We start from the raw sequence: 51,722 nt of genomic DNA on the forward strand, positions 1-51,722 counted from the left end.
AATCTTGGTTTTCATTTTTGGTTCTCCTTACTGTTGGAAAGACTGGTCTGACAAACGATCCGCTACCGGATACGCCTGCCCGTCCGACGCGCAGTTTTCTGCGTCTTTTTCGGAACAATGCCAGTGGACGGGAATGCACTGAGGTTTGTTTCCGCACAGCTCTTTTTCCCGGCGGCATCAGGTATTTAGTAGGGTGATTCAACTCCTCCCATTTCCACGTAGACGGATTTGATCTGGCTGTAGTGATCCAGCGCGGCTCTGGAGTTTTCCTTGCCGACGCCGGACTGCTTGAAGCCGCCAAACGGCATTTCGACCGGCATCGCGTTATAAGTATTGATCCAGCACGTTCCTGCCTGAAGCCGGTCGATTACCCGGTGCGCGCGCGTCAGGTCGCGGGTGAATACTCCGGCGGCCAATCCGAATTCCGTGTCGTTGGCGCGCCGGATCACCTCTTCTTCATCCGTGAATTCGAGAATCGACAATACCGGTCCGAAAATCTCTTCGCGCGCAATCCGCATATCGTCGGTAACATCTGAGAAAATCGTCGCTTCCACATAGCAACCGCGTTCGCCCCCGGGCACGGTCGCCTGTTTTCCTCCGCACATAAGCCGGGCGCCATCCGTGTGTCCGGTTTCAATATGACCCAGCACCTTCTGCATATGATCAGCCGAGATCAGCGACCCCATCTGAGTATCAGGGTCCAACGGATCTCCCATTCGGATTTTCCGGGTCCGCTCGAGGAGTTTACGTTCAAAGTCACCCCGGATCGACTGCTGCACAAAGACGCGCGTACCGTTGGAACAAATCTGTCCTGCCGAGTAGAAGTTTCCGAGGATTGCGCCACTGACCGCGGCGTCCAGATCCGCGTCCTCGAATATGATCAAAGGGGACTTGCCCCCAAGCTCCATGGTCACATGCTTTATCCCAGCCCCGGCGGCGGACATGACCTTGGACCCGGTCGCGACCGAACCGGTCAGCGAGACTTTTTCGATTTCCGGGTGCGAAACCAGGGCCGCCCCAACGTCGCCATACCCCTGGACTACATTGTAAAGCCCTTTTGGCAGACCTGCCTCGGCCAGAATTTCCGCGATTTTCAACGCGCAGAGCGGCGTGACCTCGGAGGGTTTGAAGATAACCGAATTACCGCAGGCCAAGGCCGCAGCGCCCTTGTAGCAAGCGATCTGGGTCGGATAATTCCAGGCACCGATGCCAAGGCAAACACCCAGCGCGACGCGCTTTGTGTAAATGAACGACTCGCCCTGCGGAATGCACTCTCCCGAGAGGGTGCTGGCCAATCCGCCGTAGAACTCGAACGCTTCGGCCCCAGACAGGGCGTCCGCAACAATCGTTTCCTGATAGGGTTTGCCGGTATCAAGCGTCTCAAGAACGGACAGGTCATGATTCCGTTCGCGCATGATCTCCGCGGCCCTTCGAAGGATGCGCCCCCGTTCAGCAGGCAAAGTGCGTTCCCATTCCACCTGCGCCCGCTTCGCGCTTGCCACCGCGCGCGAAATGATGTCCGGAGTCGCGGAATGCAGCAAAGCGATCCGTTCACCGGTCGCCGGATAGATGCATTCGATTTGTGCTCCTGCCTTATCCTCGACATATGTTCCGTCAACAAAATGCGAAGCCTGCGGTTGCGCGCGCAGCTCCGACCCAAGCGGCCGCGGATTCTCAGTTGCCCCGCAATCGGCACATGTACCCAGATCCCCGGATGGTTTCGACTTGGCTTCTAAGTCCATGTCCATTCCTTTCGGCGTGAGGACATTCGACAGCGTGGCGCGTCCGATTCGAGTGGTCTATCTGAGCATGATAAGATCGTAATTCTGTTTTACGCAACTGTTTTGCCATTGCAGTAAATTTTCTGAGATTTTTTTGCGACCGTTTTACGAATTTCGCATCTTAATGCTCAATCAGCCAACGTCCTTCGCATTTCCCTTGGCTGCCCGTTACCCCCAGTTGCTTTTCAGCAGGAACTGATTTTTGAAATTCATCAGGCCGGTCATGACCTCGGCCGCGCCAATATCTTCCCTTCCATAAACATGCTCGGACAACATGCTGAGAAAGGTCGGGCGGTCATCCGTAACTATTTCGATAAGCAGGTCGTAATTGCCGCTGACCCACACAACGTAAACAATTTCCTCAATCGCAGAGAGGCGCGCGGCCACGTCCTCCGGCCGGTGCCCCGCCGCGATGCGGATGCCGACCATCGCCTCGGTCCGGTATTCGGAGACCCCGGAATCTGTCACAGCGATGATCCGAAGACTTCCGCTGGATTTCATGGCGTTCACACGATTTCGGATCGTCCCTTCTGAAACGTTAAGTTGCTGGGCGATTTCAGCGAACGGCGTTCGGCCATCCTTTTGAAGACTCCGAACAATTTCCTGATTAAGTCTGTCGTTCAGTGATGCCGCGTCCCTTTGGCGGGCACCCGCACCGGTGGCCTGGTCCGAGGATGTTTTTTTGCGAATTTCGTCTGTCATGAGATCTTCCTGATTGAGTGCGCATTTCGTATTTTACTACGAATTTCGCAACTATGGCAGAAAAAATTATCATTGACGCAAAGCTTTTCGCAATCAAAGCTCGGAAATAATCAACTCGCAGAACTGCAGTTCGATGAAATCAAGCGCCCGACTTACCAGAAGGAAGCCAATCATGTCATCCGCAGCAGAAAAACCGCAAATCAAGGTATTTGCCGGAAATTTCCAGGGCTATAACCAATCGCAACCAGCAGAGATCGACGAAGAGATAGCGCGCGTCGGCGCCGGTACGCCCGCCGGAGAATATTTGCGCCGGTTCTGGCACCCGGTTCATATCACCGAAGACCTTGGCGATCTGCCCAAGGCCATCACCATCCTTGGTGAAGAACTGGTTCTGTTCCGCTATGGCGAAGACAAGCAACAGATTGGACTGGTTCACAAATACTGCCCGCACCGGCGCGCCTCGCTTGAATATGGCAAATGTGAAGACCGGGGCATCCGCTGCTGTTACCACGGCTGGTTGTTCGCGCCGGACGGCGAAATTCTGGAGGCCCCGGCCGAAGACCAGACCGCCCGCGCCGTCGAGATGGTCAAAGAACGCACCCGCCTGGGCGCTTATCCTGTGATCGAATATCGCGGCCTTATCTTCGCCTATATGGGTCCACCCGAAAAACAGCCGGACTTTCCGATCTATGACGCGTTCGAGCATGAGGGAATGACCAGCGCACCGTACAAGGCGCCATACACCTGCAACTGGATTCAGGTGCAGGACGCGATCATGGATCCGACCCATACGACGTTCCTGCATAGCCAGAACAGTCACCCGCAGTTTTCAGAAGGCATGATGGCGTCGGGTGAGTTGAAATTCTACGAGCGGAACGAAAACCATTTCCTCGGCACCTCGACCCGGCGCATCGGAGAGAATGCCTGGGTCCGGCTGAATGAGCTGATCCTGCCGAACTTCACGCAGGCCGGGTCGGCCTATGCCGCCGACGGAACCGAACCGCGCTATTTCGGGCGTTCGTGCTTTACCCGCTGGGTGGTGCCCGTCGATGACGAGAACACAATTGTCTACGCCTGGGCCAACTTTGGCGACCGCTGGGACCCGCATGAGTACAACACCAAGGAAGGTCATGAGATGATCGAACAGGGCGAGGTGCTTGATCGGACGCCGGAAGAAAAACAGCGCTACCCTGCCGACTCGGAGGCGGTAGAAGGGATGGGGCCGATCTCGACCCATAAAGGTGAAAACCTGATGCCGACGGACCGGGGTATTTCGCTCTATCGTCGTCGCGTTCGCAAGGCGATCCGGGATCTGGAAAACGATGGTATCGAGCCGCCCCAACCGCTGCGGCACGGCGCGCAATCCGTGCGCACCTATGGTCAGGATACCGTACTGCATCTGCCGCCAATCGATGGTCAGGACGACAGCGCATACCTGCTGAAAATCGGTGAAACGGTGATGGAAATGCAGTTCGAGCATGAGGATTGGTGCGACGAGGACCGCGACCCGGAAATCATCAAACGCCTCAAGGAAATGGAAACCAACGGAATCTGATGAATTCCCCGACTTCCTCCGCGCCGGTTTCTCAAACCGGATCGCGGAGGGTTTTTTTGGTCAACTCTACGCAAGGAACCCACCATGGCTGTGAAAGTTCACGTCAAAAACAACCGTTGGGCCGAAGGATCGTTTCCAAACACGCCGGAGGGCGAAGAGGTGTTCACCATCACCGGCGAACGATTTGCCACCGCACAGGCGCGGCATCCTGATGTAGTCGGCAAGTTAAACCCGTTCATCGACTGGGATACGGATAACTGGCAAAGCTCGATGGCAGAGGCCGAGGTCCTGCTGACCTGGAACCTGCCAACCGAGGATTTGGCGAAAGTTGCGCCCAATCTGAAATGGATTCACTGCATCGGTGCCGGCGTCGAACACATGCTGCCGATGGATTGGCTGCCTGATAGTGTCACCCTAACTAATAACAAAGGTGTGCATGCCGCCAAAGCCGGAGAATTCGGGCTGATGGCAATCCTGATGTTGCATTCGCATATGCCCGCCATCGTCACCAACCAGCGCAATGCGCACTATGAATCGCTCTATTGCTCGCCCATCGCGGGCAAAACCGTCGTTGTGCTGGGCACCGGGTCACTGGGTGGTTCGGGCGCGAAAATGATCAAGCCTCTGGGCGTCAATGTCATCGGCGTCAACCGGTCAGGGCGGGATGTCGAAGGCTGCGATCGTTGTGTGCCGACCGCGCAGCTGGACGAGGTTCTGCCGCTGGCGGATTATCTGCTGATCGCCACCCCTGACACGCCGGAAACGCGCGGATTGCTGGATCGGCGACGGCTGGACCTGATGAAACCCTCGGCAGGCATCATCAATATCGGGCGCGAAGCGGTCATGGATTACGATGCCCTGTGCGACAAGCTGGACGAAGGCAGCCTGGGCGGAGCCATTCTGGATGTATTCGAACCCGAACCCATCGCTGCGGACTCGCGACTCTGGAACACGAAGAACCTTATTATCACGCCTCACGTCTCGGCCGACGACGGCGACGCTTATATCCCGTTGACGCTGGGGTTGTTCTTTCAGAACATGGAACTGTTCCTTGCCGGCAAACCCTTGCTGAACCCCATCGATCCCAAACTGGGCTATTGAGGAGAGTGCCATGAACATAGGCTTTATCGGACTGGGCGTTATGGGAGCCCCGATGGCCGGGCATCTGGCAGATGCAGGCCACGCCATTTTCACCTGCCTCAACCGCTCGGCCTTGCCCGACGCGCTGGACGGCAAACCCGTACAGGTGGTTGGCAGCCCTGCCGAGGTTGCTGCTCATTGTGACACCGTGATAATCATGGTCCCCGATACACCGGATGTGGAACGGGTAATAACAGGTGAATCCGGCGTTCTTGTGAATGTGCATGAGGGTTCGCTGGTCATCGACATGTCGTCGATCAGCCCGATTGCGACCGAAGCGCTGGCGCGGTCTGTCAATGAAAAAGGCGGTCTGTATGTGGATGCTCCGGTATCCGGCGGAGAGGTCGGGGCCAAGGCAGCCAGCCTGACCATCATGTGCGGCGGGCCGCAGGCAGCATTCGACCGCGCCAGGCCACTGTTCGACCTGATGGGCAAGAACATCACTTTGATCGGAGAACACAACGGCGCGGGCCAAACCTGCAAGATCGCCAATCAGATCATCGTTGCCCTAAACATCGAAGCTGTGGCCGAAGCGTTGGTCTTTGCATCCAAAGCCGGCTGCGATCCGGCGACCGTGCGTGAGGCGCTGATGGGCGGCTTTGCGTCTTCGAAAATTCTCGAAGTGCATGGGGAGCGGATGATCAAACGCACGATGGACCCGGGCTTCCGCATCGAACTGCATCAGAAGGACCTCAATCTGGCGTTGTCCTCGGCGCGGGCTATTGGTGTATCTCTTCCCAATACAGCAACCGCGCAGGAATTGTTTAACTCCTGTTCCGCCAACGGCGGGGCACAGGACGATCATTCCGGTATGGTCAAAGCGTTGGAGCGGCTGGCCAATCATGAGGTCGGGAGCTGATCAGTTACTTGCCAGATGGCGTTCCCCGACCAGCAAACCGGCTCTTAATCCAATCGACCGGGAGCACCTAACAGGGCGCGGCTGTCGCTCGGCCATTGTGGATCAATGAAGATCCGTCGCACCTGCGAACCTTCATAACAAAGGGCGCAATCAATGCGCCCTTTCTGCTGGTCTGTTCGACCAGACCAGCAATCTAACACCTCGGTTACTCCAGTCAGATCGAATTACACACACTCGCCATGTCTCCGGCAATACTGGGCGTGCAGCATTCTGAGACAGGCGCGCAGTGTCATTTCCCTGCCTCAACATTGCCATTCCAATTCGTCGTACCTTGGCCCTGAATAAGTCGTTTGAAAAGATGCATCCCAAGCACCTTTAATATCAAAACGAGCAGCCCAGTCTGCCTCGACACGTCCCAAGGCTCAGCAAGGAGACCCAGGTTTGAAAGTCGCATTCACCGATTTTGTTCAGCCCGATCTTGATCTGGAAACTTTGCTTCTGAACGAAGCCGGGTTCGACATGGCCGTCGCCGATCCGCATTGCACGACCGAGCAAGAAGTCATCGACTTCGTCAAGTCGACAGGTGCAGATGCCATCGTGTCGCTTTACGCTCCGATGGGCGAGGCCGTGTTCTCTGCCCTGCCCGACCTGAAAATCGTCAGCGTGCCGCTGGTGGGGGTCGACGCCATCGACACCGAGGCCGCCAAACGCCACGGCATCTGGATAGCCCACATCCCCGACGCCTGGGTGTCTGAGGTCGGTGTGCATGCTGCCGCTATGGCGCTGTCGCTGGTCCGGCACTTGCCGTTTTACGACAGGTCGGTACGTGAAAAGCGCTGGGACTACGAAGAACCCGGCGTATTGCACCGCACCCACGACATGACCTTTGGCCTGCTGGGCTGTGGTCGCATCGGTCAACAGGCCGCGCGCAGCGCGGCGCCCAGTTTCGGCAAGGTGATCGCCTATGACCCCTATATGCCCGCCGAGGCCTTCCCGGACTGGATCGAACGGGTCGAGACCAAAGAGGCGCTGTTTGAACAGGCCAATATTGTGTCGCTGCATTCGCCGCTGACCGCGGAAACCAGACATATCGTGAATGCAGATCTTCTGGGCCGAATGCCGCGCGGCAGCTTTATCGTCAACGCCTCGCGCGGGGCGCTGATCGACCCGGACGCCCTGTTGGCCGCGCTGGACAGCGGCCAGATCGGCGGGGCTGGTCTGGATGTGTTCGAGGTCGAACCCCCCGACCCGAATGACCCCCTGCTGCATCATCCGCGCACCGTCGTGTCGCCGCATGCCGCCTACTATTCTGTCGAGGCCGATGAAGAGGGCCGCTCGCGCGCGATCAGGAACGTGATCACTTATGCCAATTCCGGGCGCCCGGACCATTTTGTCGTCGAAGGGATGAAACAGCCATGAGAGATCTTGATACCTCAACCATGACCTGCGGCGAAGGCCTTCTGCATCTGCTCAAAGCCTACGGAGTTGACACCGCATTCGGCATTCCCGGCTATCACACGGTCGAGTTCTACCGCAATTTCGACAAGATGGGCATACGTCAGGTCACTCCCCGGCACGAGCAGGGCTCGGCCTACGGGGCCTATGGCCATGCCGCCGCGACCGGTAAACCCGGTGTTTGCTTTCTGGTCACTGGCGCGGGCGTGACAAATGGGACAACGGCCATCGGCGAGGCGTATTCCAACTCGATCCCGATGCTGATTTTCACCACCATGAACAATGTGCACGAGCTTGGCATGAATGGCGGGCGTATGCATGAGTTGCGATCCCAGTCCGATATTCTGGATCAGGTGACGGCGTTCACCCATACATTGCTGGACGCGCGCAACCTGCCCGAGATTCTGGCCCGCGCCTTTGCCGTTTTCTCGGGACAGCGCCCGCGCCCGGTCTGCATTCAGATCCCGCAGGACGTTCTGGCAGGACCGGTCAGTTTCGACATCGAAGCCTGGCCGCCCGCCCCCAAACCCGGGCCGGATCCCAACGAGGTCGAAAAGATCGCAGGGATGCTGTCGGAAAGTAATTCCACCATGATCGTAGTGGGAGGCGGCGCTATCCCGGCCTCAAAAGAGGTGCTGGAACTGGCCGAGCGGCTGGACGCGCCGGTCATCAACTCATGTGCTGGGAAGGGCGTGATCCCCGAAGATCACCCCTTGTGCCTTGGGTTTAGCCAGGCCTTCGATCCGGTGCGCGACCTGCTGCGGGAAGCAGGCGCGGTGCTGGCAATCGGCACCGAATTCGCCGAGCCTGACCGATACTTCACCGAAGACTACCCGATTGACGGTAAGCTGATCCGTATCGATATCGATCCCGGTCAGATCATGCATTACTCAAAACCCGCCGCCGCTTTGCTGAGTGACTCCAAACTGGCGGTTTCGGCGATTCTGAAGGCGCTTGAGAACCACAACAGTCCGCAGCACGACCAGCCCGCCGCCGATCTGGTGGCCGAGACGCGGGGCAAATTCAGTGGCGATTTGTGCAAGGAATCCCCCAAGCACAAAAAGGCACTGGAGATCATCCACGACGTCCTGCCAGAAAACACGATCATTAGCGCTGATGCTTCACAGGTATGCTACACGGGGCTCTATCACTATCCGATGAGTCACCCGAACCTGTTCCATTTTCCCAACGGCTATGCCGCGATGGGGTTTGGCGTTCCTGTCGCTATAGGCATGAAGGTCGGCGCGGGCGACAAACCGGTGGCCTGCATCACCGGGGACGGGTCATTCCAGATGACGTGCGAGGAACTGGCCGCCGCGGTTGAACAAAAGCTATCCATGCCCATCATCGTCTGGTCAAATGATGGCTATCAGGAAATCCGGGAATACATGGACAGCAAAGGTCTGCCCACTATCGGATGCACCATCTACAACCCTGAATTCAAGAAAATCGCCGAGGCATTCGGGGCCCATGGCCGCCGCCCGCAGAGCGCGGAAGAACTGCGCGAAGCGCTGGAGTTTGCGTTACAGGCGGACGGCCCCACCATCATCGAAATCGACGAAAAAGACGCATGGCTGCAATAGCGGCCGGGCCACGGGATTGGAGGGTGTTTCTATGATTACCAATGCAAAGACATCCAATATCCACCTGGACAAAAAGGCGCTGAAGGCACTGATGCGCCGTAGCGATCGGCCGGGGTTGATCTATCTGGGCAGCTGGCTTGGCTTGCTGGCTTTCTGCGCCACGCTGGTCATGCTGTCCGTGGGCACATGGTGGATGGTCCCGACCCTGCTGATCTATTCCGGCATTTTCGCGGTACCAGCCTATGCACTGTCTCATGAATGCGCCCATGGCACGGCCTTTCGCACACGCTGGCTGAATGAGGCCGTCTTTTGGCTCACCTCCCTGCTTTATTACGAGGAACCGTTGCATCGCCGCTATTCCCACGCCAGCCACCACACCCATACGTGGATCGAAGGCGAAGACAACCAGATGCCCTTTGCCCCGATCCCGTTGACCTTTTCGGGCTGGGTCGAGGAAATCCTCGGGCTCGGACTGTACTGCCACCAGACGAAAATGTTCGTGTCGCACTCATTGGGCGTTTTCTCGGACGACGTAAAGCGCGTCACACCTGAAAGCGAACTGCCTCGGATGCAGCGCAATACGCAAATCTGCGTGGCGATCTACTTGGGTTTTGCGGCGATCAGCATCTGGTTCGGCTGGCTGTGGCCCCTGTGGCTGATCGTAATCCCGCGTGTGCTCGGAGGGCCGATCATGAACGCTTTCATACTGATGCAGCACGTGGAAATGGCGGAAAACCAACCGAATATAGTCCAATCCACACGCTCGTTCCGCACCAACTGGTTTTTCCAGTTCCTGTATTTCAACATGAACAACCATATCGAGCATCACCTTTACCCAACGGTGCCCTTCCACGCGCTACCGAAACTGAGTGAAGCGTTGACCGATCAGTTGCCCAAACCTGATGCGGGTTTTTTGAACACCCATTGGGAAGTTCTGAAGATCACTGTCCGGCGCTCGCTTGGGCATGATGACCGGTCAGACAAAATTCGCCAGGCATTCCCGGACACTCCAGCGGGAGAGACCAATGACACAGCAATGGCTTGACGCTTGTGCGACGGATGACGTCGATGACGAGGACCTGATAACGCTCGATCTGGGGGGACGGTTCGTCGCGATCTACAACACGCCCCAAGGGTTCTTTGCAACGGACGGGATGTGCTCGCATGAGGACGAACCTTTGGGCGACGGGCTGGTGATGGACGGCGTGATCGAATGCCCGCTGCATCAGGGCCGGTTCTGTGTCCGCACGGGAAAGGCGCTGAGCGCCCCGGCGGTTACCGATCTTTGCAGCTATGAGACCCGCGTCGAAAATGGGCGCGTCTTTGTAAAGGTCTGAGACCAGTGCGGTATGCTGATATGACGCTGGCACAGGCCGCCCGTATCACGCCCGTTGTCGGCATGACCGACACGTTGGAAATGATCGACCTGACCAAAATGCGCGCCTATCGGTTGCAAAGGCTGCGCAACGAAATGAAACGTCAGGATATGGGCGGCTGCGTCCTGACTTCGGTTTATTCGATCCGCTACGCCACCGGAATGCGTGACGCAGGCATCATGCAGAGCCATATTCCGCTGAGCTACCTGTTTGTGCCCGCCGAAGGCCCAACGGTCTACTTCGATGGCGAAACCGGCAAGAAAATCGCCCGCGGATTGGAAACCATCGACGAACTGGGCGATGAGGCGATCCAGATCAGCTATATGTTCGCCGGTCACCGCATGGATGAGATGATATATCGCTGGGTCAATCAGATCTCCGCCCTGATGCAACACCATGGCGGTGGCAGCACACGTCTGGGTGTCGAAAGCCCTGTACCGCAGGTGGCTGCCCTGTTTGCCGACAAGGGGTTGGATGTGGTGCACGCACACAAGGTGGTCGAGCCGGCGCGCGCCATCAAGTCCATCGAGGAAATCCTGTGCATGAACTATGCCATTGCCGTTGCCGAAGACGGCATGTGGCGCATGCGCGAAGCTCTGCGCCCAGGCCTCTCCGAGATCGAGCTTTGGTCGCACCTGTGGAAAGCCAATGTCGAGGCAGGTGGCGACTGGATCGAAGGGCGCTTGCTGGCGGCGGGCGACCGCACCAATCCATGGCTGCAGGAGGCCTCGGGACGCATAATCCGACCGGGTGAGCTGGTGGCGTTCGACACCGACATGGTCGGCCCGTTCGGGTATTCCGCCGACGTCTCGCGCACTTTGTTCTGTGGGTCGGGGCTCCCCAGCGATTACCAGCGTGAACTCTACTCCCGCGCTTATGAGGAAATTCAGCACAACCTGGACCTGATGAAGCCGGGGATGTCTTTCCGTGAAGTGACCGAGAAAGGTTTCAGGCAGCCCGAACAGTTTCAGGATCAGCATTACGCCGTGATGGCCCACGGAATAGGGATGTCTGACGAATGGCCCTGCATCTACTATCCGCAGGATGAGGCGCTGATTTATGACGGGACGCTGGAACCCGGCATGACGATGTGCATGGAAAGCTATGTGGGCGAAGTCGGCGGTGCCGAGGGCGTCAAGCTGGAAGAACAGGTGCTGATAACCGAGGACGGTTATGAGCTTCTGTCGAAATTCCCATTCGAATCCAACCTGTTGGGTCGTGAGATCTGACCCCGGACCACCACTGCCGGTTTTCCGGAGAGGCAAAGACCATGCAGGTCGATCTCAGATATCTGACGGATCCTTCTATGTCGCCGTCTAAGCGCCCGCAAAATGGTGGATCACTCCATTGACATTCTATTGGCCGAATTAACGCCGGTGTTGCGGCAGATCGAATGTCAGAAACCAGCCGATCTGCCCCATCTTTTACTCAACCCGGATTAGATCTGTTTCTCAGGCAGATGCACCACAAGCCCTTCCAATGCATCGGAGACAGTGATCTGGCAGGTCAGACGGGAGCGCGCGGGGTCGGGCTCCCAAGCAAAATCCAGCATGTCCTCTTCCATGCTATCGATGGCGGGCAGTTTCTCTACCCAGTCAGTATCGACATAGACGTGACAGGTCGAACACGCACAGGCGCCGCCACAATCTGCTTCGATTCCTGGCAAGTTGTTGTCGCGCGCGCCCTCCATCAAGGTCAAGCCGTTGGTAACATCAACGACATGCGCAGCTCCTGTATGCTCAATATAGGTGATCTTGGCCAAGCTCAGCCCTCCTTTTTGACCTGATCGGGAATTGGGGTCGCGACCGGATCGGTCGTGAAATACGCAATACGTTCCGATATGACGCCGGCGTCTCCAAACCGGATGATGGCCGCGCCCTGAAAATTGGTTCCGGTCACACGCCACCAGCACCACGCAGTTGCGGGATTCGCAGCGCTGACGGTGATGTCCGAATACTGCAGAAAGGGTGAAGGCACTTGCCCTCCGGCCAATTCCGCACCGGCGGCTTTAAAATCCTCGACAAATTGAACAAACTTATCACGGCAGATTCGTCCGGTCGCCGGATCGTCATAGAAGAAATCCGGGACAGTGGCGCTCAGGCTTTTCTCTGCGTCCCCGGTCCGCCAGCCCTCCAGATAAGTGTCAAGCCATTGCTGTGCATTCACTTTTGTCACTCCAGAACATATCAAGCCTGTAACACCGGGATCAGATCATCAACCTTGGCAGTGGAACCCAAGTTGGTGAGCGTCAATCCTGCGGCATTACTGTTTCAGCCCATTTCTGCCATAACATCACCGCAAACATTCAAGTCAATGATATTTTTCTACGACTTTCTTGTTATACCGTCTATTTATCTACGAATTCCCTATATACTGCAATAAAGACGAATGGGCGTTCGTAGTACCGGCCATAAGCCTTTGCGACGATGAACCCGCAATAACCCGCTGTCGCGCTTGTCGATTTTCGGACTGCCGAAAAAAGCGGCCCGAGCATCGATCTCAATTGTCTCGTTTATTCTCCCGCCGAATGAATCTGCCCCGTTCAGTGCATGTTGGATTGAACCGGGTGTACTGACCCATCGGCCAAGCTGATTTGAACTAGCGCCTTCTTTCCCAGCCTCTCTTCGCGCCGGCAAGAATTGCGGGCCCAGCTTCGGCGGTTGGAACAATTTCCATGATATCATTGTGGAACAGGGGCCAGAACTGTGCGCATATCCCGATGACCTCGGCCTTGGATGCCGCCTCAAGCAGCACGTAGCCTTCGGTGTTGCTTATCCATCCGGTAAACTTGACTGGGCTTTCCCCTTCTACCAGCTCGCTTGCATCACCAACCATGTCGGTCCAGGCGGCAATCTCGCCGTCGCGATCCTTTGGCCAGGCGGCGGCTGAACATGTGAAATGATTTATGTAGTAAGGCATTAGCGTCTCCTGAATTTTTCCGGCCTGCCCAGCGACACGCGCCATACAGGCTAAGAAAGCCGACGGTGGATCGGCCTTTGGCTTTTCAGTTACTCGTCGGAAGACTCTCCTTTTCTGGCTGAACCTGATCAGGACGGACACGGAAGCATCCGTGAATTTAGTGCTTAGGCACTTTGCCCAGTTTACGAATGGCCGGTGTCTGAAACAGAATTAACATAAATCCGATCGCGATGAGACAGCATCCAATCGCCAGAAAAAACGGCATCCGGGTGTCAATGTGCATCGACGTGCCGCCAACGGCGGTAATTGATCCGCTTCCCAACGCGTAGACGGCTACAGTCAACCCCATCACCCATCCTTGTTCCGTCGGCCCGACGCTACCGGAAAACAACGCCAGCATCGTCGGATACATGATCGCAAAACAAATGGTGATCGGAATAATGATGACATAAGACAGGCTGGCAATCGGATTGAGAATGAAAGCCAGAATGCCCGCTCCCATCCCGGCGATGGTTACGTAGAGCAAACGTATCTTGTCAAAGCGCTCGTGCAGAGGCGCAGTAAGGACACCGCTGCCAAAGGCCATCGCTCCGCCAAAAACAGTCAATGCCAGACTGTTTTGCAACGTGTCGAATTTGAACTCGATCAGCATGTATGTATCGAGAAAGAAGAAAAAGGCATTCAGACCCATCAATGCAAAGAGTAGGACCAGAGCCAACCTCAGAACAGTCGGGTTTTCCCGAACACGCCATAGATTGGTAAAGACATCGGTGAGGTGGACGTCGATTTTTTTGCGTTTGAAATCGGGTTCAAAAAAGAAACCCATGATCAATGCCATATTGATGAGTATCAGCCCGACCGCCGCGTAAAACGGTAACTGCGGCGAAGCGAGGGAACCTAGCAGCGCCTTATCGCTCAATATACCTGAGATCAGCGGACCGCCCAGCAACCCCAACGCAGATGCGGCCACAATCAGCCCCAGATTCTTTGATTTTTCCTGATCGTCGTTACTGATGTCGATCAGCGCGGCCTGCGCTATGGGTTGATTGGCAGTGGTAAATCCCGAAATAGCCCGACCCAGAACCAGCAACAGAAAGCTTGATGCGTAAAGCGAAACCAATGTCAGGGCATATCCGATCAAAGCCCCGGTGAGGCAAATTAGGATGCCGCGCTTGCGTCCGATGTAATCTGACATCTTAGCGATGAATGCCGCCCCCAAAAAATAGAACAGAAAGAAAACTGCAATCACCAGCCCGTATTTGAACTGCCTCATTTCGGCGCTGGTATCGTGCGGAAGAAACGACTGATCCGGGTCAAGCAGTATCGTGTTGAAAATGGGCAGAATAAGCCCGTAGCCCATCACATCAATGACAACGACAAGTAACAGCGAAAGGCGAGAAATGTTCATAACAATAGCCAAAATCCGCTCAGATCAATGCAGATAAGCTAACGTTACATAGCTGTATTGGCAAATTTGAACCTTCTTGAATTGACCAAAAGGATCGTTGAAAAATTGGCACACTTTGCCATCTCTGTGCCTTTTTTGAGCATCCCGGCACCCGGCCCTAAGGCCTGTTCTGTTGGGCAACCTCCCGATAGCGAGCCGTGTGTTATAAAAAACAGGCGAAACTGTTCGGGTTTCAATCTGCTGGAAAGCGTCTTGTTAACCGCCCCGCTCTGCGCAAGCATCACTCTCATTTATCAGAGGGTTTAGGCACGTGAGAACAGGGAAACTTTCACCGCGTTCCGTCGTGGCTGCAACAAGCGGCAATACGCTCGAATGGTATGATTTTACTGTTTATGGATTTCTTGCTCCGATCATTGGTCAAGTGTTCTTTCCTTCGGACGATCCGGTCGCAGCGACACGTTCGGCCTTTGCGGTGCTGGCAATTGGCTACGCGGCCAGAGCGTTAGGCAGTATTGTGTTTGGCCATATCGACGACCGATTGGGACGGAAACCGGCCCTGATCCTGTCGGTGCTGATCATGGGCGGGGATCTCTGACGATTGCCTGCCTGCCAAACTTTGACCAGATCGGGATTTCAGCGGCAATTCTGCTTGTTGCAGTCCGCATTCTGCAGGGCATAGCCGTTGCCGGAGAATACACAGCCTCCGGCGTTCTGATCGTTGAACAAATACGGGCTCAGGACCCTGTTTCTTGCAGCCGCCCTTGCGTCAGTGTTTTTTGCCGCGCCGCTCTGGGGTTTGATGCACCAGAAATCGCTGTTGCAAGTCTATCTTGGTCAACTGGGGCTTGCACCCATCAACGGTGTAGCCTGGGCATTGTCGGTCACCGTTCTGACGTCGATAGCTCCGCCTCATCAGCGGGTCAGCACCGTCGCGCTCGGGTATAATTTGTGTATGGCGATCTTTGGTGGCACGACTGCAATGATTGCGACCTATCTGGTAGATCGTACCGGAGATGACTACGCTCCGGTCTATTACATGGTGGTCGCAGCCCTTGTGTCGATACCGGTGATCTGGAGAATTCCCAAACTGCTTGCCGCATCAGGACCATCGCAATCGAACTCATAAGCAGACACATTCCAGACTTTCATCGTGTCACCTCAAACCGCGTTGCAGGCTGTCGTTTCCGACACAGAGGCAATCACACCGGGAAATGTGGCAACGGCACTTGCCAGCGGCGCGAGGCTCCGGTGATTTTGGCGCAAAGCCCGTTGGAATATTGAAACAAAGCCATGATGCGAATAGTGAACATTGGCGACCTGAAAAAACCTCAGTCCGCGCAAGTATTTTTGTGAGCTTTGCACAGAGACCGTTTACTTCCGGTCAGGTCAGCAAAGCCAAGTCCTTTCCGGTCGTCTTTTTTCGGGTTGGCATTGTCTTTGCGCCTTTGCCATCAATCGTCAGTGCGAGATCCCTGTAAAAACCGTCATTGTCGAACCACCAACGGTGCGAGTAAATTCTGGACCGCTTAGGTTTGGGAACGTCGCGCTTGTATTGCTCGTTGCAATAAATGTCCCAATGACCTTTTGTCGTGAGATCTGGCATTCCGGCATGACCCGCGCGATCGCGACCGCCATTTATCAGCCCGCCAGACAGTGCCAAAACCTTGTCCCGCCCGCTGTAGTAATTCGTGAAACGTTTGCTACGTTTCTTGAGAACCAAACCACCCCATGCCCCTTTCTCAAGCCAGGCTGAGTCCACATCGGCCGAGGCGAACATGACCTGATCCGCACCCCAGTTGTTTCCTGGCCCAGCGGAATCCCCAAAATCGGAAAAGGCGCGCAATACAACCAATGCCCCCATGGAATGCGCGATGATGTGAATCTTTGGACGCGGGGACATAGCCAGCAGAGGCAACATGCCGTCACCTACCAGATGTGGAGCGACGGCTTTGGCGTCTGAACGATCGCGATCATAGGCATGCACGGATCCGTCGCTTGGCCAGTCAAAGGCCACTACGGCGCCCTTGAAACCATTGGACCTGACGCCAGCCTCGATCTTTCCCAGCCGGTCCAGCATGCCTTTTTGAGTTGTGTTAAACCCGTGAACGTAGATCAGCACTTCTTTGTCGCCGCCTTGCTGGCGCACCAGATCAAGCCACTTGGACTTTTTGACAATGCTTCCCTTTCGGACCTGCCCGCCCGAACTGGTTTGAGTGATATTGACATATCGCGTTTTTGCGGCGGGCTTTATGGTAAATTTCTTTTTTGAAGCATTATAGGTGCGACGGGAAAAGAACAGGGCCATCCGGGCAACTCCTTTTGAATTAATCCGCCAAGTCTGCCACGGATTTCCGTTTCTACAAAGAATTCGGCCATGGCACGGAAAGCCAATAGCCCAGATGCCTCTCGTGTGCTGTGCTTGAGAAAGGATGGCTAACAAACGTAAACCCAGTTCACGAGGCCTTTAAGACTAGCTTGATTTCAGGATGACCATAATTGGCAATTCGGTCCGCATCGTGAAATCAGGCGCAAACCATGGACCCTGATTGGGAATTGCTGACTTTGGCTTAAACCAGGTTTCTTGAAGTTTACTTCGGTGGATATTTTGACCAAACGCTATTTTACATCTGCCAGTTTCAAATTGTTGATCTTACCCAACCTCAGCGCCAAAGGGGCAGTATAGGTTAGTTTTATAAATGAGGGTTGCTTGGGGCCTGTACTGCTAGCTCTCACCTTACACCAATCGAGAATAAGTCGATTATAGGTGCTAGTAATAACCTGCGACGCTTAGAATATGTATGATACTCAGTGTGGGCGTTGACTGCACAGTTGCCAGAAAAGGTTATTGATATGACTTCAAAAGATACTTCTGTGAATGTTCACTACAAAGTCGGCAAATGGTTGCCTTCGGATCAAGACGTGCTGGACGCCTGGTCTGCAAAGATTGCAGCAAAAGCCGAAGAAGACACCGGCCCCCTCTTACCATCCGTACAAAGACTCAAGAACCTGATCGAAACAGATGCTAAAGCTTATATGTTCTTTTCGCAGATGTTTCAGGAGGTTCCGGAAAGCAAGAAGACCTCGCCATCCGGCAAGCCACAAATTCGCGATTATGAGCACATGCTCAGGCTCTTCAATACGATCATGACGCACGCACCGGAATTCAATGAAAGCGGCCTGGTCGGATTTCCGTTCAACGCAATCCTGGACTGGTCGATGGCAAATGTTGGCGGCTGGGCCGGATTTCTGGACGAGAAAGTCGACACGCATTTGCGTGATATGTTGAATGAATGGGCGGTATTCCTGCAATCGCCAGAAAGCACATTGGTTCTGAGTGACGATCCCAAATCAGGGTGGTTCGGCGCAGACGCGAAAAAAGCAATGCCCACATTCGCGGAAGATTTCATTTGCGATCCGTCGTTGCCTCATTACGGCTTCAAATCGTGGGATGATTTCTTCACACGCCGGTTCCGTGAAGGCGTTCGACCAATCGCCGCGCCCGAGGATGACGCTATTGTCGTGAACGCGTGTGAATCTGCCCCTTACCGTGTCGCTCGGGGTGTAAAGCTGCGCGATCAGTTCTGGATCAAGGCACAACGCTATGCGTTGCAGTTCATGCTGGACAACGACCCGTATGCGGACCGGTTTGACGGAGCTACGGTCTATCAGGCGTTCCTGAGCGCGCTCAGCTATCATCGCTGGCACGCACCTGTTTCAGGCCGGGTCGTTAAGACCCGGCGGATTGATGGAACCTACTATTCCGAAATCTTGCCAGAAGGATTGGACCCGGCGGGCCCAAATGAGTCGCAGGGGTATATTGCCGAGGTGGCGACTCGTGCTCTGATCTTCATCGAGGCTGACAACCCGGACATCGGCCTGATGTGTTTTGTTGCCATCGGGATGGCCGAAGTGTCGACCTGCGATGTAACGGTTTACGAAGGCCAGCATGTCCGGAAGGGCGATGAGATTGGGATGTTCCACTTTGGTGGCTCAACACACTGTTTGGTGTTCCAGCCGGGCGTCGATATTGACTTCGACCTGCATGGGCAGGATCCGGGACTGAACAGCACAAACATTCTGGTTAATCAGCGGATTGCGACCGTCGGACCTCGCAGGTAAAGCCGATATCTCAACCTGAAAATACCGAAGGCAAGCGTCCGTCAAACAACATCCAGACCGCGACGCCTGCCAGAAGAAGCAGACCTGACGCGACCAAGCCTTCGGTCTTCGAAAATGCGGCTTCTGAATCCGTTGCCGCCCGGCGAGCCCAATAAAACACGGGCAAACCGGCGGCATATATGACGGCCGCGGCCAACATGAACTGGATGCCGGCGGCATAGACCAGCCACAGACCGAAACCCGTCGCAAGAAGGCTTGTGACGAAAGCGGTGTTTTTTCCGAGTTTGGCAGTACTGGGATAGCTACCCGTCCAGATGACTTTCCAGAGAAAGACAGCAGACCCCAAATAGGCTGGCAAGATCACCACTCCGGTGATTGACAGCATCAGGCTCCACGCATTGTCAGCAAAATAGACAAGCACGATAGCAGCTTGCATGATCGCGGTCGAAATGATCAGCGAATTAGATGCAATACCTGCCTGGTTGGTTTTGGCAAAAAACTTTGGAAAGGTTCCGTCCTTCGCGCAAACCCAGGGCAGCTGCGCAACAAGCAACGTCCAGACCAGCCAGGAACTGAGCAGGGCGACGATAACGCCGACATTGACAAAGACCTCTCCCCAGTACCCGACTAGCGACATCATGATACCGGCGGTTGAAGGTGGTGCCATTGCCGCAAGCTGGCTCTGCGACATTACGCCAAACGGCACAACGGATATCAAAACAAAGATGACGGTTACAATGAAATAACCCAGTATAGTTGCCCTGCTGACGGTCTTGGCATCAGATCGGTCTGACATCACGACGGCGCATTCTATGCCAATATACATCCACAATGTCACCAGCATCGTGCTTTTGATCTGGTCCAGAAGGCTGCCCAAGGGCTTGTCCGGATGCTGCTGGTCAGCGGCGTTTCCCCAAAAATCCGATAAAATTAGCCCTTTACCCAACGAGAAATAAACGACGACTGCCAAGAACGCGGCAACAGGTACGAATTTGGCCACGGTTCCGATGCTGTTCAAAAGCGAAGCGCCTTTGACACCGCGCATCACAAGAAAACACAGGCCCCAAACTATCAGAGAAGATCCAAGCGTCGCCTGCCAGGTATTCCCATCCTCGAAATAAGGTGGGAAGAAATAATTCAGAGCGTCCATCAGCAAAACGGCATAACTGACATTGCCGAATGCGACCGATAGCCAGTATCCCCAGGCGATCAGGAATCCCGCCAACCTGCCAAATCCAGCGCGGGCATACATATAGATACCCGAAGTCATTTCGGGATGGATATCTGCCAGAACCTGAAAGCTGCGGGCTACGAAGAAAATGCCCAAACCGCTGATCAACCAAGCGATCAAAATGGCGCCAAGTGCTGCCTGCTCGGCCATGTTTTGCGGAATATTGAACACACCGCCGCCGAACATGGCGCTCACAACCAGCAGTGTCATGGCAAACAGGCCGAGTTTCTTAGGCGCCGACCTGTTTTGAGAATCGTCCTTTTGCACGCTAGAACTTGTGTTTGTTTGTACAGCCATAATTACTTTTTTTTCATACTGGGTCGAAATGGCCTTGTCTGGCTCAGGTCGCACAATGGAAGCAACGAATTTGGTTAAGTGTATGGCCTAGAGGCCAACAACGTAAACCATTGGATTTGAATCCATGCCCATCGCCTTTGTAAACTCTGGGCGAAAGCGGGGCTTGGTATTGCTCAGAGAACTTGCAGATCGGGCACGGAGTTACGGTTCCGTGCAACAGGTGTTAGAGGCCGGTCGCAATACATAGCCGACCTTGGTTTAATGCAATTTCAAAGGTGACCTCGCGGATAATGCCAGCCTTTTCTGTAGCCATTTGAAAATCAACAAAACACAAGCCAATCGTCGGCCAGTTCACCGACAAATGATGGGCTGGCGGTCGACGGTATTTCGTTCGGATTATGAGTTTCGCCAGATCTCTTCCGGGTCCCGGCGCAAAACGCCGCATGGAAATTGGACGAACACCACAAACAGGATGACATCCTTCGGATATTTCGCGCGCTTTAAAGAGACCATGAGCTGGCCTGCAACTTGATGGAACCGTATGTCACCCACTTTCTCATCCTGAGTGCGTCAATGGACGAAAAATCGCGACATAACCAATTAACCAACTCGTTTGGAAAATTCCGATTTTTCAAAACTTTTCGAATAGAGCTGTCGCATTTTTGCGGGTGGTCCACACTTTCTGTCCGGCGCATATTTCGTGGCACACGGTATTTCTTCAGGAGCTTACATGAGCACCAAGTATTTCGCGCCGCACGGGGGACTTCCCGGGCAGGACCAACTGTTGACTGACCGCGCTGTTTTTACGGACGCTTATGCCGTGATCCCCAAGGGCACGATGCGAGATATTGTGACCAGTTTTCTACCGTTCTGGGAAAATACGCGCTTGTGGGTAATTTCTCGTCCGCTGAGCGGCTTTGCCGAGACCTTCTCGCAATACATTATGGAAGTCGAAGCCGGCGGCGGCTCTGACCGGCCAGAGACCGACCCCGAGGCCGAGGGAGTTTTGTTCGTTGTCGAGGGAACCGCAACGTTAAACGTCGACGGCAATACCTATCAATTGACACCTGGTGGATACGCCTATTTGCCGCCCGCAAGTGACTGGACCCTGCGCAATCAAGGGGATGAAATCCTGCGGTTCCATTGGATTCGAAAAGCTTACGAAGCGGTCGAGGGGCTGGATACCCCCGATGTTTTGATCCTGAACGAAAACGACATCGCGCCGACGCCGATGCCCGGCACTGAAGGTAAGTGGGCCACAACGCGATTTGTCGACCCTAACGATTTGCGTCACGACATGCATGTCACGGTGGTGACCTTCGAGCCTGGCGCCGTCATCCCTTTCCTTGAAACCCATGTGATGGAGCACGGTCTCTATGTACTGGAAGGAAAGGCGGTCTACCGATTGAACAATGACTGGGTCGAAGTGGAGGCAGGCGATTACATGTGGTTACGCGCGTTCTGCCCCCAGGCTTGCTATGCAGGTGGTCCGGGTAAATTCCGGTACTTGCTCTATAAAGATGTGAACCGTCATATGGCGCTGCGACCAGGACCGGCCGCCTACCCGCAGCACCATCGCCTCAGGACAGCAGCGGAGTAACGGATCCGCCGATGGCCAGAGTTAGTTGATGAGCCGCCTCCATGACGGGGCGGCTTAGTCGTTCGATTTCGGCCACGCTGACCCGACTGGTGGGCCCGGAGACCGAGATTCCGGCGACCGCCTCCCGGTTGATGTCGAAGACCGGCGCTGCAATGCACCGCATGCCCGCGTTCTTCTCTTCGTTATCCACTGAGAATCCCTGCGCTCTGACGGTTGCGAGGTCCTCTTTCAGCGCCTCCGGATCGGTAATCGACCGATCCGTGAAGGCCTGTAATTCCACGGCGGCCAACAGCCGGTCCAACCTGTCTTCGTCCATGTGAGCCAGCAGCGCTTTTCCGATACCCGATGCATGCATTGGCGACAGCGTACCGGGCGGAAAGAACGCACGAATAGTCGCATGCGTTTCCACCTGGCTCAGGAAAAGCACAGATCCTTCTTTCTCGATGCCCAGGTTGGCCGTCTCGCCCGTGGCTTCCATCAGTTTGCGCATAACCGGTCTGGCCCGGTCTACAAGGCTGGTTCGGCGCAGAAAACGTGATCCAATAACGAATGCGCGGGGACCGATATGCCAGACCTGTTCATCGTGATCGAACTCAACAAGCCCCCTGCCTTCCAGTGTCACAAGGATGCGGTACACGGTGGCCGGGGATTGGCTCATTTCTTCGGATAGCGTGGTCAGTGCCTTGCCTTGCGCTTCGCTCAAATACTCAAAGACTTCCATCGCCCGATCGAGGGATTTGATCGTGTTCTGTGCTGTCTTATCATCCCATCCCCTTGGTCTTCCCCGGGCTTTTCGGCGGGATCCGGAGCCATTATCTTGAGAATCCATAAAAACCCTTTGATCATTTGTGAAAGAGGAATTCACCATATGAAAAATATAAGCCACTGACAACTATAAATTAAATCACCATCTATGCGTTTTGAAAGACATTTACAAAAATGTATCAGGTTGAACGGCTGGATCTTATTGTGTGGTCAACGACGGAAGGAGACCATCCATGAGCTTTCAAAACCCCGTTTTCATCCCGGGCCCGACCAATATCCCTGAAAGCCTGCGCAAGGCCTGCGATATGCCGACGATCGACCATCGCTCGCCGCTGTTTGGGCAGATTCTGCACCCTGCGCGTGAAGGCGTACGCAAAGTTCTCAAAAGCGACAGCGCCGAGGTCTTCATCTTCCCCTCAACCGGGACCGGCGGCTGGGAAACCGCTTTGACCAACACCCTGTCGGCTGGCGACAAGGTTTTGGCCGCCCGCAACGGCATGTTCAGCCATCGTTGGATCGACATGTGCCAGCGCCATGAGTTGAATGTCGAGGTTGTCGAAACCCCCTGGGGCGAAGGCCTGCCTGCCGATCGCTACGAAGAGATTCTGACTGCTGACACGAACCACGAAATCAAGGTTGTTCTTGCTACGCACAATGAAACGGCAACGGGCGTGAAGTCGGATATTGCTGCCGTGCGCAAAGCGCTGAACGCCGCCGGGCATCCGGCTATGCTGTTCGTTGATGGCGTTTCATCTATCGCGTCCATGGACTTCCGCTTTGACGAATGGGGCGTCGATGTCGCCGTCACGGGATCGCAAAAAGGGTTCATGCTGACAGCGGGTCTTGCCATTGTCGGCTTTAGCCAAAAGGCGATGGACGCAACCAAGACCGGCACCCTGCCCCGCACCTTTTTCGATGTGCATGACATGGCCAAGGGCTACGCAAACAACGCCTATCCCTACACGCCCGCAGTTGGCTTGATGAACGGCCTCAACCAGGCCTGTGATATGCTGCTGAGTGAAGGTCTGGAAAACGTCTTTGCCCGGCATCACCGCATTGCAGAAGGTGTCCGCGCCGCCGTAGGCGCTTGGGGGCTGGAGCTTTGCGCAGCCAACCCGTCGGTGTATTCTGACACCGTGAGCGCGATCCGCACGCCGAACGGCTTCAACGCGACTGACATCGTTACCCACGCTGCCGACAAATACGGTGTTGCCTTTGGCGTCGGCCTTGGTGAAGTCGCCGGCAAGGTATTCCGCATCGGACATCTGGGAAGCTTGACGGATGTCATGGCTCTGTCCGGGATTGCCACCGCTGAAATGTGCATGGCCGATCTGGGCCTGAACATCGAACTTGGTTCCGGCGTGGCCGCAGCACAGGAATACTATCGCGGTCATCCGGCGGCAGCTCAGAAGGACGCTGCATGATGAAGGATTGTAACATGTACATCCCTACCTATGAGGACATGCTCGCGGCTCATGATCGGATCGAGCCCTATATCCGTCGCACCCCGGTCCGTACGTCGGACTACCTCAATGAATTGACCGGGGCGCAACTGTTCTTCAAGTGTGAGAACTTTCAGGAACCAGGCGCCTTCAAGGTGCGGGGCGCCACCAATGCGGTGTTCGGCCTTGATGAGGAGCAGGCACAAAAAGGCGTTGCGACCCATTCTTCGGGCAACCACGCATCTTGCCTGTCTTATGCGGCGATGAAGCGGGGCATCCCGTGTAACGTGGTTATGCCACGCACAGCGCCGCAGGCGAAGAAAGATACTGTTCGTCGCTATGGTGGCAAGATTACCGAATGTGAGCCCTCAACTTCGTCTCGCGAGGCGACGTTTGCCGAAGTTCAGGCGGCCACGGGCGGGGATTTTGTCCACCCCTATAACGATCCGCGGGTGATCGCCGGACAGGGAACGTGTTCGCGCGAGTTCATAGAACAGACCGATGGTCTGGACGCGGTTGTCGCCCCAATCGGAGGTGGCGGCATGGTATCAGGCACCTGCCTGACATTGTCTACTCTGGCTCCTGAAACTGCGATCATCGCGGCAGAACCCGAACAGGCCGACGATGCTTATCGAAGCTTCAAGGCTGGCCACATCATCGCCGATGATGCCCCAAAGACGATTGCCGACGGACTGCTGGTCCCGCTGAAGGACCTCACCTGGCACTTCGTGTCAAACCACGTATCCGAGATCTACACCGCCTCGGAACAAGAGATCATCGATGCGATGAAACTGACGTGGAAGCACCTGCGGATCGTGATGGAGCCATCCTCGGCCGTACCGCTGGCCACGATCCTGAAGAACCCGGACGCTTTCAAAGGCAAGCGTGTCGGTCTGATCATTACCGGGGGCAATGTCGATCTCGACAAGCTGCCTTGGATGAATGCGTGACCGCTGACCAACAGACATCAATCCCGAAATAGGAATACGGAAATGAAAGATATGACCAATCTCGACAATTTCGAAGTAGGCTATGACATTCCGGCCAAGCCCGGAATGGATGCAGCAGATATCCAGACCCCCAGCCTGGTTCTGGATCTCGACGCGCTTGAGCGCAACATCAAAAAAATGGGCGACTATGCCAAGGCCCATGGCATGCGTCACCGCGTGCATGGGAAAATGCACAAATCTGTCGACGTGGCCAAACTGCAGGAGAAAATCGGCGGTGCTGTCGGTGTCTGCTGTCAGAAGGTCTCGGAGGCGGAAGTATTTGTACGCGGCGGCATCAAGGACGTTCTGGTATCAAACCAAGTGCGCGATCCCGCCAAAATCGACCGCCTTGCCAGCCTCCCAAAGCTGGGCAGCCGCATCATCGTTTGTGTCGATGATCTGGACAACGTTGCGGATCTTTCAGGCGCGGCGGTCGATCACGGCACACAGCTTGAGGTCTTCATTGAAATCGACTGTGGTGCAGGGCGTTGCGGTGTGACCACCACGCCCGAAGTGATCGAGATTGCCAAAGCAGTGGAAGCGGCCGAAAACCTGAAATTCACCGGCATCCAGGCCTATCAGGGCGCGATGCAGCATCTTGACAGCTACGAAGCGCGCAAGGAAAAACTCGATACCGCCATCGCGATGGTGAAAGACGCCGTTGAGGGCCTCAAAGCTGAAGGTATCGAATGCGAACTGGTCTCGGGTGGCGGCACCGGTTCCTACTACTTCGAGTCCAACTCGGGCGTGTACAACGAACTGCAATGCGGTTCCTACGCCTTTATGGATGCCGATTACGGTCGCATCCTGGACAAAGATGGCAACCGGATCGACCAGGGCGAGTGGGAAAATGCCTTCTTCATTCTAACCAGCGTCATGAGCCACGCCAAGGCTGACAAGGCAATCGTCGATGCGGGCCTCAAGGCTCAGTCGGTTGACAGCGGTCTGCCGGTCGTCTTTGGCCGCGATGATGTCGAGTATATCAAATGTTCGGACGAACATGGCGTCGTCATGGATCCGAATGGGGTGCTCAAGGTCAACGACAAGCTCAAGCTGGTGCCGGGGCATTGCGACCCGACCGCAAACGTACACGACTGGTATGTTGGCGTTCGCAACGGCAAGGTCGAATCCGTCTGGCCCGTATCCGCGCGCGGCCGCGCGTATTGATCCAACCTTACAAAGGTAGGGAGGTCCGGCTGGGAGGCAGCCGGACAGTCGCCCGTGTGTATGCTCTCCTTCCGGCGGTGGCACACGGGCGCACGAATGTTTGATTGGAGAAAGACATGCTGATCGTACCCGAGCGCGAAATCGCTGACCTGATGACCCGCCAAGCGGCCTTTGATGCCGTCGAAAAGGTCTTTGCTGCAATGGCGTCCGGCGACGCCTACAACTTCCCCGTCGTGCGCGAAGCCATAGGGCACGAAGATGCGCTGTATGGATTCAAGGGCGGGTTTGACCACGCAGGCCTGACGCTTGGTCTGAAAGCTGGCGGATACTGGCCGAACAACCTGGAAAACCGAGGACTGATCAACCACCAGTCAACCGTATTTCTTTTTGATCCTGACACTGGCAAACCTTCAGCAATGGTCGGCGGCAACCTTCTGACAGCCCTGCGCACTGCCGCAGCGTCTTCCGTGTCGATCAAACACCTTGCTCGCCCCGACGCCAAAGTCATCGGTATGATTGGCGCTGGCCATCAGGCGGCCTTTCAGCTTCGCGCGGCACTTGAACAACGTGTCTTTGAAAAGGTCATCGGTTGGAATTACCACCCCGAAATGTTGCCGAATATCGAGAAAGTCGCCAACGAAGCCGGTATTCCCTTTGAAGCGGTCGAGCTGGACGGCATGACAGGGGCGGATGTGATCATCTCGATCACCTCGGCATTTGCACCATCGCTGATGGCGGAGCATGTCAGCCCGGGAACGCATGTCGCCTGCATGGGGACAGACACCAAGGGCAAGCAAGAAGTGGAAGCGGCTTTACTGGCCAAAGCGAGTGTTTTCACGGACGAAGTCGCACAATCCATAATCATCGGCGAAGCCCAACACGCAGTGGCGCAGGGCCTGATCGAAGAAAGCGATGTGGCGCAACTTGGTGCGGTCATCAACGGTACAAACCCGGGCCGGACATCGGACGAGCAGATCACGCTGTTCGATGGTACCGGTGTGGGTCTTCAGGACCTCGCGGTCGCGGCATCCGTGGTTGATCTTGCCGTTCAGAAAGGGATCGCAATCGAGGTCGATTTCTGATGACAACTGGGTGCAACCTGTCTCAGCGCCTTGTCGGTGTACGCCTCCCAAGTGTGACGCTCATGGCGACCGACGGAAGCGACATCGACCTGTCAGTGCAGACGGGTTGCACCGTAGTTTACGCGTATCCCCGCACCAGCCCTGCAGATGGCGCGGCCATTCCGGGGTGGGCCGAAATCCCGGGTGCCAAGGGATGCACGCCTCAGTCCTGTGGTTACAGGGATTACCATCAGCAACTGAACGAGGCAGGGGCAGACCGGGTATTCGGGCTTTCCACCCAGGACACAGAGTACCAGCGTGAAGTCAGAGACAGGCTGCATCTGCCTTTCGAAATCCTGTCTGACGAAAACTTGAAGCTCCAGACCGCCCTGTCGCTACCGACATTCGAAGCAGGTGGAATGATACTGCTGGAGCGTTTCGCTATGGTCCTTCGGGATGGGCAGGTTTCACGCGTTTTTCATCCCATAGCGAACCCTGCCGGGAACGCAGAAACAGTTCTCAACTATCTCACCACCGGCGACTGAGAGTCGACCTGTCAAGCCAACGCGCTTGCCCCTGCTGCTTGCAGGCTGGTTCGACACGTTCGCGGTGCAACTTTGACTGGAGGAAATGAAAATGGCTTTGGACGGGTCCAAAAAGGACATCGAACGACAAGCTGCGCTGGATTATCACGAATTCCCCAAGCCGGGAAAACTCGAGATACGGCCGACAAAACCCATGGCGACGGCCCGTGATCTGTCGCGTGCCTATTCACCGGGTGTGGCCGAGGCATGCACCGAGATCGCGACTGATCCGACCCTCGCCACGCGTTATACGGCCAAGCGCAACCTTGTTGCCGTTATCTCGAACGGCACAGCAGTTCTTGGGCTCGGCAACATAGGGGCGCAGGCATCAAAACCAGTGATGGAAGGCAAGGCAGTACTGTTCAAAAAATTTGCCGGAATTGACTGTTTTGATATCGAGGTCGACGAAGCCGATCCGGAAAAGCTGGCAGATCTCGTGTGCCGTTTGGAACCAACTTTTGGCGCCGTAAATCTGGAAGACATCAAGGCTCCGGATTGTTTCACTGTCGAACGTCTCTGCCGCGAGCGCATGGGCATTCCGGTATTTCATGACGATCAGCACGGCACTGCCATCGTGGTTGCTGCTGCCGCCCAGAATGCGTTGCGCATCGCGGGCAAACGGCCCGAAGATATTCGGATCGTGGCGCTTGGCGCTGGCGCGGCCGGTGTAGCATGCCTGACGATGCTCAACAAAATGGGTGTTCCGCTCGAGAACATGACCGTGTTTAACCGCTCGGGCGTACTTCACCGAAACAGTGAAAACCTTGCACCCGAACAGTCGGTATTTGCCAACGCGGTCGAAGGCACGACGCTGGAGCAAGCGCTGACCGGCGCAGACATGTTCCTGGGCCTGTCCGGTCCGGGCGCGCTTGCCGCGGATCTGGTTCAAAAAATGGCGGAAAACCCGATTATCTTCGCGCTGGCGAACCCGATACCTGAAATTATGCCGGAAGAGGCCCGGGCAGTGTCCCCCGGCGCCATGATCGCGACCGGCCGATCGGATTTTCCCAATCAGGTCAATAACGTTCTGTGCTTTCCCTTTATCTTTCGCGGGGCACTGGACGCCGAGGCCAAGGAAATCAATGATGCCATGAAACTGGCCTGCGTTGATGCGATCGCGTCTCTGGCCCGCCAGACCACGTCAGCGGAAGTGGGTGAAGCCTATGAGGGCGAAAAGCTGACATTTGGTCCGGAATACCTGATCCCCAAACCCTTTGACCCTCGCCTTTTGCCGACAATCGCCGTTGCAGTTGCAAAAGCTGCGATCGATTCCGGAGCCGCCAGTCGCGAACTGGATCTCGATGCATATCATCAGACGCTTGAGGCCGAGGTTTTCAAGTCGTCTCTGATCATGCGCCGCGTGTTCGAAGCCGCACGGAAGTCAAAGCGCCGGATCGTCTTTGCCGAGGGTGAGGATGATCGTGTCCTGCGGGCGGCACAGGCCCTGGTGGAAGACGGCGTTGACACTCCCATCCTTGTCGGTCGGCCCGATGTCATCGCTCAGCGCCTTGAACGGGCGGGAATGAGCATCACGCCAAATGCTGATTTTCAGATCGTGAATCCTGAAAATGATGAACGCTATCGTGACTATTGGCAGGCCTATCACGCCCAGATGCAACGTCACGGAGTCACGCCGGATCTCGCCAAGGCGATCATGCGCACAAACACGACAGCGATCGCAGCTACGATGGTTCATCTAGGAGATGCTGACAGCATGGTTTGTGGCTCGGTCGGCCAGTATCACTGGCACCTGAACTACGTTACACAGATGCTGCAAACGGACGAATTGGTACCCGCGGGGGCGTTGTCGCTGGTGATCCTTGATGACGGGCCTTTGTTTGTCGCGGATACCCATGTCAATGTCGAACAAACGCCCGAAACTCTGGCCCGAACAGTTATCTCCGCCGCGCGGCATGTTCGACGGTTTGGGTTGGAACCACGCATTGGTCTGTGCTCGGGCTCTCAGTTTGGCAATCTCGATTGTCGGTCCGGTCGCATCATGCGCGCAGCGTTGGAAATTCTGGACAGTGAACCCCGTGAATTCGAATACGAAGGAGAAATGCACACGGATGCGGCCCTCGATCCGGAACTGCGCGGGAGGCTCTTGCCCGGCAATCGGCTGACCGGGCGCGCGAATGTTCTGGTTTATGCCAACACGGATGCGGCCGGGGCTGCTCGAAATCTGTTGAAAAGCGCAGCCGAGGGTCTGGAGGTTGGCCCGATCCTGATGGGCATGGGCAATCGCGCCCACATCGTGACCCCAGGCGTGACGCCGCGTGGTTTGCTCAATATCGCGGCGTTAGCCGGAACGGACGTATCAACCTACGGCTAACACAATGGCCTGATCGGTTCGAAACCGCCCGGTCAGGCTGAGTTCCCAATCTCGGCGAATGGGTTTCGGCAAAGGAAAAGCGGCGTGTTAGGGCACGCCGCTTCGTTTGTTTGCAGTGACACTTAGAAAGCCACAATCAGCCAATCAGACGTGATCGTCATGTCCAATGGACCCCAGACCGTGACCTGCCATGCCACCTGAAACTTCTTCCGTTGCTTCGTCCGAAAGTTCCTCAGGTAGAACCAGGTTCAGGATAATAGCAATGACCGCAGCGGGCAGGATACCCGACGTGGCCAGAACCTTTAATGTGCCGGGCAGATACTGTAGGGCACCGGGCTCTAACTGCAAACCCAGACCAAGGCTCAGGGAAATTGCAAAGATCACCATGTTGCGCCGGTTCCAGTTCACGTCCGACAGCATCGAGACGCCCGCCGCAACCACCATGCCGAACATCACGATCACACCGCCGCCAAGAACCTCAATCGGGATCGACGAGATAATCGCACCAATTTTGGGAATAAGCCCGCAAATGATCAGGAAGATTGCACCGATTGTAACGACCATGCGGCTCATAACCCCGGTCATGGCAATCAATCCGACATTCTGGCTGAACGATGTATTCGGCAATGCACCAAAAAGACCTGAGATCGCGGTGCCTATACCATCGGCATAGGTCGCGCCCTGAATTTCCTTGTCGGTCGCTTCACGACCGGCACCGCCCTTGGTGATACCGGATACGTCCCCTACGGTTTCGACGGCCGAAACAAAGGACATTGCACAGAAACCAATGATGGCCGCGACCGAAAACTCGATACCAAAATGCAGCGGGTTCGGCAGCGCAAATGATGCCGCGTTGCCGACGTTGCCCAAGTTCACCTGGCCAAGTGCAAATGCCACTGCGTAACCAACCAACAGGCCGATCAGAACCGCCGATACAGACAACATGCCCCGCGCAAAGAACTTCAGGCCAAGCGTGACCACGATCACGGTGCTGGCCATGAACCAGTTCAGGCCAGAGCCGTATTCCTCGGTTCCGATGGCAGGAACGCCGCCGGCGGCGTACTGAACGCCCACTTTAACTAACGCCAATCCAATCATAGTCACCACAAGGCCCGTGACCAGTGGCGGAAGTGCAAAGCGAAGGCGGCCGATGAACAACCCGAGGAACGCGTGGAACAGGCCCCCGACGACAATGCCGCCCATCAGGACAGCAATGGCATCAACGCCCTTTCCTACTACAAGAGGGATCATGATCGGGATGAAGGCAAACGACGTCCCCTGCACGATTGGCAGGCGGGCCCCAACAGGACCCACACCAACAGACTGGAACAATGTGGCGACGCCCGCAAAGAACATCGACATCTGGATCATGTAGATCATCTGCGGAAAATCGGGGCTGTTCGAGCCGAACCCAAATCCGGCCGCACCGCAAACGATAATTGCCGGCGTGACGTTGGACACGAACATCGCCAGCACGTGCTGAATGCCCAGTGGAACCGCTTTGATAAGCGGTGGCGAGTAATTCGGATCGCGGAGCTGTTCCGGCGTTCCGATGGATGCATCTGACATTATGTCTTTCCTCCCTTGAGATACGTCAACCGGCTCCTCTTCCGTTGACGTTCCTCATTCCGTGATTGTGAAGGCCTCCTCGAACCAATGCTCCTCGAGGTTAGGCCCGGTTCCAATACGATCTACCACCGCGAAAAGTCCGGGTGCATGAAGCGGGGTCAACACCCCATGCCAGATGTTACGGTGGTAATTCACGCCCTGCCCGGGCGCTGTTTTGAATGCGATGGGCTGTCCCGGTATCCCGCCTTCGTCAGGGACCACAACCACAACAAAGGGTTTGTCCGACAAGGGCAGAAATGCCTGACTGCCATCCGGGTGACGCTCAACCATTTCGAGTTTGATCGGCAGACTGAACACCTCGGACTGAAACACGCTGATCCCCGCACGCCCGTCGTGGAAATCCAGCGCAGCGCGGTCGTGATACCGTGCGCACTTACCCTGATTGATGTATTTGTCCACTTCGCCTGACACTTCGATGACATCGCCAAACGGCACAAATGCTTCCGAAGTCAAAGGCCGGAGTTTCAACGGAATCGTCATGTCTCGAACTTCTCAATCAGACGCAACTCGGCGATCCGTTCAACCTGACGGCAGGCCTCGGCAAATTCGGTGTCGCGGTCGCTGTCAATGCGGCGATGAAAAGCGTCCAGAATGCTGGCTTTCGTGTTGTCCTTAACCGCAATGATAAAGGGAAAGCCAAATTTGGTCGTGTAGGCCTCGTTCAACGCCGTGAAATTCGCGCGTTCTTCGTCGGTCAGCATATCCAGACCGGCCCCGGCCTGTTCAGCGGTGCTTTCCTTAGTCAGACGACCGGCCGCAGCAAGCTTGCCCGCCAGATCCGGGTGCGCGGTCAGTACACCAAGTCGTTGCTCGGCAGTGGCCGAGCGGAACACCCGCGCCAGCGCGTTGTGAACACCGGCTGCATTGTCATGCGTCGGTCCCCGCTCCAGATCATAGGCACCTTCGGCAATCCACGGGCTGTGTTCGAACACACCACCGAATTCCGCGACAAAGGTAGGCTGGTCCATATCGGACGGGGTTAGGCGTTGCATCGGTGGGTGCTCCTTTGCCCAGTGATCAGCGATCTGGTCGCGGGTGGCAAACCAGACATCGTCGTGTTTCTTGAAGTGCTCCAACGCACGTTTCAGCGCCATCGCGCGACCCGGGCGGCCAATCAAACGGCAATGCAATCCAATCGAAAGCATCTTCGGCGCGCCTGCCTCGCCTTCGGCGTAGAGCATGTCAAAGCTGTCCTTCAGATAAGTTTCGAACTGTTCTCCGTTGGTGTAACCCGCCTGGATCGCAAAGCGCATGTCGTTACAATCCAGCGTATAGGGCATGATCAGCTGATCCTTGCCCCCCGCCTTGGTCCAATAAGGCAAATCGTCGGCGTAACTGTCCGCGATGTAGGCAAAATCGCCTTCTTCGGCGGCCAGATCTACGGTGTTCATCGAGCAACGGCCCGTATACCAGCCACGCGGAGATTGGCCAACCACTTCGGTATGCAGGCGGATCGCTTCACGGATCTGTGCGCGTTCTTCTTCGGCGTCCATGTCTTTGTGTTCGACCCATTTCAGACCATGGCTGGCAATCTCCCAACCTGCGTGCTTCATTGCCGCAACCTGTGCCGGTGCACGCGCCAACGCCGTAGCGACGCCGTAAACGGTAATGGGCAGGTCCTGCAAAAGCTGGTGAACCCGCCAGAACCCGGCGCGGCTGCCGTATTCGTAGATCGACTCCATATTCCAGTGCCTCTGCCCGGGCCATGGGGCAGCACCTGTGATCTCGGACAGAAACGCCTCAGAAGCGGCATCGCCGTGCAGAACGTTGTTTTCGCCGCCTTCTTCATAGTTCAGCACAATCTGAACCGCGATCTTGGCGCCATTTGGCCAGTTTGCCTTAGGCACTTGCCCGCCGTAGCCGGTCATATCTCGTGGATATCGCGTCACATCAATTTCCTTCTTCTTGAAATGATGAATACCCCATATAATCGGCGATGTTTTTCAAAAAATACAACAAAGAGTTTCGGACACTCTGCCTTTGCCTCTTGGGAAGTAATCGGATTACTAACTTCATAACTTGAGGAGAGGCGCAAATGACCGGTTACCTTACAACACATGTCCTGGATACAGCGCGGGGATGCCCTGCCGAAGGCTTGAAAATCGAGCTGTTTCGGATCGAAGGCCCAGATCGTACGTTGCTGAAAACTCTGGTCACCAATGACGATGGCCGGACCGACGAACAGATTCTGCCCGAAGCCGATTTTTCAAAAGGCGAATACGAGTTGATCTTCTACGCCGGAGAATACCTCGATGCCTCTGGCACCCCGCCCGAGAACCCGCGGTTTCTGAACGTGATCCCGATCCGTTTTGGGATGTCCGAGCACTCGCATTACCACGTGCCGCTGCTTCTTTCGCCCTTCGGTTACTCGACCTATCGCGGCAGTTGAACGGCCTACCGGGACGTATTTGTCGCTGCAATCGACGATCCAATACGCTCGATTATGAACTCCATGAAGAGACGCGTTTTGGGGTCCTGCATGCGCCGGTGCGTAAACAGACACGCCATTTGTATCGGTTCCGGCGGTGTTTTTTCTGCTACCGCAATCAAAGTGCCAGCCTTCAGGTGCTGAGCAACTTCAAATATTGGCTTCATTGCGATTCCGTGGCCAGCAAGCGCCCAGTCCGTCAAGACGTCGCCGTCGTCTGACTCGTATCGCCCCGAGACGCGGAACCGTTTCGGTCCAGTTTCGGTTCTCAAGAGCCATTGAAATTCAGTTGCACCTGGAAAGCGCAAATTGAGGCACTCGTGCGCATCGGCGATGATATCATCGCCACTTTCAGGCATCCCATTTTTTTTGACGTATTTCGGGGATGCACAAAGGACCCTTTCAACATCAGCAATCTTGCGAATGCGTAAATTGCTGTCTTCGGGCTGACCCAAAAAAAACGCCAGATCCAGGCCTTCCGTCGTCAGGTCCACCTTTCGGTCGGTCAGCCGCAATCTAACATTCACTTCAGGGTACTCAGAAAGAAACTTTGGCACCTGAGGCGCTATCAAACGCCGGCCAACGCCCAATGGCGCCGCAACATACAACGAACCTTTCAGGTTCTCTGTAATGTTGACGATTTGGGCCTCGGCGCTTTCGACCGCCTCAAGAATCTCTGTCGCCCCTCGGTAGAATGATTTTCCTTGCTCTGTTGGCGTAAGGCTGCGCGTAGTGCGCTGAAACAATCGCACACCAAGATGCTCTTCCAATTGTGATATTCGCGCCGAAGTAACTGCCGGTGAAACCCGCAAATCACGGCCTGCAGCGGACATACTGCCCAGTTCGTAGACACGGACAAAGGTTCTGATGTTATCAAGGTAAGACATTTTTTTGCATTTTTTGATACTGCTTGGTCTTTGCCAGCAATACCAGAATAAAGCATCCTCGCATAGAGTGCCTTGAACTATAGAATCTTAGGAGCAAAGCCATGTATGACCTGGCCGTTATTTGGGAGTGGATCGCCTTTTCCGTCCGCTGGCTGCATGTGATCACCGCAATGGCGTGGATTGGGGCGTCATTCTACTTTATCGCGCTCGACCTCATGTTAAAGCCGAACCCTGCCCTGCCCGATGGGGCCTACGGCGAAGAATGGGAAGTGCATGGAGGCGGTTTCTATCACACCGTCAAATACCTGGTGGCGCCCGCACGGATGCCTGAACACCTGACCTGGCACAAATGGCAGAGCTATACGACGTGGCTCTCGGGTGCTGCCTTGCTCATGATCATCTATTGGGTCGGCGGCGAGTTGTTCCTGCTTGATCCAACCAAGGTGGACCTGTCGCTGTGGCAAGGGATCCTGATCTCTGGCGGATCGCTGACCATTGGGTGGCTGCTATACGACCAGATGTGTAAATCCAAACTCAGCGACCACCCGACGGTACTGATGCTGTTGCTGTTCGTGATCCTTGTGATCATGTCCTGGGGCTACAACCAGGTTTTCACAGGTCGCGCCGCGCTTTTACATCTTGGTGCTTTCACCGCGACGATCATGACTGCCAACGTGTTCTTTCAGATCATGCCGAACCAGCGGATCGTGGTGGAAGACCTCAAGGCAGGTCGTACGCCGGACGCAAAATACGGAAAGATCGCCAAGGTCCGTTCGACACACAATAACTATCTGACTTTGCCGGTCGTGTTCCTCATGCTGTCGAACCATTACCCACTGGCTTTTGGCACCGAATACTCCTGGATCATCGCCAGCCTGATCTTCCTGACAGGCGTAACCATCCGTCACTACTTCAACACGATGCACGCAACCGGAAAGGGCCCGCACTGGACCTGGGCTGTCACGGTCCTGCTCATGGTGGTAATCGCCTGGCTTTCATCGGTCAGAAACGGTGAGACGTGGGAAGACGCAGAAGCACAAGAGCTGACGCCATACGAGCAGAAATATGCGTCAGCCGCCGGTTTCGAGGAAGCTTACGACACTGTCCTTGGCAACTGTTCGATGTGCCATGCGCGCGAGCCGGTTTACGGCACCATGAAATGGGCTCCTAAGAAGGTTTACCTTGAAACACCCGGTGATGTGGCCCGCCAAGCCGACCAGATCTACCTGCAGGCCGGAATCAGCCATGCAATGCCGCCGCCATCGGCGGTTCAAATGGATGAAGAAGCGCGCCAGACAATCATCGCGTGGGTGCGTGAGGTCAGGGATCAATAGGCGCCCGCCAACAAAACAGTGACGCGTAAACTGGGCTACACGCCCAGTTTTTCCTGTCTATTAGCACTAAGCAAAAAACCGTTTGCTGTGCCGAGCAATATGCTCGACGAACAGGCGAACCTTTGGATCCTGAAGCTTTTTGTGCGGGTATAAACAACCGAAGATCGTTGGCAATGGTGGCGTCTCGGGCAGGACCTCGACCAGCCGACCATCCTCAAGAAACTCCCGCACATCAAAGCGCGGCTTGTTGACGATCCCGCGACCTGCCAGGGCCCAATCTGTCAACACGTCACCGTCATCCGCATCGTATTTGCCCCGGACTTCGAGCTTCCGCGGTCCCATGTCGGTGAGAAGTGTCCAGAAGTATTCAGGTGATCTGGGATAGCGTAGCAAGAGACAGTTGTGCGGGGTATGCAACAAGTCATCCGGGTTAGTGGGCACACCAAATTTCGACAAGTATTCCGGCGATGCACATAGTACGCGATCACAATCCGCGAATTTCCGCAGTTTCATGGTGGAATCACCCGGCTCTCCGACAAAGAAAGCGATGTCCAGGCCATCGGCCAGGATGTCCACTTTGCGGTCGGACAGACGCATGCGAATCTCTGTTTCCGGGTAGCGATCTGAAAACTCCGGCACCAGTGGGGCAACGATTCTCCGCCCAACACCCAGCGGCGCAGTGATGCGGATGGCTCCTCGGGGAGCATCCGAAAAGCTGGCGACACGCGCCTCAGCATGATCGAGCGCCAGCAGAACGGCTTTCGCCTCGTCATAAAAAACCGTTCCCACTTCCGTCGGTGTCATCGACCGCGTTGTTCTGTTGAACAGCCGCACGCCCAAATGGTTTTCCAGCTCTTTCAACCGTTTGCTGGCCACTGCCGGTGTCAACCGCAGATCCCGCCCTCCGGACGTGATGCTGCCCAGCTCCATCACTCTGACAAAGACCCGCAAGCTTTCGATGTATGACATTCGATCCTCCCAGTACGGAAAGACTGCGTTATGGCGTTTTATTTTTCAACGATCTGTTGAAAGTATTTGCCGATTCTGACAATTTTCTGACCCAATCGTTGCTTCTATGGTCCTCCAGATCACCCGCCGAAAGGCCGGGGCAAAGGGAGAATACCATGACGCATCGCACCGACATCCGATTTGTCCTTAATGGCAGGGATGTGTCCGTTCCAGACGTAGCAGCAGACCAGACGCTTCTGGACTTTCTGCGACTGGACCGCCGACTGACAGGGACCAAGGAAGGCTGCGCCGAGGGTGACTGTGGCGCATGCACTGTGCTTGTCGGGCGGCTTGGCGGTGCTGGTCTGATTTACGTTCCGGTGAATGCGTGTATCCGGTTCCTCGCCTCCGTCGACGGCTGTCATGTCGTGACGGTTGAACACCTGTCCGGCCCCGACGGCCGACTGCACCCGGTTCAGCAGGCGATGATCGATCATCACGGCAGCCAGTGCGGATTCTGCACGCCGGGCTTCGTTATGGCGCTTTATGCGCTATGGATGCAAACGCCTGAGCCGACTGAGGCGCAGGTCGAAACCGCGTTGCAAGGCAACCTGTGCCGCTGCACCGGGTATGAACCGATCATCCGTGCTGCGGTTGCAGTCAGCCGCTATGGCACCCCGGCATCGGACCACCTGAACACCGAACGCGAAACCATGACCGCCCGACTGGCCGCCCTCAGGGACGGACGGCGCATCGTGACCGGGCCCGAAGACAACCTGAGCATTATCCCGTCCAGCGTTGATGATCTGGCCGAGTGTCTGCAGACCTATCCCAAGGCCACAATCGTAGCGGGGGCCACGGATGTTGGACTGTGGGTCACCAAATTCCTGCGAAACATCGGGCCTGCTATCTTCACGGGTCATCTCGAAGACCTGAAAACAATCGAAAGACAGGGTTCCCTCCTCCTGATCGGTGCTGGCGCCAGCTACACCGATTGCCAGGAACTTCTGTCTGAACACCTGCCACACCTGTCCTCCTACTGGGATCGCATCGCAGGGTGGCAGGTGCGGAATATGGGAACCGTCGGCGGGAATATCGCCAACGGCTCCCCTATCGGGGATACGCCGCCGGTTCTTATCGCGCTCGGTGCGGAAATCACGCTGCGCCGCGGGTCAGAGATCCGGACGCTGCCTCTCGAGGAGTTCTTCATCGACTACGGCAAGCAGGATCGCCAACCCGACGAATTTGTCGAAAGCATCCGCGTGCCTCTGCCCGAGGCAAACGATTTGGACGCGGCCTACAAGATATCCAAGCGTCGGGACGAGGACATTTCCTCGGTCGCTGCCGGCATCCACCTGACGGTTACGGACGGTGTCATCACCAATGCGCGCATCGCGTTCGGCGGCATGGCCGCCACTCCCAAACGAGCTTCTGCTGCCGAAGCGGCACTAAATGGACAGGCCTGGACGCACGAAACCTTTGAAGCAGCCGCTTTGGCTCTGGCGGAGGATTTCTCTCCTCTGACGGATTGGCGTGCCTCGTCCGACTACCGGATGTTAACCGCCCAAAACCTGCTGCGTCGGTTCTTCCTCGAAAACGACGCCCAAACCGACAATCCCGTTCAACTGGCGTGTGCCTAAACAGGAGACGACACCATGAAAGACAACGTTTCCATCACTGGGGCGGCCCACACCAACGTTAACCATGACAGTGCAATCAAGCATGTCACCGGACGGGCCGATTACACCGACGACATCGCCCAGCCCGAAGGCACGCTGCACGCTTATCTCGGCGTATCCAACGTTGCACACGCCAAGCTTTTGGGCATCGACTTCACCGAAGTACTGGCCACTCCCGGAGTCGTGGGTGTCCTGACCGCTGACGACGTGCCAGGCACCAATGATATCAGCCCGACACATCTGAACGACGAACCCGTTTTCCCGACCGATGCCGTTCAGTTTCACGGTCAGCCGTTGTTTGCCGTTGTTGCGGAAACCCGTGACATTGCGCGCCGCGCCGCCGAGCTGGCGAAAATCGACTACGAAACCCTGCCTCACGCGCTGGACCCGATTGCCGCGCAGGAAGCCGGATACCCGCATGTCACAGCCCCGCTAAAGCTGGAACGCGGCGACGTCGCCCCGGCGCAGGCATCTGCGCCCAACCGGATCAAGGGCCGCATGAATGTTGGTGGTCAGGACCACATGTACCTCGAAGGTCATATCGCATTTGCCATTCCGGGCGAAGACGATGATGTGATCGTGCATTGCTCTACCCAGCACCCGTCCGAGGCGCAGCATATGGTGGCGCATGTTCTCGGGGTACCGTCCAACGCCGTTGTGGTCAACGTGCGCCGCATGGGTGGTGGGTTTGGCGGCAAGGAAAGCCAGATGAACCTGTTCTGCGCTGTTGCTGCCGTGGCAGCCAAAAAGTGGAACCGCGCCGTGAAAATCCGCCCCGACCGGGATCAGGACATGACGGCGACCGGCAAACGCCATGACTTCGTGATCGACTACGATGTTGCCTTTGACGACGCGGGCCGCATTCAGGCGGTCGAGGGCAGCTTTGCCGCGCGCTGCGGGTTCTCGGCGGATCTTTCGGGACCTGTCACCGACCGGGCGCTTTTTCACGCCGACAACGCCTATTTCTATCCGAACGTCCGGTTGAACAGCCATCCGATGAAAACCAACACCGTGTCGAACACCGCGTTTCGCGGGTTTGGCGGGCCGCAGGGTGTGATCGCCGCTGAACGGATGATCGAAGAAATTGCCTATGCAACGGGGCAAGACCCTCTGGATGTGCGCAAGGCGAATTTCTACGGTACCGATGACCGCAACGTGACCCCGTATCACCAGGTGGTCGAAGACAGCATCCTCGATCGGTTGATCGGAGAACTGGAAGAGACATCCGAGTATCGCCAGCGTCGTCAGGACATCATCGAATTCAACAAGACATCGCCAATCCTGAAAAAGGGGATCGCACTCACGCCGGTCAAATTTGGCATTTCCTTCACGGCGACCTGGTACAATCAGGCGGGTGCGCTAGTGCATGTCTACAATGACGGCTCTATCCATCTGAACCACGGCGGCACCGAAATGGGGCAAGGCCTCAATACCAAAGTTGCGCAGGTCGTGGCCGAGGCCTTTCAGGTTGATTTCAGCCGGATCAAGATCACCAAAACGACCACCGAAAAAGTTCCCAATACTTCAGCCACTGCGGCCTCCAGCGGGACCGATCTGAATGGCATGGCCGCGTTGAACGCGGTCGAGCAGATCAAAGCACGTCTGGTGAAATTCGCCGCCGAGACCTGGAATGTCGCCCCCGAAGAAGTGGCTTTCCACGCCAATCAAGTGTATATCGGCGAAGAGGTTTTGCCTTTTGATGCGTTCATCAAGCAAGCTTATTTGGCACGCGTACAGTTGTCTGCGGCCGGCTTCTACAAGACCCCAAAAATCCACTGGGACCGCGCCAAAGGTCAGGGGCGTCCGTTCTACTACTACTCTTACGGCGCATCGTGTTCGGAGGTGACGATTGACACCCTGACAGGTGAATACCGGGTAGAGCGTACTGATCTTTTGCACGACGTTGGCCGCTCGCTGAACCCTGTACTCGATAAGGGGCAGGTCGAAGGTGCATTTATTCAGGGCATGGGATGGCTGACCACCGAAGAGCTTTGGTGGGACGATGCTGGCCGTCTGCGCACCCATGCGCCGTCGACTTACAAAATCCCGCTCGCGTCGGATCGCCCGCGCATCTTCAATGTGAACCTTGCCGATTGGTCGGAAAACCGTGAGTTGACCATCAAGCGGTCCAAGGCTGTCGGCGAACCGCCGTTCATGCTGGGCATATCGGTGCTTGAGGCCCTGTCGATGGCCGTGGCCTCTGTCGCCGATTACCGCGAATGCCCGCGCCTTGACGCTCCGGCCACCCCCGAGCGCGTCCTGATGGCTGTTACGCGGCTGCAGGAAGGTTCCTGAGCCATGGCACAGGTCCCGGGTTCTCTGAGCGAATTTCTGTCCGCACAGCGTTGCGTGATCCGCGTTGCGCTTACGCGCGTACGCGGGTCCTCGCCGCGCAATGAGGGAACAGAGATGTTCGTGGCGCCCGGCGCGCTGTGGGGAACCATCGGCGGTGGGCAATTGGAGTATATTGCCATCAACGCCGCCCGGGACATGTTGCGCGATGGCGCGCTGCATCAGGATCTGGACGTGCCGCTTGGCCCCGAAATCGGGCAGTGCTGCGGCGGCCGGGTCGAATTGAACCTGACCCGTATGCGCGCGTCGGACAAATGGGCCGCAACAGAACGCGCGGCCCTGCGCGAAGAAGCCTTGCCACATGTCTATGTCATGGGCGCGGGCCACGTCGGTCGGGCGCTGGCCAATCAGCTTCAGCATCTGCCGGTGCGCTGCATCCTCGTCGATACCCGGCCCGAGGAAATCGAGCTCTGCACTGCAAATGTCGATACCCGGGTGAGCGCAATCCCCGAGGCCGAAATCTGGAGCGCGCCTGCGGGCAGCGCCTTTATTGTTCTGACCCATGATCATGGGCTGGATTTCCTGCTGACGTCCGCTGCACTTGAACGTCAGGACGCCGCTTATGTGGGGATGATCGGATCTGCCACTAAGCGGGTAAAGCTCAGGAACTGGGCGCACAAAAACTGTGACGGACAGTCTATCGAACAATTGAATTGCCCCATTGGGGCAAGCGGTAGCCGCGACAAGCGGCCCAGCGTCATCGCCGCCTTTGTGGTGGCCGAGGTGATGGCTGACTTGACCTCTGAAACTGCCGCAACCGCCCTGACCGGGGCAAACCAGGCGCCCCTGTTGGGCAACCAAACCGACCGGAAAGGGAGATTGGCCTGACATCTGTTGGGCATTTCCGGTCATATCAGAGGAGGAGACCGTCATGGACGGGAGGACCTACGAATACAAGCTGTTTACCCGCAGCGATTTCAGCGCTTTCTGGGCGCTGTTTACTGACAACCTCGTGAATCTGCTGATCCTTTCCGGGGTCTGCCAGTTCGTGTTTCAGATGCCCGCCGGAATCGTTTTTGGCCGCATCGTTCCCGGCGCCGCCGTCGCGATTTTGGCAGGTGTTGCTGTCTATACATACCTCGCCAGATATGCAGCAAACAAGCAGGGCAAAGATGTAACCGCCTTGCCCTACGGCATCTCTACGCCGGTTATGTTCGTCTACCTGTTCGGCGTGATCGGCCCCATCTATTGGGCGACCGATGATCCAATGCTCGCATGGCAGGTTGGCATCGGCGCCGGGTTCATGGGCGGCATCGTGGCGGCCTTGGGCGCCATTGTAGGGCCTTACCTCAAGCGGATCACACCACGAGCCGGGATGTTGGGCACGCTTTGCGGTATTGCCTTGGTCTTTATCGGTTCCGTGCCACTGGCCGAAGTTTTCGAAAACCCAATCATCGGCTTTACGTCGCTGCTGTTTATCCTCTGGGGTCTGATCGGTCGTTTCCGTCTACCGGGCAATGTACCCGCCGGACTGGTCGCGATTGCTGCCGGTACGGTAATCGCCATTCTCCTGGGAGAATCCAAGATCGACGTAAGTGGCATCGGATTTTACCCGCCGATCCCCTACTTCGGTGACCTCATCGCCGGTGTGCAGTACCTGTTCGCAAACCCCGAATTGTTCCTCGTGTTGATCCCGGTACAGATCTACAACTTCATCGAAACGATGAACAATGTGGAGTCAGCCGAGGCCGCAGGCGACCACTACCCGGTTGGTCTGTGCCAGGTGACAGATGGCGCAGGGACGATGCTGGGCGCGCTGTTTGGCTCGCCGTTCCCGACGACCGTTTATATCGGTCACCCGGCCTATAAGCGGCTTGATGCCCACGCAGGGTACATCGTCGGCGTGGCTGTCGTGATTGCAGCCGCTGCCTTCCTCGGCTTCCTGTCCTTCCTTGCAGGCCTGATCCCGATTGCCGCCGCAGCACCCGTACTGGTCTTTGTCTCGGTGAGCCTGATCACCAATACGGCCTGGGCTGTGAAGCCGATGCACATGGCAGCTGTTTCCTTCGCGATCCTGCCCCACATCTCAGCTTTCCTGATGGTCAAATGGGGATCACTGATGAATGCTCTGCGCAGCACTGGTGTCGAAGGTTTGCCCTCTCTCGGTGATGAAGGTCTGACCGCGGCCCTTCTGATGGAAGGCGCCCATTACGAGGGGCACCTTGCCCTTAGCCAGGGTGCGATCATCACGGGTCTGATTTGGGGTGCCATCGTGGCCGATGTGATTGATGGCCGCTTCCGGATGGCAGGGTTGTTTGCTGCCGCAGGCGGGCTGATGTCGTCCGTCGGGATCATTCATTCCTACACGCTGCAGATGCCCCAGTTCGACGGAATCACTGTCGGCTACCTGATCATCGGCGCGTTCCTCTACCTATATCCGGTGGTCGCACCGAAAGAGGACCTGGAACACCGGGTCATCGTTCCCGATGAGCCTGATCTCATCGACGACGACTCGCCTGCACAACAGGCCTGATCCAAAGCGGGGCAGTCGTGTGACTGCCCCTACCCTTTCCTTTCCGTATGAACGAGACCTTTCATGACACAGAGATTGCTCCGCGGTCGTCTGCTGACCTTTCATCGCGAACCGCAAAACGGAGAAGATTCCGGCGCATACACATATCTCGAAGACGGCGCCCTTCTGATCCAAGACGGGATTATCCAGGATACCGGCCCCTTCGCCGAGATCAGCGCGAAAGCCGGAGATGTTCCGGTGACTGACCATCGCCCACACCTGATGATGGCCGGTTTTATCGACACACACATCCACTTTCCGCAGGTGCAGGTGATCGCCTCATGGGGCGCGCAGCTTTTGGACTGGCTAAACAACTACACCTTTCCGGAAGAAACCCGTTTCGCTTCGGACGAGCACAGCGCGAACATGGCGAGTGCGTTCTTCGATCAGCTCATCACCCACGGCACGACGACCGCAGTTGCCTATTGCTCGGTTCATAAAACATCGGCTGACGCTTTCTTTACCGAAGCGACCAGACGAAACATGCGCATGCTCGGCGGCAAGGTCCTGATGGACCGCAATGCGCCCGAGGGTCTGCGGGACACGCCGCAAACCGGATATGATGACACCAAGGCTTTGATCACAGACTGGCATGGCAAAGGCCGGAACGGCTATGTCATTACACCTCGTTTTGCGATCACGTCCACGCCGGAACAAATGGCGATGGCACAAGCCCTCGCGCAGGAACATCCGGACTGCCACATCCAGACTCATCTGTCGGAGAACAAGGATGAGATCGCCTACACCGCGCAACTTTATCCGCAAGCGCGTGACTATCTGGACGTCTATCAGTCTTATGGTTTGCTCGGTCAAAAAACACTGCTGGGTCACTCCATTCACCTGGAGGCGCGCGAGATCGACGCCCTTGCAGAAACCGGAGCGCATCCCGTGTTCTGTCCAACTTCGAACCTGTTCCTTGGCAGCGGCCTCTTTGACCATGGCGGTCTGAGCGCGCGCGGCATCGCTAACGGGATCGCTACTGATGTTGGCGCAGGCACCAGCTATTCGATGCTTCAGACCCTCAACGAAGGATACAAAATCCTGCAACTGCAAGGGCTGGCGCTGCATCCTCTGCAAGCCTTCCACTGGGCAACACGCGGCAATGCCTGTGTTCTCGGCCTGGAAGATAAAATCGGAAACCTGGATCCCGGAAGCGAAGCAGACATCGTCGTTTTGAACGCGCGCAGCACTCCTGCCATGGCCCTTCGCATGGATCGCGTTGGAAGTCTTGCCGAAGAGTTATTTGTTTTGCAGATGATGGGGGATGACCGCGCCGTCGAGGAAGTCTACGTTTCAGGCGCGCCAAGCAAGCTTGCTTCTGTTCAGAATGTCGTGGCCAATCCTGAACTTAGCCCCGCCTAACAGAATTGTTGGCTCGGTATTGGCGGTGGGCGTTCGAACGCCTACCGCCTTGGGTTGTGTCACAGATTTTTGGAAGTTGTGGGAAGGTACTTCGCTTCGACGCACCTACCCTACGAGTTCGACATAAAGCCAAAAACCCGCCGCATGAGGGCTTACGCCCAGGCATTCTACGGAAGCTCAATCGCAATGGTGTCGGTTTCAGCCACACTTTGGCACGTTAAAATACCTCCGGCTGCAACTTCCTGATCATCCAGTGCCATTTGGGCGCGCATATGAACCCGACCTTTTTTGAGGTTCGCCTTGCAGCTTCCGCAAACACCCGATTGGCAGCTAAAATTCGGCATCAGACCAGCGGCAAGCATTGCCTCCAGAATGGTCTGTCCGCTGGCAACGGAGACGGTATGAGCGGCGCCGTTCAAAGTGATAAAAGCCGTCGCCGCGATGCCTTCGACACTGGTATCAATAGTGGCCGCGCCGCCGAAACTTTCCAAGTGGATGCGGTTATCGGGAACGTCCAGTCCCAGCAAAGCTGATCGCGTCGATTTGTTCATCTCGCCCGGGCCGCAAATCCAGTATTGCACGTCCTGCGCAACGGGTGGGGTTTCCGTTATCGCTGCTGCGATGGTTTCCGCATCCACGCGTCCGTTGCGCCAGGGTGAAGACCAGGTCCACACGGAAGGCGACGACAAGACATGCCGCAATGTGAACCGCCCGGGATGGGCAGCGGAAAGCGCGCCCAGTTCTTCACGGAAAATGATGCTCTTGGCGTTCTTATTGCCATAGATCAGATGCGCGACTGAATGCGGCTCGGATAAAAGGACAGCGTTGATCATCGAGAAAAGGGGTGTGATGCCGCTGCCCGCGCCAAAAAAATAGTGGGTGCGCCGTTTCATATTACCCGGCTTCAGGGCAAACCGACCCAAGGGCAGCTGCGCTTCGATAGTATCCCCAACAGCAAGTCGGTCCGCAACATAATTTGAAATGACACCTCCAGTGACCCGTTTCACCGTTATCCGCAGCGGTGCGCCCGGCGGGTTTGAAATCGTGTAGCATCGGCGATGCTCCTGCCCGTCGACCACAAATCGCAGGGGTAGATGCTGCCCGGCCTGCCACTGGAAGTGCGTCTCTAGCCCGGCGGGAATCGCAAAGGTGAGACTTGTGGCGTCGCCGCCGATTTCTTCGCGACGCTCGGCAACGGTCAGATTGTGAAACTCGGTATTCATGTCAGTTTTCCGCGGTAAATGATGCAAGCAATACCCAAAGGGCAGCCAGTGCCGGAAGGATTAGACCCCACAGCGCGGTTCCCACACCGTTCATTCCAAGCCAGACGAAGCTGCCCCAAAAAGTAAGCATTAGTCATTAGAAACGACGGCATAACTGTCCTACCGGTAGTCATAAACGGTCGACAGAGAGCGGATTACCGGCCGCCCAAGAAGCTTTGTGATTTCAAACCGGTCGGTCTGCGCCATACGACCCTTTTGATCCGCCCATTCGTAGTCGACACTGGTTTTCGCAGTGATTAATGTCTTGCCGTTTTCGGTTTTCACCGTGATTTTGGGCTCGGACCGTGAGAGCTCTTTGTAACCAATCATGGCTTCCTTCACCTGCGAGTCATCCATCCAGTTGGGTTGGTTTTCCCAGTCGGCCAGGCGATAGGTTAAATCCCAGTCCGGCTGACCCATGCCAATCTGCATTTTGATGGTGTGCACTGCGTCGGGGTGCCAGCTTTTCCAGGTGGCGGCCAGTTCCTGTTCCGAGTTGGCCGCAAGCACACGATTGACCAGATCTTCGGGGTTGTCGGTCGGGGCGGCAATGGCAAGGCCAGCAGCAAGAACCACGCCGATGGCTGTAGCGATTATGCGCGTCATGTGGCGATCTCCATTATGTCTATGCGCCCCGTAATTCGGGTTGGCGAGGCACGAATTGCAGAGTCATCGGCAGCACCAAGGCACTTTTCACAAAGCCGCGTCTGTAGACGACGATCGAAGACACGCTTCCCGCCGTGACGTCCAGCGATTGGGTCGAGTATCAAAGATAGGACATCTCCATCGCCAGCAGCGCGGTGAACAAACCACCCAATGTCAGCTGTTCGTCTGCAATCAATTCAGCGTGGCGTTCGGCGACGCTGGTCAATTTTCGGCTGTCTCTTGTGCTGTCATGAAGTCAAGCACCGCCTGCTGATGGCGGGTGACCGGGCTTTCGCCATTTGCCGGCGGACCGACCTCAAAGTAGGGGCTGGTCAGGGATTTCTGCTGCTGTTCACAGGCGTAGATATCTTCGGTTGTAAAATCGCCCGACGCCATCGGGTCGTTTTCATTCATCGCATCTTTGCCTTCGTATTTCGCGCCGCCGAAACCTTTCCAGAAGCCCCAACTACTCCATTCCTGCTTTTGGAATTCCCATTGCGACGCGTTGGCCAGCTTGGTTCGGTTTTCGATACGCGTCAGGTCCGGGGCAAGCGGTGTAATGATGAAAAGGTTCCAACTGTCTTCGCCTGCTCCGATCCCGATCCCGGGAAACAGCATCGGCACCCATGCCCCGACATGCGGTTCCGGAATCACGCGCGGCGTAGGCAGGTTCTTTTCCAGGTTTTCGCTGTATTCCGCCGAAGGCGGCTCCCAAAAGTGGTAGTGCGGCCCCTTCCAGCCATATTCCGCCTTGCCATGATCATACATATACAGCGTTTTCGAATGCAGGTGGCTCAGGTGATAGACGTCGATGTAATTCTCGACCACAATTTTCCAGTTGGCCTTGATTTCATAGGCATTCCGCGCTTCGGGATATTCCACAAGCTCTTCAGCTTTGTGCGGACCCAGATGGGGGTCGACGTCGCCAAACCAAGCCGCCAAAGAGGGTGCGTCCGGATCGGGATGGACGAACAGCATTCCTCGCCAGACATCCACACTGGCAGGTTTCAGACCAAAACACTTTTTATCAACCCCGTTAGGGTACTCGGTTGACTCATCCGGTACTGAGATCAGGTTGCCTTCAAGGTCATAGGTCCAGTCGTGATACGGGCAGGTCAGTGCTTTCTGCGTTTTGCCTACAGCGCGGATCAACTGCGTACCGCGGTGACGGCAAATATTGTGAAACGCGCGCAATCGATGGTCACGTCCCATCACGATAAAGATGTTGTTTAGCCCGGCCTGTACCGAAACGTAATGCCCCGGCTCGGGCACATCCTCGGCCAAACCGGCAAATCGCCACGTCTGCGAGAAGATCAGGCGCTGCTCACGATCAAACCAACCCTGCGATGTATACGCTTCGACAGGCAAGTTATGATACATACGGGTCATTTATTGTCTCCTCAGACAAGCCAGGCGGCGTAGCCGGGGAGCAGGCTGGCTACGATCATCATGCAGCCGAACGTGGCCCACAAACCAACAACCAACCAAAACAGGATCGGATCTTCGTCGCGGCTGACTTCAAAGACCAAATAAGCTTTGCCCGCCATGACGGACGGGACCACCCACCACAGGAACATCAGCCCCCAGATCCAATAGATGCCGAGTATGGCGGCTAGCACGAGCAGCGGAAACGCTATGTGGTTGATTATACGGGCGTGAGTCATTCTGTTCGTTCCAATGTTTTGGTCAGCAGCGTGGCTGCCAATTTCAATTCACTGCGCCAAATGGCGGGCGGTTTGAGAGGTGACACTGATTCAAGCGTTTGGAAGGCTGCAGATATGCCTTGTGTGACGGCACGAACGCGACCAGCATCCGCTTCCGGAGCGATCCGCCGCAATGTGCGTTCCATGACACTGAGGAATTGTGAAAGACTGTCCAAAAGTTGTTGCGACAACTCAGTGTGGTCTCCGGCCGAAGCGGTCAGAGCCTGCCAAGCCAACATCAGCCGCGGATCGATGGTCTTATCCTCTGCAAACAGGATTTCGATCAGCTGAGCGCTGGTTTCAATTTGTGTCAGCGCCATATCAAATTCCGTGGTCAGCGCGTTGAAAGATTCCGCAACATGCGCATTCAACTCCGCGATCATCTGATCCCGGTTGCCCAGATAATGGCGCAATAGCGGGCGTTTGATGCCAGCCTCGGCCGCTATGCGCTCCTGCGTAGCGCCCTCAAGACCAAATCGGGCCACGCAAGTCATATAGGCGTCCAGAATTTCTTTGGAACGCTGGGTTTTCAGACTTGGACGCGGCATGGAGACTCCATTTATTGTCACAAATGACAAATAATAAAACGCCATAAATTGTCAAGACTGACAATTTTAATGTAGCGAGCTCAAAATTGATTGAAGGACGTTTCCGCAAGCACCGGTAGTTTTCGGCTGATTCCGGGTCGGCCCAGACGCGGAGATCACTGGTTAGAAAAAAGACGCAGCAGAGGACTCGGAAGAAGTCTCCTCAAGCAGTGACGCAACGCCTGATTCAAGTCGATCCCGGCTTAACCTCAAAAAGATGCCTCTTGTCAGCAGTCGCGGACCGAACCCGCTGATGCAGGCCGCGAAATGCGCACCAAACCGGTTCGCCCACGACCGGATTACCTCAAGACTAACAACGCGGTCGCACTGTGGAATCAGATCCTCGACATCCGCGGTGGTGATCGCGACCCGGAGAGAGATCCATACGGCATAAGCGACAACTTCGTGGGGAGTCGAAAACCATTCAGGCGCGGCATTGAGGTTAGAATAAACTGGCCAGAGCGCTACGCGAGATCGAGGGGCAATATGGCAAAGCTACCTCGACCGTCGCGGAAACTGCATTTCACAATGGCGCTTTGTACGCCCCCTACATTGGGGCGTTTCGCGACAATAAGCTAAGTGCGCACAGCGGACGCTCGAACCTGAAGCCTCGAATGACTGCTCTGCGAATTTTACCACGATAAGTAAGGCACCCGGTCAACGAGACCTACAGGATGCAACACCCGTTCTGGTCAAAACCCCTGCATGAGCATATCGATGGCAACTGTGATCTGGTCAAACTCGTCACTCAAATTGCAGATCTGAGACTTGAGAATTCCAACGGGAACTGCCGCCAGAAACTGGGTTACCATTACGACGCGCTCACCATTGACTTCGAAAACAGGGTTGAGACGCGCGGCTGGTATTGGAGCCGTTGAATTCGGCAAAAGTGGCACGACGATACGTGTGTTCAAATCACTCAGCAAATCAGTTTGAACGTCCAGAAGAAACCCATCGCCGGATGGGTTAGGAAATACATCATATTTCGGCATCAGAATTGACGGAAGCCTTCAAGGGGAAGCCCGTGCCTTTCAACATATGCGTTGGAACTTTTCAGAGCAGCGGCATTTTCGGTTTTCCATTGCTCAGCTTTGGCTTTGGCGACGGCCACACGAACACCCTCTTCTGCCGCTCGGGACAGGTTCACCTTTAATGCTTTAGCCTCGGACAACAACACACTGTCGAGCGACAAATTAGTAGGTTTTCGGGAATGGGCATTCATTTGGCAGAACTCCATATGCGTCAATACTATCAACATGTCTTATGTGCGTCAAATATGCGCATATTGTACTCGAGCATTCTCAAAAAACGGGGTTGTCAGTTTGCCCGACGTTCGGTTGCTCGTGCTTAGAACTGGAAATAGGTGGTATCGATGAATTCATCGTCCATCAGCTACAAGCGTCACCGTGAACAACTCCGAACATGCTGACTGCCGAAGCCATAGCGCCGTTCAGTCCGAGGCCACAGGTCACGGCCATCCGAACCACCACAATGGACGGCGCCTGAGATCTCTGGTCGACGGCGACCAAAGCACATTGCCACGAAAACGGTCGGTTAGTTTTTGGTGCCTCTGAGACGTGCCAATTCATTTGGTGACTCTACGAGGCGCTGATCAGACAGTTTGAGGTAGGATAGAAGGAAACCTTTCAGACGCCAGTCAGTTTTAAAGTCAAAAACTGCTTAGTTGCTGCATTCTGCATCCGGCCAAGTGTAGAAAAAACTTGCCTTCATCAAAGCAGTTAAAAATCGTCTCGAGCGATCCAACCTCAGTCCACACTAAGTTCGGCAGGCAACGATAGTGTCCGGCGTTGGAAATTGAATCGAGATTTTGGTCACAAGCAGGCCAGAGACGGGCCAGGCTTAAACTGTCGTTTCAGTGAAGAACTGCTCAGTGGCGAAACGTTTACACCCTGCGATGAGCTCAAATTCTGATCGAACATTGGAGGAGGTACTACAACATCAAAAGGATGTGTCGCAAACTTCTTGCGAGTGAAAAAGTTGCCACTCACAAGGCACACTTATCCTACGA

Annotated in this window: 47 protein-coding genes (1 of these 47 only partly in view); 25 read left to right on the forward strand and 22 right to left on the reverse strand. The window is 55.9% G+C overall.

Annotated elements, in window-relative coordinates; translation table 11 throughout:
- The 3 genes from GOX66_RS12435 to GOX66_RS12445 all read right to left on the reverse strand — a co-directional run.
- Nucleotides 1–15, reverse strand: the beginning of a protein-coding gene (locus GOX66_RS12435; protein WP_170763059.1) for a transporter substrate-binding domain-containing protein. Its footprint begins 825 nt before the window's first position; 15 of the gene's 840 nt are visible here — the first part of the coding sequence; its start codon is at nucleotides 13–15; its stop codon lies off the left edge, out of view.
- 170 nt (nucleotides 16–185) lie between these two features.
- On the reverse strand, nucleotides 186–1,649 hold the full coding sequence (betB, locus tag GOX66_RS12440; RefSeq protein ID WP_237212580.1) for a betaine-aldehyde dehydrogenase: 1,464 nt from the start codon (nucleotides 1,647–1,649) through the stop codon (nucleotides 186–188).
- A 300-nt stretch (nucleotides 1,650–1,949) separates the two neighbouring features.
- Nucleotides 1,950–2,483, reverse strand: a complete 534-nt coding sequence (locus tag GOX66_RS12445) for an Lrp/AsnC family transcriptional regulator (RefSeq protein WP_170763061.1) — start codon at nucleotides 2,481–2,483, stop codon at nucleotides 1,950–1,952.
- A 172-nt stretch (nucleotides 2,484–2,655) separates the two neighbouring features.
- Between GOX66_RS12445 and GOX66_RS12450 the strand changes: the two genes are divergently transcribed.
- The 8 genes from GOX66_RS12450 to GOX66_RS12485 all read left to right on the forward strand — a co-directional run bounded on the left by GOX66_RS12450 (nucleotide 2,656) and on the right by GOX66_RS12485 (nucleotide 11,680).
- Nucleotides 2,656–4,038: an aromatic ring-hydroxylating oxygenase subunit alpha gene (locus GOX66_RS12450; RefSeq protein WP_170763062.1), complete on the forward strand. Its 1,383-nt coding sequence runs from the start codon at nucleotides 2,656–2,658 to the stop codon at nucleotides 4,036–4,038.
- 84 nt (nucleotides 4,039–4,122) lie between these two features.
- Entirely contained in the window at nucleotides 4,123–5,139 is a 1,017-nt protein-coding gene (locus GOX66_RS12455) for a D-2-hydroxyacid dehydrogenase (RefSeq protein WP_170763063.1), read from the forward strand.
- A gap of 10 nt (nucleotides 5,140–5,149) precedes the next feature.
- The gene (locus GOX66_RS12460; RefSeq protein WP_170763064.1) at nucleotides 5,150–6,037 is read left to right on the forward strand and encodes a 2-hydroxy-3-oxopropionate reductase; all 888 of its coding nucleotides are present in this window, start codon (nucleotides 5,150–5,152) and stop codon (nucleotides 6,035–6,037) included.
- Nucleotides 6,038–6,478: 441 nt separating this feature from the next.
- On the forward strand, nucleotides 6,479–7,456 hold the full coding sequence (locus GOX66_RS12465) for a C-terminal binding protein (RefSeq protein WP_170763065.1): 978 nt from the start codon (nucleotides 6,479–6,481) through the stop codon (nucleotides 7,454–7,456).
- Nucleotides 7,453–9,075, forward strand: coding sequence for a 5-guanidino-2-oxopentanoate decarboxylase (locus tag GOX66_RS12470; RefSeq protein ID WP_170763066.1), 1,623 nt, complete (start codon nucleotides 7,453–7,455; stop codon nucleotides 9,073–9,075). The genes GOX66_RS12465 and GOX66_RS12470 overlap by 4 nt, the downstream gene beginning before the upstream one ends.
- Before the next feature lie 31 nt (nucleotides 9,076–9,106).
- Nucleotides 9,107–10,120, forward strand: coding sequence for a fatty acid desaturase (locus GOX66_RS12475; RefSeq protein ID WP_170763067.1), 1,014 nt, complete (start codon nucleotides 9,107–9,109; stop codon nucleotides 10,118–10,120).
- A complete protein-coding gene (locus GOX66_RS12480; protein ID WP_170763068.1) occupies nucleotides 10,101–10,412 on the forward strand; it encodes a non-heme iron oxygenase ferredoxin subunit in 312 nt (103 codons plus the stop codon). The genes GOX66_RS12475 and GOX66_RS12480 overlap by 20 nt, the downstream gene beginning before the upstream one ends.
- Nucleotides 10,413–10,417: 5 nt before the next feature.
- Nucleotides 10,418–11,680 carry a M24 family metallopeptidase gene (locus GOX66_RS12485; protein ID WP_170763069.1) on the forward strand — a complete coding sequence of 421 codons (1,263 nt, stop codon included), beginning with the start codon at nucleotides 10,418–10,420 and terminating at the stop codon, nucleotides 11,678–11,680.
- 209 nt (nucleotides 11,681–11,889) lie between these two features.
- Here GOX66_RS12485 and GOX66_RS12490 read toward each other — a convergent pair whose 3' ends face one another.
- The 4 genes from GOX66_RS12490 to GOX66_RS12505 all read right to left on the reverse strand — a co-directional run bounded on the left by GOX66_RS12490 (nucleotide 11,890) and on the right by GOX66_RS12505 (nucleotide 14,778).
- Nucleotides 11,890–12,213, reverse strand: coding sequence for a 2Fe-2S iron-sulfur cluster-binding protein (locus tag GOX66_RS12490; protein ID WP_170763070.1), 324 nt, complete (start codon nucleotides 12,211–12,213; stop codon nucleotides 11,890–11,892).
- A 2-nt stretch (nucleotides 12,214–12,215) separates the two neighbouring features.
- On the reverse strand, nucleotides 12,216–12,617 hold the full coding sequence (locus tag GOX66_RS12495; RefSeq protein WP_170763071.1) for a hypothetical protein: 402 nt from the start codon (nucleotides 12,615–12,617) through the stop codon (nucleotides 12,216–12,218).
- A 432-nt stretch (nucleotides 12,618–13,049) separates the two neighbouring features.
- Nucleotides 13,050–13,511, reverse strand: a complete 462-nt coding sequence (locus tag GOX66_RS12500) for a hypothetical protein (RefSeq protein ID WP_170763072.1) — start codon at nucleotides 13,509–13,511, stop codon at nucleotides 13,050–13,052.
- Between the two features lie 16 nt (nucleotides 13,512–13,527).
- Nucleotides 13,528–14,778 (reverse strand): MFS transporter, encoded by a 1,251-nt coding sequence (locus tag GOX66_RS12505; protein WP_170763073.1) that lies wholly within the window; start codon nucleotides 14,776–14,778, stop codon nucleotides 13,528–13,530.
- A 310-nt stretch (nucleotides 14,779–15,088) separates the two neighbouring features.
- On the opposite strand from GOX66_RS12505, the gene GOX66_RS25625 reads away from it, so the two are divergent.
- Together GOX66_RS25625 and GOX66_RS25630 are read left to right on the forward strand one after the other, a co-directional pair.
- Nucleotides 15,089–15,373, forward strand: a complete 285-nt coding sequence (locus GOX66_RS25625) for an MFS transporter (protein ID WP_214652633.1) — start codon at nucleotides 15,089–15,091, stop codon at nucleotides 15,371–15,373.
- A gap of 123 nt (nucleotides 15,374–15,496) precedes the next feature.
- Nucleotides 15,497–15,904 (forward strand): MFS transporter, encoded by a 408-nt coding sequence (locus tag GOX66_RS25630; RefSeq protein ID WP_214652636.1) that lies wholly within the window; start codon nucleotides 15,497–15,499, stop codon nucleotides 15,902–15,904.
- A gap of 255 nt (nucleotides 15,905–16,159) precedes the next feature.
- Here the strand turns inward: GOX66_RS25630 and GOX66_RS12515 are convergent, their stop codons facing one another.
- Nucleotides 16,160–17,083, reverse strand: coding sequence for an alpha/beta hydrolase (locus tag GOX66_RS12515; RefSeq protein ID WP_170763074.1), 924 nt, complete (start codon nucleotides 17,081–17,083; stop codon nucleotides 16,160–16,162).
- 545 nt (nucleotides 17,084–17,628) lie between these two features.
- Between GOX66_RS12515 and GOX66_RS12520 the strand changes: the two genes are divergently transcribed.
- Entirely contained in the window at nucleotides 17,629–18,897 is a 1,269-nt protein-coding gene (locus GOX66_RS12520; protein ID WP_170763075.1) for a phosphatidylserine decarboxylase family protein, read from the forward strand.
- Between the two features lie 10 nt (nucleotides 18,898–18,907).
- Here GOX66_RS12520 and GOX66_RS12525 read toward each other — a convergent pair whose 3' ends face one another.
- Nucleotides 18,908–20,425 (reverse strand): basic amino acid/polyamine antiporter, encoded by a 1,518-nt coding sequence (locus GOX66_RS12525; protein ID WP_170763076.1) that lies wholly within the window; start codon nucleotides 20,423–20,425, stop codon nucleotides 18,908–18,910.
- 730 nt (nucleotides 20,426–21,155) lie between these two features.
- Here GOX66_RS12525 and GOX66_RS12530 point away from each other — a divergent pair.
- Entirely contained in the window at nucleotides 21,156–22,025 is an 870-nt protein-coding gene (locus tag GOX66_RS12530; RefSeq protein ID WP_170763077.1) for a bifunctional allantoicase/(S)-ureidoglycine aminohydrolase, read from the forward strand.
- Here GOX66_RS12530 and bhcR read toward each other — a convergent pair.
- The gene (gene bhcR / locus GOX66_RS12535) at nucleotides 22,006–22,854 is read right to left on the reverse strand and encodes an HTH-type transcriptional regulator BhcR (RefSeq protein WP_170763078.1); all 849 of its coding nucleotides are present in this window, start codon (nucleotides 22,852–22,854) and stop codon (nucleotides 22,006–22,008) included. The two genes, GOX66_RS12530 and bhcR, sit on opposite strands and share 20 nt — an antisense overlap.
- A gap of 169 nt (nucleotides 22,855–23,023) precedes the next feature.
- On the opposite strand from bhcR, the gene bhcA reads away from it, so the two are divergent.
- The 6 genes from bhcA (at nucleotide 23,024) to GOX66_RS12565 (ending at nucleotide 30,365) form a co-directional block, all read left to right on the forward strand.
- The gene (bhcA, locus tag GOX66_RS12540; RefSeq protein WP_170763079.1) at nucleotides 23,024–24,214 is read left to right on the forward strand and encodes an L-aspartate--glyoxylate aminotransferase BhcA; all 1,191 of its coding nucleotides are present in this window, start codon (nucleotides 23,024–23,026) and stop codon (nucleotides 24,212–24,214) included.
- Nucleotides 24,214–25,182, forward strand: a complete 969-nt coding sequence (gene bhcB, locus GOX66_RS12545) for a beta-hydroxyaspartate dehydratase BhcB (protein ID WP_170763111.1) — start codon at nucleotides 24,214–24,216, stop codon at nucleotides 25,180–25,182. Before bhcA ends, bhcB begins: the two co-directional genes overlap by 1 nt.
- Nucleotides 25,183–25,224: 42 nt before the next feature.
- Nucleotides 25,225–26,388: a 3-hydroxy-D-aspartate aldolase BhcC gene (gene bhcC, locus GOX66_RS12550; RefSeq protein ID WP_170763080.1), complete on the forward strand. Its 1,164-nt coding sequence runs from the start codon at nucleotides 25,225–25,227 to the stop codon at nucleotides 26,386–26,388.
- 116 nt (nucleotides 26,389–26,504) lie between these two features.
- Complete coding sequence (bhcD, locus tag GOX66_RS12555; RefSeq protein WP_170763081.1) at nucleotides 26,505–27,470, forward strand: iminosuccinate reductase BhcD; 966 nt, start codon at nucleotides 26,505–26,507, stop codon at nucleotides 27,468–27,470.
- The gene (locus tag GOX66_RS12560; RefSeq protein ID WP_170763082.1) at nucleotides 27,470–27,994 is read left to right on the forward strand and encodes a peroxiredoxin; all 525 of its coding nucleotides are present in this window, start codon (nucleotides 27,470–27,472) and stop codon (nucleotides 27,992–27,994) included. The genes bhcD and GOX66_RS12560 overlap by 1 nt, the downstream gene beginning before the upstream one ends.
- A 91-nt stretch (nucleotides 27,995–28,085) precedes the next feature.
- Entirely contained in the window at nucleotides 28,086–30,365 is a 2,280-nt protein-coding gene (locus GOX66_RS12565; RefSeq protein WP_170763083.1) for an NADP-dependent malic enzyme, read from the forward strand.
- A 144-nt stretch (nucleotides 30,366–30,509) separates the two neighbouring features.
- Here GOX66_RS12565 and GOX66_RS12570 read toward each other — a convergent pair whose 3' ends face one another.
- The 3 genes from GOX66_RS12570 to puuE are packed head-to-tail and all read right to left on the reverse strand — an operon-like array spanning nucleotide 30,510 to nucleotide 33,883.
- Nucleotides 30,510–31,934: a uracil-xanthine permease family protein gene (locus tag GOX66_RS12570; protein WP_170763084.1), complete on the reverse strand. Its 1,425-nt coding sequence runs from the start codon at nucleotides 31,932–31,934 to the stop codon at nucleotides 30,510–30,512.
- Nucleotides 31,935–31,988: 54 nt separating this feature from the next.
- On the reverse strand, nucleotides 31,989–32,474 hold the full coding sequence (locus GOX66_RS12575; protein ID WP_170763085.1) for an ureidoglycolate lyase: 486 nt from the start codon (nucleotides 32,472–32,474) through the stop codon (nucleotides 31,989–31,991).
- Complete coding sequence (gene puuE, locus GOX66_RS12580) at nucleotides 32,471–33,883, reverse strand: allantoinase PuuE (protein ID WP_170763086.1); 1,413 nt, start codon at nucleotides 33,881–33,883, stop codon at nucleotides 32,471–32,473. Before puuE ends, GOX66_RS12575 begins: the two co-directional genes overlap by 4 nt.
- 146 nt (nucleotides 33,884–34,029) lie before the next feature.
- On the opposite strand from puuE, the gene uraH reads away from it, so the two are divergent.
- The gene (gene uraH, locus GOX66_RS12585) at nucleotides 34,030–34,383 is read left to right on the forward strand and encodes a hydroxyisourate hydrolase (protein ID WP_170763087.1); all 354 of its coding nucleotides are present in this window, start codon (nucleotides 34,030–34,032) and stop codon (nucleotides 34,381–34,383) included.
- A gap of 5 nt (nucleotides 34,384–34,388) precedes the next feature.
- On the opposite strand, the gene GOX66_RS12590 is transcribed toward uraH, so the two are convergent.
- A complete protein-coding gene (locus GOX66_RS12590) occupies nucleotides 34,389–35,309 on the reverse strand; it encodes a LysR family transcriptional regulator (protein WP_170763088.1) in 921 nt (306 codons plus the stop codon).
- 101 nt (nucleotides 35,310–35,410) lie between these two features.
- On the opposite strand from GOX66_RS12590, the gene GOX66_RS12595 reads away from it, so the two are divergent.
- The gene (locus GOX66_RS12595) at nucleotides 35,411–36,643 is read left to right on the forward strand and encodes a urate hydroxylase PuuD (RefSeq protein ID WP_170763089.1); all 1,233 of its coding nucleotides are present in this window, start codon (nucleotides 35,411–35,413) and stop codon (nucleotides 36,641–36,643) included.
- Nucleotides 36,644–36,709: 66 nt separating this feature from the next.
- Here GOX66_RS12595 and GOX66_RS12600 read toward each other — a convergent pair whose 3' ends face one another.
- The gene (locus tag GOX66_RS12600; RefSeq protein ID WP_170763090.1) at nucleotides 36,710–37,612 is read right to left on the reverse strand and encodes a LysR family transcriptional regulator; all 903 of its coding nucleotides are present in this window, start codon (nucleotides 37,610–37,612) and stop codon (nucleotides 36,710–36,712) included.
- 155 nt (nucleotides 37,613–37,767) lie between these two features.
- Here GOX66_RS12600 and xdhA point away from each other — a divergent pair, with 155 nt between their 5' ends.
- The 5 genes from xdhA (at nucleotide 37,768) to guaD (ending at nucleotide 45,496) form a co-directional block, all read left to right on the forward strand.
- A complete protein-coding gene (gene xdhA, locus GOX66_RS12605; protein WP_170763091.1) occupies nucleotides 37,768–39,231 on the forward strand; it encodes a xanthine dehydrogenase small subunit in 1,464 nt (487 codons plus the stop codon).
- A gap of 15 nt (nucleotides 39,232–39,246) precedes the next feature.
- On the forward strand, nucleotides 39,247–41,565 hold the full coding sequence (xdhB, locus tag GOX66_RS12610) for a xanthine dehydrogenase molybdopterin binding subunit (RefSeq protein ID WP_170763092.1): 2,319 nt from the start codon (nucleotides 39,247–39,249) through the stop codon (nucleotides 41,563–41,565).
- Between the two features lie 3 nt (nucleotides 41,566–41,568).
- Nucleotides 41,569–42,450: a xanthine dehydrogenase accessory protein XdhC gene (gene xdhC, locus GOX66_RS12615; RefSeq protein WP_170763093.1), complete on the forward strand. Its 882-nt coding sequence runs from the start codon at nucleotides 41,569–41,571 to the stop codon at nucleotides 42,448–42,450.
- A 43-nt stretch (nucleotides 42,451–42,493) separates the two neighbouring features.
- Nucleotides 42,494–44,095, forward strand: coding sequence for a xanthine/uracil/vitamin C permease (locus tag GOX66_RS12620; protein ID WP_170763094.1), 1,602 nt, complete (start codon nucleotides 42,494–42,496; stop codon nucleotides 44,093–44,095).
- 63 nt (nucleotides 44,096–44,158) lie between these two features.
- On the forward strand, nucleotides 44,159–45,496 hold the full coding sequence (guaD, locus tag GOX66_RS12625; protein WP_170763095.1) for a guanine deaminase: 1,338 nt from the start codon (nucleotides 44,159–44,161) through the stop codon (nucleotides 45,494–45,496).
- Between the two features lie 167 nt (nucleotides 45,497–45,663).
- On the opposite strand, the gene GOX66_RS12630 is transcribed toward guaD, so the two are convergent.
- The 7 genes from GOX66_RS12630 to GOX66_RS12660 all read right to left on the reverse strand — a co-directional run bounded on the left by GOX66_RS12630 (nucleotide 45,664) and on the right by GOX66_RS12660 (nucleotide 50,915).
- Complete coding sequence (locus tag GOX66_RS12630; RefSeq protein WP_170763096.1) at nucleotides 45,664–46,719, reverse strand: ferredoxin--NADP reductase; 1,056 nt, start codon at nucleotides 46,717–46,719, stop codon at nucleotides 45,664–45,666.
- A gap of 159 nt (nucleotides 46,720–46,878) precedes the next feature.
- Nucleotides 46,879–47,364, reverse strand: a complete 486-nt coding sequence (locus GOX66_RS12635; RefSeq protein ID WP_170763097.1) for a hypothetical protein — start codon at nucleotides 47,362–47,364, stop codon at nucleotides 46,879–46,881.
- A gap of 261 nt (nucleotides 47,365–47,625) precedes the next feature.
- Nucleotides 47,626–48,792, reverse strand: coding sequence for an aromatic ring-hydroxylating oxygenase subunit alpha (locus tag GOX66_RS12640; protein WP_170763098.1), 1,167 nt, complete (start codon nucleotides 48,790–48,792; stop codon nucleotides 47,626–47,628).
- A gap of 11 nt (nucleotides 48,793–48,803) precedes the next feature.
- A complete protein-coding gene (locus GOX66_RS12645) occupies nucleotides 48,804–49,067 on the reverse strand; it encodes a hypothetical protein (protein WP_170763099.1) in 264 nt (87 codons plus the stop codon).
- Nucleotides 49,064–49,654: a TetR/AcrR family transcriptional regulator gene (locus tag GOX66_RS12650; RefSeq protein WP_170763100.1), complete on the reverse strand. Its 591-nt coding sequence runs from the start codon at nucleotides 49,652–49,654 to the stop codon at nucleotides 49,064–49,066. The genes GOX66_RS12645 and GOX66_RS12650 overlap by 4 nt, the downstream gene beginning before the upstream one ends.
- Before the next feature lie 731 nt (nucleotides 49,655–50,385).
- Nucleotides 50,386–50,685 carry a CcdB family protein gene (locus GOX66_RS12655; RefSeq protein ID WP_170763101.1) on the reverse strand — a complete coding sequence of 100 codons (300 nt, stop codon included), beginning with the start codon at nucleotides 50,683–50,685 and terminating at the stop codon, nucleotides 50,386–50,388.
- Nucleotides 50,685–50,915, reverse strand: coding sequence for a type II toxin-antitoxin system CcdA family antitoxin (locus GOX66_RS12660; RefSeq protein ID WP_170763102.1), 231 nt, complete (start codon nucleotides 50,913–50,915; stop codon nucleotides 50,685–50,687). The genes GOX66_RS12655 and GOX66_RS12660 overlap by 1 nt, the downstream gene beginning before the upstream one ends.
- Nucleotides 50,916–51,722 lie beyond the last annotated feature (807 nt).

This window comes from Ruegeria lacuscaerulensis, from assembly GCF_013031245.1.
In the GTDB taxonomy this organism is placed as follows: domain Bacteria; phylum Pseudomonadota; class Alphaproteobacteria; order Rhodobacterales; family Rhodobacteraceae; genus Ruegeria; species Ruegeria lacuscaerulensis_C.

What these genes read in the sequence shown, in the direction of transcription:
- GOX66_RS12645 (WP_170763099.1), bottom strand. Translation starts at nt 49,067, where the DNA reads ATGACTCACGCCCGTATAATCAACCACATAGCGTTTCCGCTGCTCGTG.
- GOX66_RS12450 (WP_170763062.1), top strand. Translation starts at nt 2,656, where the DNA reads ATGTCATCCGCAGCAGAAAAACCGCAAATCAAGGTATTTGCCGGAAAT.
- GOX66_RS12475 (WP_170763067.1), top strand. Translation starts at nt 9,107, where the DNA reads ATGATTACCAATGCAAAGACATCCAATATCCACCTGGACAAAAAGGCG.
- xdhC (WP_170763093.1), top strand. Translation starts at nt 41,569, where the DNA reads ATGGCACAGGTCCCGGGTTCTCTGAGCGAATTTCTGTCCGCACAGCGT.
- uraH (WP_170763087.1), top strand. Translation starts at nt 34,030, where the DNA reads ATGACCGGTTACCTTACAACACATGTCCTGGATACAGCGCGGGGATGC.
- GOX66_RS12620 (WP_170763094.1), top strand. Translation starts at nt 42,494, where the DNA reads ATGGACGGGAGGACCTACGAATACAAGCTGTTTACCCGCAGCGATTTC.
- GOX66_RS12445 (WP_170763061.1), bottom strand. Translation starts at nt 2,483, where the DNA reads ATGACAGACGAAATTCGCAAAAAAACATCCTCGGACCAGGCCACCGGT.
- GOX66_RS12595 (WP_170763089.1), top strand. Translation starts at nt 35,411, where the DNA reads ATGTATGACCTGGCCGTTATTTGGGAGTGGATCGCCTTTTCCGTCCGC.
- GOX66_RS12460 (WP_170763064.1), top strand. Translation starts at nt 5,150, where the DNA reads ATGAACATAGGCTTTATCGGACTGGGCGTTATGGGAGCCCCGATGGCC.
- GOX66_RS12630 (WP_170763096.1), bottom strand. Translation starts at nt 46,719, where the DNA reads ATGAATACCGAGTTTCACAATCTGACCGTTGCCGAGCGTCGCGAAGAA.
- GOX66_RS12560 (WP_170763082.1), top strand. Translation starts at nt 27,470, where the DNA reads ATGACAACTGGGTGCAACCTGTCTCAGCGCCTTGTCGGTGTACGCCTC.
- bhcA (WP_170763079.1), top strand. Translation starts at nt 23,024, where the DNA reads ATGAGCTTTCAAAACCCCGTTTTCATCCCGGGCCCGACCAATATCCCT.
- GOX66_RS12575 (WP_170763085.1), bottom strand. Translation starts at nt 32,474, where the DNA reads ATGACGATTCCGTTGAAACTCCGGCCTTTGACTTCGGAAGCATTTGTG.
- GOX66_RS12455 (WP_170763063.1), top strand. Translation starts at nt 4,123, where the DNA reads ATGGCTGTGAAAGTTCACGTCAAAAACAACCGTTGGGCCGAAGGATCG.
- GOX66_RS12470 (WP_170763066.1), top strand. Translation starts at nt 7,453, where the DNA reads ATGAGAGATCTTGATACCTCAACCATGACCTGCGGCGAAGGCCTTCTG.
- GOX66_RS12600 (WP_170763090.1), bottom strand. Translation starts at nt 37,612, where the DNA reads ATGTCATACATCGAAAGCTTGCGGGTCTTTGTCAGAGTGATGGAGCTG.
- GOX66_RS12655 (WP_170763101.1), bottom strand. Translation starts at nt 50,685, where the DNA reads ATGCCGAAATATGATGTATTTCCTAACCCATCCGGCGATGGGTTTCTT.
- GOX66_RS12640 (WP_170763098.1), bottom strand. Translation starts at nt 48,792, where the DNA reads ATGACCCGTATGTATCATAACTTGCCTGTCGAAGCGTATACATCGCAG.
- bhcD (WP_170763081.1), top strand. Translation starts at nt 26,505, where the DNA reads ATGCTGATCGTACCCGAGCGCGAAATCGCTGACCTGATGACCCGCCAA.
- GOX66_RS12570 (WP_170763084.1), bottom strand. Translation starts at nt 31,934, where the DNA reads ATGTCAGATGCATCCATCGGAACGCCGGAACAGCTCCGCGATCCGAAT.
- GOX66_RS12515 (WP_170763074.1), bottom strand. Translation starts at nt 17,083, where the DNA reads ATGGCCCTGTTCTTTTCCCGTCGCACCTATAATGCTTCAAAAAAGAAA.
- xdhA (WP_170763091.1), top strand. Translation starts at nt 37,768, where the DNA reads ATGACGCATCGCACCGACATCCGATTTGTCCTTAATGGCAGGGATGTG.
- GOX66_RS12590 (WP_170763088.1), bottom strand. Translation starts at nt 35,309, where the DNA reads ATGTCTTACCTTGATAACATCAGAACCTTTGTCCGTGTCTACGAACTG.
- guaD (WP_170763095.1), top strand. Translation starts at nt 44,159, where the DNA reads ATGACACAGAGATTGCTCCGCGGTCGTCTGCTGACCTTTCATCGCGAA.
- GOX66_RS12505 (WP_170763073.1), bottom strand. Translation starts at nt 14,778, where the DNA reads ATGAACATTTCTCGCCTTTCGCTGTTACTTGTCGTTGTCATTGATGTG.
- bhcR (WP_170763078.1), bottom strand. Translation starts at nt 22,854, where the DNA reads ATGGATTCTCAAGATAATGGCTCCGGATCCCGCCGAAAAGCCCGGGGA.
- GOX66_RS12520 (WP_170763075.1), top strand. Translation starts at nt 17,629, where the DNA reads ATGACTTCAAAAGATACTTCTGTGAATGTTCACTACAAAGTCGGCAAA.
- GOX66_RS12635 (WP_170763097.1), bottom strand. Translation starts at nt 47,364, where the DNA reads ATGACGCGCATAATCGCTACAGCCATCGGCGTGGTTCTTGCTGCTGGC.
- bhcC (WP_170763080.1), top strand. Translation starts at nt 25,225, where the DNA reads ATGAAAGATATGACCAATCTCGACAATTTCGAAGTAGGCTATGACATT.
- GOX66_RS12660 (WP_170763102.1), bottom strand. Translation starts at nt 50,915, where the DNA reads ATGAATGCCCATTCCCGAAAACCTACTAATTTGTCGCTCGACAGTGTG.
- GOX66_RS12530 (WP_170763077.1), top strand. Translation starts at nt 21,156, where the DNA reads ATGAGCACCAAGTATTTCGCGCCGCACGGGGGACTTCCCGGGCAGGAC.
- GOX66_RS12650 (WP_170763100.1), bottom strand. Translation starts at nt 49,654, where the DNA reads ATGCCGCGTCCAAGTCTGAAAACCCAGCGTTCCAAAGAAATTCTGGAC.
- GOX66_RS12480 (WP_170763068.1), top strand. Translation starts at nt 10,101, where the DNA reads ATGACACAGCAATGGCTTGACGCTTGTGCGACGGATGACGTCGATGAC.
- GOX66_RS12525 (WP_170763076.1), bottom strand. Translation starts at nt 20,425, where the DNA reads ATGGCTGTACAAACAAACACAAGTTCTAGCGTGCAAAAGGACGATTCT.
- xdhB (WP_170763092.1), top strand. Translation starts at nt 39,247, where the DNA reads ATGAAAGACAACGTTTCCATCACTGGGGCGGCCCACACCAACGTTAAC.
- bhcB (WP_170763111.1), top strand. Translation starts at nt 24,214, where the DNA reads ATGAAGGATTGTAACATGTACATCCCTACCTATGAGGACATGCTCGCG.
- GOX66_RS12565 (WP_170763083.1), top strand. Translation starts at nt 28,086, where the DNA reads ATGGCTTTGGACGGGTCCAAAAAGGACATCGAACGACAAGCTGCGCTG.